Genomic DNA, 57,671 nt, shown 5'->3' with positions numbered 1-57,671 from the left:
AATGTTGACATGCCATTACGCTATCGTGGCTTTAGCAGTGCTGAACGCAAACGACGTGTAGAAAGCGCGCTAGAAAAAGTAGGTTTAGCAGCACGCCACAGTTACTTACCAAGCCAGCTTTCAGGTGGTCAGCAGCAACGTGTTGCTATTGCTCGCGCACTTGCAGGAGAGCCAAAAATTTTACTTGCCGATGAGCCAACCGGTAACTTGGACTCATTAATGGCTCGACAAGTGATGGAATTACTACACACTCTGAACCAAGACGGTGCAACCATTATTATGGTGACACACGATCCTGACCAAGCAAGAGAAGTTAAACGTAACGTGCAGATCATCGATGGGCAAATTACTGACTCTCGCATTTATGCACCAAGTTTAACGCCTGTATCAGCAACAGAAACAGACTTAATAGAGGAAGGTGCCAATGCTTAGTTACTATTTTCGTTTAGCATTACTCAATGTGAAACGCTCGCCTAGCTTATATGGCTTGGTTATCGTTACTTTATCGCTTGGTGTAGGCTTGTTGTGTGCTAATTTAGCGTTGGTAAATTCTATGGCAAGTGACCCGTTTCCTGAAAAAAGTGCTAATTTGTATCACATCAGCATGAATACTTGGGCGACAGAAGATCCTAATGAAGAGCCCTTCTATATCATTCGCTACCGTGACGGAAAGGCGATTTTAGAGTCAGATACGCCCAAAAATGCGGCCGTTTTCTATTATACCGGTGCCTATGTAAGAGATGCTGAATCGAGTAGTTTGTCTCGACAAAAGGCCTATATTCGCGCAACTAGTCCAGGCTTTTTCGGTTTAACTAATGCACCTTTTGCATACGGACAGGGGTTTGATAGCACCGAAGGAAAAGGTATCGTCATTGGCGATCGCATGAATAAAAAGCTGTTTGGCGGTGGTGATTCAGTTGGTAAATCGGTAGAACTCGAAGGTGAGATTTACTCTATTATTGGCGTGTTAAAGCCTTGGCATTTACGCCCGCTTTATTATCACGTAACCGACGGTAATGCCTTCAACTTAACGGAAGATTTTTTCATTCCTCTAGATACAGCTCTGGACAATGATTTGCCGATTTATGCCCGCTCTTCAAGCTCAGAGGGCTACAACAAATCAAGTGAAACCAAAGAAAAGAACGTCTTTTTTATCCAAGCTTGGGTTGAACTTGAAAACCAAGGCGCAGTAAGCGCCATGCAAACTTATTTAGATAATTACAGTCAGTCGCTCAAGGATGCGGGTGAACACCCGAACGATATTATCAATGAGTTAAATGACCTAAACACGTGGATAGAAAAAAACAATGTTGTAGACCAACGAATTGTTGCCTTTACATACGCCACAGTTCTGTTTCTAGCTGTATGTGTTTTTAATGCAAGTAGCTTGTTACTAGCGCGTTTTCACGGAGCAAAATTTGAAATTGGCTTGCGACGAGCAATTGGCGCAAGTAACCGTCAAATGTTAATACAAGGCTTAGTGGAAAGCACCGTTGTTGGCTTAATCTCAGCAGTAATAGCTCTTGGTTTTAGTTGGGTATTTTTGAATATTTCGGTGGAGTTCTTACCTAGGTTAACCAATATTGCCGTACTTGATACCCGCGTACTGATTGCCGGCGTAGCCATTGCCATTGTTACAGCAAACTTGAGTGCACTTTACCCACTTATCCGCGCTAATCGTTATACGATTTCGGCTGAATTAAAATAAGGGATTATGATGAATATTAAAGCACTATTAAAATCTTTGTTATTACGTAAATTTGCGGTAGGGCTGCTTATTTTGCAATTGGCGTTAACCTTAGCCCTTATCGTTAACAGCACTATCTTGGCTTTAGATACCGCTGAGAAGATAAACAAGCCAATGGGAATAGATCTAAAAAACACCTTGGTTATTCAAGTGGTCCCAACATCTGGAGTGTTCAAAAATGATGATTATGCCAAATCGATAATCAAAGAAGATATGCACAAAATAATCCAGTTACCAGGTGTTATTAGCGTAGCGCCAACATTGCAGTTACCAATTCAGAACGGCGGTACAAATGGCAGCTTTTACGATCTTGATGATCCTGACAAAGTTCAACAAGATAAATATTTGCGTTATGTGCCATTTTTTATGTCTTCGCCTGAATTTCAACAAGTGCTTGATTTAGAGATTGTTGAAGGGCGTTTTATTACTGATGCTGATATGTATCAAGAGGGTGATGAATCTATTAATATCATCATCACTGAATCCCTTAAAAATAGCTTATATGGAAACGACTCTGCTCTAGGGCAAGAGACCAACAATGGCATTATCGTTGGCGTGGTTAAAGATATAAATATTAGCCCTAATAAACCTGCGAATAAGCAATATGGGATTTTAAGGCCCTATATTTGGCATGGCTCTAGCTACTATATGATTAAGGTGGAACCAGGTCAGGAAGCAAATGTTCGCGCGGCGTTAACAGATACCATTTTAGGCGTTCAAGCTGAAAGAGATGTTCTTGATATATTTACCATGGAAGAGCATTTGTTAGATTTCTATGGACATGACAGCGGCTTAGCCAGCTTATTTACCATGCTATGTATTTTAATGTTGGTAGTTACGGTAATTAGTAGTTACGCTAATGCCCAATTCCATGTTTCTAAACAGAAAAAACTCATTGGTATACGTAGAGCTCTAGGGGCAACGCGTAAAGATGTGTTAGTGTATGTGTTAAGTGAAAATTGGCTGATTTACTTAATGGGCAGCTTATTGGGGATCGCCGCCATTTTGGCAACAAATGTGTTTTTGAGCGAACATTTGGACATTAGTAAACCTGATATCTTAATGTTCCTTGGCGCTATTGCCGTAGTATTTGTATCAGGTACATTAGCCACTTGGCTACCAGCGTATAAAACAAGCCGAATTCCACCTGTTATTGCTACTCGTACTGTGTAACGAGTCGTAAAGTAGATTAAAGAGATAAACGTTAAAACCAATATGACAAGGATACTCTTAGTTGATGATAATCAAGATATTCTAGCAGCGTTAGAAATGCTGCTAGAGCTCCATGATTATCAAGTAATTACTGCCAGTAATGCTCAACAGGCAATGGCAGCGGTACTGCATCAAAACATTGATGCAGTTATCCAAGATATGAATTTTAGCCAAGGCGCGACTCAAGGTGATGAAGGAAAGAACCTTTTTTATCAAATTAAAGACGCTGCACCCGACTTACCCGTTATTATCATTACTGCTTGGACGCAGTTGGAGATGGCTGTTGAACTCGTAAAACAAGGGGCAGCCGATTACCTGCCAAAACCTTGGGATGATGATAAACTGCTGGCGACATTAGCAAAGTATCGAAAAGTAGATTCTTCGGGACATGATCTGCTAAGCAATGATTATATCGTTCAAAGTAGCGAGATGAGAGCTTTAAGTAGGCAGGCGGAAAAGGTCGCGCAGTCAGATATCAATGTGTTAATTACCGGCCCCAATGGTGTCGGCAAAGAAAAGCTGGCTGATTTTATTCATCAGCAATCCAACCGTATCAACAAGCCTTTTATTAAAGTGAATATGGGCGCTATCCCTGCTGAATTAATGGAAGCTGAGTTGTTTGGCGCGGAAAAGGGGGCTTTTACTGGCGCGAACCAGCAGCGTGTCGGGCGATTTGAAGCTGCTGATGGCGGTACACTGATGCTTGATGAGATTGGTAATTTGTCCTTGCAAGGGCAAATGAAATTACTGCGTGTTTTACAAACGGGTGAATTTGAGCGCCTAGGCTCTAACGACACGATTAAAGTTGATGTGCGTGTGATTAGCGCGACGAATGAGCCGTTAGCTCAAAATGTACAACAAGGCTCTTTTCGAGAAGATTTGTACTACCGCCTTAACGTTGTTCAGCTAGATATTCCGCCGCTTGCCAATCGAAAAGACGATATCATCCCCTTAGCTCAGCAATTTTTGGGTGCGTCTATTCAACTTGATCAAACAGCAATCGCAGCTTTGCTTAAACATTCGTGGCCCGGAAATGTAAGAGAGCTGGAAAATTGCTGTCGCCGAGCTGTGGTTTTTGCTGAAAATAGCCTTATTACCGCTGCCGACTTGTCGCTGACAGCAGCTGATATCGTAAAAGATGAAAAATTAGAAATTCAAGCTGCGTTGCAAAAGCATAAAGGCGTCATTAAACACGCGGCTCAAGAGCTAGGATTAAGCAGACAAGCCCTGTATCGACGCATTGAAAAATATAAACTTGCCGAGTAATCGCCGATCATGAATAGTCATTTAGTGATTAAGTTGCTGATAATTAATGTTCTTTTCGTCGCTGGTAGCTTTGTTATATTACCCGAAAAACCGATGCTTTATGGTATCTATAGTCTATTTTTGGTTGTTTGGTTACTCATTACCATTCGTCAAAGTCAGCAAAGGGAACAGCGTATAACTCGCCTTATGTCCGATGGCTTATTAAGCCTTTATGATGGTGATTTTGCCGTGAGTCTGCCCGATAAAGTCACCAAAGAGCAAAGCCACCTTGTCGAACTTTTCAACCAAGTCGCTGAAAAATTGAGAAAAGAGCGCCAGTCACTATATCAACGTGAGCTAATGCTCGACAAAGTTGTCAATGCATCTAATGTTATCACTCTGCTTGTTGACCACCGCAACCAACTGGTATTCGTTAATTTAGCGGCAAAACACTTTTTTGATGATGCTAATGTTTTGGGGCAACCGATAGACTCGATGTTAGAAAAAAATTGTCCTTCATTACTTAATCACTTAGCGACAGAGCAGGGCATTATTCAATTAAAAATGGCTGGCGCTAAAGAAGTCACCAGCGGAGAAAGTAATGAAGGCACCGAACAAGGTATTGAGCAAAGTTTTCATTTATCGCAGCATGCGCTAAAACTGCATGGAATGACTCATAGGCTCATCTTGCTTAAACCCATTACTCAGGCGCTATATCGCCAAGAGTTGGTTACATGGAAGAAAGTTATTCGAGTGATTAATCATGAACTTAATAACTCTATTGCACCTATTAGCAGTATGTGTCACAGCGGCAAATTATTAGCGGAAAAACTCGACAACGCTAAACTACAAAAAGTGTTTGATACCATTACCAATCGCGTTAACAAGTTAAGTCAGTTTGTCCAAAGTTATAGTCAGTTAGCACGGGTTTCATCACCGGTTAGGGCGACATTTTCATTAGCTTCTATTGTTGAGCAGTTAAGTGAAATATACCCGTTTGAATGGCTAACGCCAGACAGTGAGTTATTGCTTAATGCAGATCAAGGTCAAATAGAGCAGTTATTAATAAACCTGTTAAAAAATGCCAAAGAAGCAAGCGAACAAGGCAGCTCCGCTGTAATTCCACAACTTACCTCGCAAGTGGTTAATGACAGATTGGAAATGTCTGTTAGAGACTTCGGATCAGGAATGGATGAAGAGCTGCTTACTCAAGCATTTCTTCCATACTTCTCAACAAAGGAAAATGGCAGTGGCATTGGCTTAACTGTGTGTAGAGATATTGTTGAGGTTCACGGTGGTCATATTCACTTAGCCAATCATTCAGCGGGAGGCTTAGTGGTGTCGTTTGATATTCCTATGAAGTAATACTCTTATTATTATTTATTCGAATTCGGTTGGCTTTCTAATCTAAAGCGACTGTAAATTAAGGTTGGCAATCACCCCCTTTCTCTATAAAGTAAACAAGTGTTTAAAACAGGTTTACCAGTCGTAAAATAGCCAAGAAAGGAGTCACTGTGCGAATTGCTGCCATTTCCGATATTCATAGTAATGTGTTCGCACTAGAAGCCGTATTAGCTGATATCCAACGAAAAAGTGTCGATGTTATCGTCAATCTTGGCGATATTCTTTATGGACCCATTGCGCCAAAAGCGACCTACGAGTTATTGATGCAGCACGATATAGTGACGATTCGGGGTAATCAAGATCGTCAGATATATGAAGCTACACCAAAAGAAATAAATGATAATCCAACTCTGCAATTTATTTTAGACGACTTAGGCGAGCAGCCACTGGCGTGGATGAAAGGATTGCCTTTTAGCTTACAACTAACACCTGAGGTGTTTCTTTGTCATGGAACGCCTGATGATGATCTCATTTACTTGTTGGAAGATGTAGGTAGCGGCCATGCAAGGTTACGTAACGACCGTGATATTTTAACCTTGTTAGGTGGCCAATCTTCTCCGGTTGTTTTATGTGGTCACACTCATACACCAAGAACGGTTGCCATTAGTAGTGGTCAACTTGTGGTAAATCCAGGCAGTGTTGGTTTACCTGCCTACACTGATGATGAGCCTATCGTGCACTCCATGGAAACCTATAGTCCTCACGCGAGTTATGCTTTGCTTGATGGTAGTAATAATCCATGGCATGTTGAGCACATCAAAGTTGCCTATGCCTATGAACACGCAGTTAAACAAGCAAGCATGCTAGGTAGAAAAGACTGGGTTCACTTTTTATCTACAGGACGCGGGCTGTAGCAATGATAACAGTCGTGACATTTAGGAGTGCGTAATGAATATTGAAAGTTGGCTAATTTTTTGTTCGATAGCGCTATTAGCGACAGCAACTCCAGGCCCCGCGGCGTTGTTAGTGTCGATAAACAGCCTTACTTATGGATTTAAGCGCTCATTATTGACTATTTTCGGTAATGTTACTGGCTTGTTTATTATGTCTGGTTTATCAGTTTTAGGGCTGAGTGCGGTGGTATTAAACTCGGCTGTAGCCTTTACTGTCGTTAAATTGATGGGAGCATTGTACTTGATTTATATTGGTGTGAAGCTTTGGCGTAATGGTGTTGGTAAAGTAGAAGCCTGTGCGAAAACAAATAAACAAAGCAAAGGATTAAGTTTATTTATTCAGGGAGTAATGGTGGCGCTCACTAACCCTAAAGCCATTATTTTTACTACCGCGTTATTTCCTCAGTTTGTTGTGCTATCAGAGCCGCTAATACCGCAGTTTGCGCTGTTAGTGTTTAGTTTTATGTTGCTTTCTATTGCCTGCCTTTCTAGTTACGCTTTGCTCGCTCAAAAAACTAAGTTAAAGGCCAAAGGAATGTTATCCAGAAAGTGGTTAGGAAGAATATTTGGCGCCACATTTATTGGTGCGGGTTGTTTTCTAGGGACAGCTACTAGAACAAGTACTAGCGTATAAAAGACATTATCAGTAATATAGAAAATGCATTAATCTTCATTGGACGACGTTGTGTACCAAGATATTCAAACAAGCCACCTGCCAGTTATTGACTCCATCGAACAAGCCTACGCATTTAACTTCTCACCAGACATTGTTTGGATTTTTGATTTAGATCGCCATGGATTTTGGTGGGGGAATGACAAAGCGCTAGCGTTTTGGGGATTAACTGATGTTCAGCAGCTTATTGAAAAAGACTTGTCAGCTGATACTGAAGGCGCGAGGAAAAGAACGGAGCAAACCTTTGTTAAAGCGGTACTCGAGGGGCAAACACAAGACCCTTGGACTACCTATCCGAATGGACAGCCTAAAGTGATGCTAATGCGTCATGTTGCTGTGTTACTGGGCCCAGAAAAACATCGTGGCATTATTGCTTTTATTAGTGAGCAGATTGATTGCGATGGACAGCCGGAAAATCTATTGTTTGCAGAAGCGGTTCGTTATACGTCCGTTGCGGTAAGCTGTTATAGCCTTGAGGGTAAGAGGTTATTTGAAAATCCCGCCTTTACACGTACTTATGGTAATAAAACCGGAAGCGAAATGACTTCCGATTTTGAAATAGGTTTTGAGAGCGCAAGCGAAGCGGCCTCTAGACTTGCCCATGTGCGGAAAAAGCAAGAAGGCAGTCAAGAACATTTAATGAACACCTTGGCCGGTATTAGGCGTCACAATGTGGATATTCGCAATAGTCGTCATCCCATTACTGGTGATTACATTTTTTTAGTGACTGAATATGATGTCACGGAATTACATGACACTATTGAAGAGCTGGAGTCGACAAAAGATGAGCTTAAAAAGCTAGCGCATTATGATTCATTAACTAAGTTACCCACAGCATTCTTAATAAAGGAAAGGTTGCAGTCAGCCATGCTTCACGCAGATCGCGAGAAGTCGTTAGTAGGCGTTATGTTTATGGACTTAGACGGCTTCAAAGATGTTAATGACTGTTATGGCCATGGAGCTGGTGATGAACTTCTTACCTTAGTAGCAAAGCGTTTGAAGCAAAGTTTTCGCGCCTCTGACACGGTTGGTCGATTAGGTGGTGATGAGTTTTTAGTGTGTTTGCCTGACTTAACTTCAACTAAAGATGCGTTGCAGCTAGCGAGCAAAGCCGTTCAAGAAGTTGCTCGAGAATACACAATCGAAGACGATCTAGGTCAATTACAGCGTGTAAATATTAGCGTCAGTATTGGTATCGCTTTTTATCCTAATTCAGGGATGACAGCCGAAGATTTAATACGAGAAGCTGATCAAAAAATGTATCAAGCTAAACGAGAGGGTAAAAACCAATACGCTTGCTAACGAGCATAGTTAACTATAGGAGAGAGAAAGATGAGACATGAAAAGTGGTCGTGTGCCAAATGCGGTAATCGCGAATTTGAAACAGGAGAAATCAGAGTGTCTGGTGGCTTTTGGTCTAGAATTTTCGACGTTCAAAACAAAAAATATTTTGCTGTGACATGTGAAAACTGCAAGTACACAGAATTTTATAAAGGCTCTTCTTCAACAGCAGGTAATGTGTTTGACTTTTTCACTGGCTAATGAAGTTTTATGGAGGGTGTCTGCTTTTATGAAGCTGAATACTCAGCCAACATCTTTTTGAATGTAAATAAACGGAAAAGTCCATATTTACCGTATTTTAATAAGTCAAAGGAGGCTAACTTGGCAAACGTTGATGGTTTTTTTGTATCTTCATGTACCGATGACATGGATATAAATTTTATTCACGAGAATATTTCCAATACGTATTGGGCCAAAGATATTCCCTATAACACAATGAGAAAAGCCATAGAAAATTCATTATGCTTTGGTGTTTTCACCCAAGATAAAAAGCAAGTTGGCTTTGCTCGAATGATCACTGATCGGGCAACGTTTGCCTACCTCGCTGATGTTTATGTTCTTGAAAGTCAGCGAGGCAAAGGTTTGAGTAAAATGCTAATGTGTAACATTATGCAGCATCCTGACTTACAAGGAATAAGGCGCATGGTGTTAGCGACGGGAGATGCCCACGGTTTATATAAACAATATGGTTTTACTGAGCTTAATACGCCAGATATTTTTATGGAACTACATAAGCCAGATGTTTACAGGGTTAATTGAATGCCTCGCTTATTCTTTTAAATGCGCTTTATCATAGCGTTCTCGAGAGCGATTGATGTCGCTATGATGCTCACCAGCCCAACTAACTAACTGGTATAAAGGGCTAACTAAACCTCGACCCATTTGCGTAAGCTCATACTCGACACGAGCAGGCACTTCAGGAAACACAGTGCGTTTAACAAAGCCATCGCGTTCTAAATCTCGAAGTGTTTGAGTGAGCATTCGCTGTGAAATACCGACGATTCTTTTTCTTAACGAGTTAAATCTGTCTTCGCCATCGACTAAGGCAAATAAAATTAACATCGACCATTTGTCACCAATTTGGGCGACAACGTTTCGGATTGGGCATTCGCTATTGTTATGAAATACGCGTCGTTCAGCACTTTTTTGATCAACCATAAAACCCCTCATTACTTATTGTTAAGCCCCATAGGTTACCTTTTTGTTCCTAGGGCATGTTTACGTGCCTAATTGTAATGTAAGTTATTTATAATTACTATGGTTACAAATAGTAACTATGTCGTTTGACAATCAAGTTGAGAAATTAGTCATGAATAAACTTATGGTAAAAACAATTAAGAAAAGCCTTCTGGCACTGATGATCACTATTACAAGTTTGATAGCAATAGCGAAGGCTGCTGAAGTACCCACAATTAATACTGAGTCTTTGTATAAGGAAAGTTGGTCTGAGCAGGAGTTGGCACATGCGAAATTGATCACTGATTTCGTACAAAATCTAATGAATAACCATAATTTCGACTATGTTCTAAAGCATTACAACGATAGTGCTTATACACAACACAATCGAAATATACCGGATAAAATTGAAGGCCTTGTCGGCTTTTTACAGAAATTTGTTGAAGATTACCCAGAGTATTCCTACGACGTAAAACACATATACGTTGATGGTAACTACGTGATTTTTCATTCGCATGCGACGTTAGAAAAAGACCATAGAGGTGACGATACCAGAGGTATGAATATTATTGATACTTGGCGTATAGAAGATGGCAGAATCGTTGAGCACTGGGATTCAATACAAGCTTTAGACGGGTTTATGCGTTTTTATTCTCTAATTAGCGGTGGAAAAATTCGTAATGAGAACGGGGTTTTCTAGCGTAATTTAATCCACTTAGCCAATTCATCACTGTTAAAAAAAGGCAATCTCACGATTGCCTTTTTATCTTTAAAAAGTGTTAGCAGTTATTCTGCTTTTGCTTTCTCTGTTTTCTCTTTCTTTTCTTTCTCGTCTTTGTCAGTTTTAAGCTCAGTTTTGATGTCGTGCATAATGTCACGGCTCACTTTGCTAGAACGTCGCTTCGACTTATATGCTTCCACACGTGAAGGAATAATACGACGTGGATAGTGGTTGTTCTCCACATCTACATCAGCTGTTTCCCAACGAGGGTCAACGGTAACACTTACTAACTGTTTACCTTTTTCAGTAACTACAAGTTTGCGAACATTCTTCGGCGTTCTGCGCCAAATTTCTGCAGGAACGTATTGGTTTTCTTTAGTTCCGTCAGCGTAAGTCAGCTCTAAAATAATCGGCATAACTAAACCACCAAGATTAGAAAACTCTAATACGTAGTAGTTTTTGTCTTCTTCGATCGCGCGCTCAAATACTTTACGTTCCCAAGGCTTAAGACCTTTAAGGAATTTCTGGTAGCTGTTACGCTCTTTGTTAGTCACCGTAAAGCGATCATTTTCGTCGTAGAAGTCAGTAATATCAGGGAAGCGTTCAACCCAAAGTTTTTTACCTTCAGCTTTGTTACGTTCATCTGTTAGTGACAGAGGCTTATCATTTTCAATATCGCGTAAACGGCCAAAATCGATATCTGGGTTTTTCGTATCTAAACGCATTTGATAAACACGGTCGATAGAAATATCTACGTGATCAGTTGAGTAGAACCAACCTCTCCAGAACCAATCTAAGTCAACACCTGAAGCTTCTTCCATTGTGCGGAAAAAGTCTGATGGTGTAGGGCGTTTAAACATCCAACGCTCTGAGTATTCTTTGAAGGCAAAATCAAATAACTCACGACCTAATATTGTTTCACGTAAGATATTTAATGCCGCTGCTGGCTTAGCGTAAGCGTTAGGTCCAATGCGCAGAATACTGTCAGACTGTGTCATAATTGGCACTTGCGTTTCAGACTTCATGTAGCCAACGATATCACGTGGTTCAACACCCCAAGGAATATTTGGATCCCATTCACGACCTGCAACACCGTCAAGGAAGCTGTTTAGACCTTCGTCCATCCAAGTCCATTGACGTTCATCTGAGTTAACAATCATTGGGAAGTAGATATGACCAATTTCGTGAATAACAACACCGATTAGATAAGCTTTTTCCGCTTGAGAATAAGTGCGCGAGCCGTCATCTCGAAGCTCTGTACGTGGACCGTTGAAGGTGATCATTGGGTATTCCATACCACCAACTGGGCCATTTACTGACTGGGCTGTTGGGTATGGGTAGTCGAAAGAAAATCGAGAGTATACTTCCATGGTGTGGATGATTGACTCTGTAGAATATTTCTTCCATAAGTCACCACCTTCTTTCGGATAGAAAGACATTGCCATAACGTGAGGCATTGTTTCGCCACCTTGCTGGTAGCCGCGTGCATCCCACATAAACTTACGAGAAGAACCCCAAGCAAAGTCACGAACGTTATCGGCTTTAAACTTCCAAGTTTTACGCTTGTTAGTGCCTTCTTTTTCGTTCTCTAGTGCTTCTTCTTCCGTCACAATAAAGACAGTGCGCTTAGCAGTTTTTGCTTTCTCTAAACGCTTACGCTGCTCTTTGGTTAATACGTCTTTAGGGTTTTCTAAAACACCGGTAGAGCTTACGATGTGATCCGCTGGAACATCGATTTCTACTTCATAATCACCAAATTCAAGTGTGAACTCGCCTCGGCCTATAAATTCTTTATTGGTCCAAGCTTCATAGTCTGTATACGCATGTAAACGCGGGAACCACTGAGCAAGTAAGAAGATATCGTTACCGCCTTCGCGAGCATCATCAGGAAAGTGCTCATAACCAGAGCGAGATGAAACTGCATTTTCTTCTACCATGTTAAAGGCAAAGTCGATAGTAAATTCAACACTATCACCAGACTTTAATGGCTTAGGTAAGTCAATACGCATTTGCGTGCCGACAACGGTAAAGTCGAGTGCTTTACCGCGGCTGTTTTTAACAGCGTTTATGTCGTAACCCAATTTATTGTCAGCCATAAATTGCTGTTGGCGAAGTTCGCCAAGGCTTAATTTAGCTGGTGTGTTTTTGTCACCCGCTTTTGTGTATGGCCCACGGCGGCCTATGCCGCCAAAGTTATTACCAGCAATGGCAATCGAATCTTCTTTGTATACGTTTTGATCGAGTTGAACCCATAGGTACTTTAATTTGTACGGAGAGTTGTTGTGATACGTAATATCTTCTGTAGCAGTGATGCGACGCTTTTCTTCGTCTAAGTGAACCTTAATTTTGTAGTCCACTTTTTGTTGCCAGTAGTTTTCACCTGGCTCACCAGCAGCATTACGGTAAGCATTTGGTGTTGGTAAGATTTCCTCTAGCTGGCGAAATTTGTCTTCAAAATCGCCCTTCGTTTGTTTTACAGCTGTCGCATATACTGAGGTTACCACGGTTAGTGGTAACAATAACGCTAAAGCTAAGGGTTTTGTTATTTTCATGGGTTACCTTTACTCACGTACGTATTATGAATAATAAAAGAATCTAGCCTCTACTATAACGCCTTTCTAAATAGAAATTCGACAAAGCAGAGGGTAATGCAGCAACAAAAGCTAACAGACAAAGTGTAGCCAGTAGCACAAGGTTGTCTGTTGTTGCAACGTTCGGACTGATAGTTAATCCAAACGTCGTCGTTAGATAATCCTGCATTATATTCAAGCCAAAAGATAATAGCACAATCGCTATTATTGCACTGACTAATGCGATGATTAACGCTTCTAGCTCGATAAAACAAAATAAAAACAATGGAGATGCGCCGATCATTCTTAATAAGCGTACTTCTTGTTGTCGCTCTCGAATAGAACTCAAGAGCATGGCGCTAAGTCCAAAAAGGGCTGAGATAAAGACTAAACTTGAGATCAATCTTAACGTATTTTCGACACTTGAAAGGGTTTGCCACAGCTCAGATAGCGCCACGCCCGGAAATAGTGCCATCAGTGGCTCTTTAGGGTTAGTATTTATTTCACGCTGCAAGCCAAACACTCCTAATTTTGATGTAAGGCCTAACATCACTGCGGTGACACTTTTGGGTTTTAATTCAGAGAGTTGTTTATCGTTTAATCTTGAAAGAATGGCTTGGCTTAAATGTACCGCTTCAATACCTTGCAAACTAACGTGCAGCGATTTATCTACTGGTGTTCCTGTGGTTGCTAGTATGCCGCTAACCGTAAATTTTTGCTTGTCGTGTTGTTGAAAGCTAGTGCTGGCTAACCCGTGAGAAAGTATTAGTTCATCGCCTAATTTGTACCCTAAAGTACGAGCAACGTCAGCGCCGAGTACAACTTCGTATACATGATTAAACACCTTACCTTGGGTAAAAGTAAGTGCTTGCTGTTGGCCGTATTTGAAGTGAGTAAAGTAATCGGTAGTGGTGCCGATGACTCTATACCCCTTGTGAGAATCTCCTAGCGAGATAGGGATTGCCCAGCTGACTTGAGCATTATTTGCAAGGCTATCAAAGCTTTGCCAGCTAATATTTTGCGTAGGCGAACCGACTCGAAAAACAGAGTAGAGCAATAAGTTTATTTTGCTCGTACGTGCGCCAACAAGCAGGTCGACTCCGAAAATACTGTTAGCAAAGTTGGCTTTTGCTTGATGTCTTATGTGCTCAACGCCCAGCAGCACCATCATGCTAATGATCATTGCCATCATGGTTAAAACAACCGATCCCTTTCTATGATGTAAGCTTTTCAGCGCTAACTTAATAAACACTAACGATTCCTATAGGCAGCGTTTATATCTGCAATTGATTGATTAACAGTAAAATGATTTTTTAGCGCTAAGTCATGGCTGACAAAAAGTAATGATGTATTCGCTTGTTGAGAAAGCTCTAACAACAAAGATAAAAAGGCGTCTTTAGCATCTGTATCTAAAGCTGATGTCGGCTCGTCGGCAATGAGTAACCTTGGCTGATTGATAAGTGCTCTTGCGATAGCTATTCGCTGCTGCTGACCAACACTTAATTGATGAATAGGACGTTGCCAATCGGCAGAGTTCACTTTTAATTGTTCAAGTAGAGAATGAGCAGCTTGCGGTTTGTTTTGTTTTGAAAATGTATTTGCCAGCTTGATGTTATCAATAGCGTTAAGGTAAGGGATCAAATTAAATTGCTGAAAGATATAACCGATATTGTTTGCACGAAACTTATCGCGTTTTCGTGCGCTCATTTTATCTAGTCTTTCTCCTAACACTTCTACCTCACCTTGCGAGGGTAACAACAAGCCACTAATGATATTGAGCAAGGTTGACTTACCACTGCCTGATGGGCCAAAAAGAAATGTTCTACTGTCGGGTAATTGCCAGCGCTCTATGCACAAGGTGGGCTGCGTACTATTTTTGTGATAGCTGAAGGCTAAATTGTTGAGTGCGATGGACATAGCGAGACAATTAATTCTTTTTTAACTGTTATAGTGTTACATTTTGTTTGTGATACTATAACAGTTGCTTGTTGTGGGCAATGCTAACTTTGAATAAAGCGTTAAAGCTTAAAAGGGTAGAGAGTAAAGGGTAATTTTTGATGTGTTTTAGGTTAAATGAAAGTCGTTGGTTTATTCCTGCTTTAGCTGCTTTTTTCGTGATAACGGGTTGCGAGCAAGCTGTGGTTAGTGACGAGACTGAATCGATAAATCAAATAGAGGTAGTGAAAGCTGAAGAAACGAACGTTACCACGCAGGAATACAGAACGATAGAGTGGTTAGAGTTATTACCTGAAGATGATTTAGAAGCCTTGTTAAACCCGCCCGATTATTTAAACGATATTGCTGATGGTTCCGCCGAAGATCAAATTGCTAGCCAAATTCAGTCAGCTATGTCAGCAGATGATTCTCCACAAAGTGCTTATGAACAAGCCCTAGTATCGACACGGTTTGTTGAGGAAATGAATGGTCAGGATATTCGAGTGCCTGGTTATGTTGTACCGTTAGAGTCTGAATATGTTAATGAAGGGCAAGGGTATCAATTGGTGAAACGCTTTTTTCTTGTACCTTTTTTTGGTGCTTGTTTGCATATGCCGCCACCACCGCCAAATCAAATCATTTATGTAACTTCTGAAGAGGGCTTTAAATTGCCTTCAATCTACGACCCTGTATGGGTTTCAGGTACACTGAAAACAGCTTTATATGAAGATCAGCTTGCGACGTCAGCTTATGTGATGAATATGGAAATACTAGAGCCTTATTAAACTGATATTGTGCTTATAAGGCCCGATTCCAAAGTGTCGTCTATATACTTATCGATAACTTCTAAGCGACTCTCTTTGGCTGAATTTAGTGAGGTTATGCACGTGCTGTCTGTTGATTTGTTGTAGGAAAAGCACCCTTTGGTGGTGATAAAAACACCTTTGGCTCTGATAGGATTTTGGCTGTTTAAAAAGTTGATCAGTTTTTGGTAGTCAAACACTTGGTCTGCGCTAAATCGCCATCCTTTGCTAACAAATCCTTCCCCTTGGTTTTCTGCTTTGATTGTGCCTGAAATTGGCTCATCATTGACTACCGATTTATTTGGATCTACTGGCGGTAGGTTTTTCGTGGCAAGTTTATGGACAGTTTTACCTTGCAACCAGTTCATATCTAACTGACCAAACTGCATATAATCGATTCGCTCTACATTGTGGTTCAAAGCGGTAACATACCGCTCGAGTTTTTGTTTTTCGTCAGCAACATAGAGATCTTCCTTACTGCCAATAACAGTATCTGCAATGGCGATTTGTTCATTAAAGGTTTGGTGATCGGTGTAACGGTGATCTGATAACTGCCTAGCATCGACTAAGGTTATGGTTTTTTGCAGGTCGATAACATCACGATAATGCTCACTTTGCAAAATTTGCAATACTTCTTTTGGGTGACCTAAGCCAGTAGGTTCAATAAGTAACCGATGCGGCCTTGCCTGTTTAAGCAGCGTATTTAAAGCAATCTGCATCGGCACAACAGAGGCACAACACATACACCCGCCAGCAACTTCTTGAATAAAAATATTGCCAGAAGCCGAAACATCGTTGTTGTACAGGCTGCCGTCTACGCCAATCTCGCCAAATTCATTAACTAAAATCGCCCACCTTTCGTCAGCGGGCTTTTCTGTTAGTAACTGTTTGATAGCGGTCGTTTTACCCGCACCTAAAAAGCCGGTAACTATGTTCGTCGGTACGGCGAGAATTTTGTGATTGGTCTTGTTCATTTTACCTTAACTTAGTACTTATCGCGTTGCTGTTTACTATCGTCTTTCGACATATTCATTGAGCACTGCTTTTACTATTGGGGCAAGGACAACTTTCTTGCTCTTGGCATAAACGAAAGTTTTTAAAATGAGCATAGGCAATGATAATGGCACCTAAAACAGTTAAGCCTTTTTCACCCCATTCACCTAAGAAACTTTCGCCAAATGCGAGTGCTGAAATTAAACAAACTAAACCGACAATACCTGTGCGTAACACTGATCTTTGTTTGTGTTTTTTACAACCTAAAGTGAGTGCGTAAACGCTAGTTGGCAATACCGCTATAACCATCCAAAGATGGAATGATTCAGCTTCAAGAGGCAGTGCAGCTAAGCTTGGCAATAATGCAACTAGGAATGGCGTTGCTAAGCAGTGAATGGCACAAACCGTGGAGAAACTTACAGCAAGTTTGTCGGCAGTAAGTGTAGAAAACTTCATGATAAAACCTTACATAGTTGAGCAAACCGAGTTTGCTATTTGAGTTGAATTGAATGAGTCGCTGATGTCACGTTAACAGCGCCTTGTTTATTGTCTTTTAGCCAAACAACCTTGACTGATTCTAGAGAATGAAACTGAGTAAACGCATTAACGGATATTGACGTTAGCTTAGATAAGTCCTGGCAGACCAATTGATAGCTGGCGGATATTTCAAAGTGCTGATGCTCGTCATGGCTATCTTTTCTCTGATGATTTTCGTGCGCATGGTGCGAAGAGTCATCCTGGTGTGTATGCTCGTATTGCTCATCATGCTCATGATGATCTTTTTCATGATCTTCATCATGGCCGTGATGGTGAGCTGCGCCATGGTTGTTGGTTTTAGCGGGTAATAAATCACCAAGCTCGATGGCTACATCGCGAGTTTCACACTGGTTTTGAGTAAGCCCGACAATGTTATTGTATGAGCGCATGACTTTTTCTGCATAATCGACGCGTTTTAGCTCTTCTTTAGAAAGAGCTTTATGCTCAAAACCAACGATACTATCTGCAGGTGCAATGAAGGTCACGTGCACTAAATTGTTCTCTATAACCACTTGCAAGTCTGCCTTTCCATGTTGATGTACAGAGCCAGCAATTGCTGAGTTTGCAGATGTAAACGCCATTATTAGGCTAGCGTTGAACACTAGACGTAAAGGATTATTAACATTGAATGTTTTCATGAGACAGACTGATGTTGAATTAAAGCAAGTTAACAAACTTGAAATTAACTATTAGATGTTAATAATGTTATAACATAACACTTTGCTATTAGTCACTTGATATTTAATATCTCGGTAACATTTTTTAATAACTTATATGCGTAGTCTAAGCAGTAACGTTAGTGAAAGTGGTTTAAGTACCTAACGAGTGATAGCTATACTAAAAATAAAATCAGCAATGCAACTTTGTATTCATTAGCTGAATAAAGAATTAAGGGTTGAACATGGTTACAAGAAGACGTTTTATTGCCGGTGCGGGCAGTTTAGCATTCGCCGGACTGGCGACGAGCGCGTTAGGGCAAATTGGCACACAAGCCAAAATTAATGTAGTTAAGGGTTATGGCCCACTAGTACCTGATAAAAATAAATTTCTTGATTTGCCTAATGGGTTTACATATCGAGTCATTTCAAAGCTAAACGACACAATGACCGATGGCTTTCATGTTCCTGATAGGGCTGACGGTATGGGGTGCATTCTCCTGGACGACAACCGAGTTGCGTTGATTAGGAATCACGAATTAAAACCAAGTCATTTGAACAAGCAACCGGTATCGATTCAACAACATAAAACAGTGCTTAGTTATGATCAAAATGCCGCTGGTGTTGCTCTGCCTGGCGGTACCACTACGTTAGTATACAACCTAGCGACTAAGAAAGTAGAAAAAGAGTTCTTAAGCTTAGTAGGTACAATTCGTAACTGTTCTGGTGGAATTACTCCATGGGGCACTTGGTTAACGTGCGAAGAGTCTGTGGATAGACCTGATGGAAATATCAGTAAAGATCACGGCTATGTTTTTGAAGTACCAGCAAAAGCGACCTCGCTAGTTGAAGCAAAGCCCTTAAAAGGATTGGGCAGATTTAACCACGAAGCGGTTTGTGTAGACCCACGCACTGGCATTGTTTACCTCACAGAAGATAGAGGTGATAGTTTACTTTATCGCTTTATCCCCAAAATAACAGGTGAGTTGTCTAAAGGTGGCCAATTACAAGCGCTTGTTATTAAAGGGTTACCAAAGTTTGATACCCGAAATTGGGACCAAGTGAACATGGAGCTTGGTCAGTGGTTAGATGTAGAGTGGGTAGATATCGAGGATCCAGAAAGCCCAAATGATGACTTAAGAATTCAAGGATTTAACAAAGGCGCGGCTTTATTTGCGCGCGGTGAAGGCATTCACTGGGCTGACAACGAGTTATACTTTTGCTGCACAAATGGTGGCAAAAAGCAGCTAGGGCAAGTAATGCGTCTTCAACCATCAGCGCAAGGTGAATCATCACAACAGCTAAAGCAAGATAGGTTGCAGCTATTTGTAGAGAGTGATGATAAGAGCTTATACAACTATGGAGACAACTTAACCGTAGCGCCTAATGGCCATCTGATTGTTTGTGAAGATCAGTACACAGAAGTTGTTGATAACCACTTACGGGGTATTACGCCGCAAGGTGAAGTGTATAACATTGCTAAACTGCATGCTCAAACGGAGTTAGCAGGCGCATGCTTTTCACCAGACGGCTCTGTGCTTTTTGTTAATGCTTATGGGCCAACTAAAACCCTAGCGATAGAGGGCCCTTGGCATCTGTTGAGTTAAACTTATTTACTGTTCAATAGTTAGTGAGTAATTTTAGGATAGAAATTACTCACTTATCTGATAGTTGTGCTACATTTAAAAGGTAAATAAAACGTTAATATTGAAAAGGATGTCACTATGAGTAGAAGAATAAGTAGAAGATGGTTTTCGTTAAAAATACCAAACGCATTAGCTATTTTTTTCATGCTTGTTAGTACAGGATTTGTGCAGGCTAAGTCTTCAAAGAATATTTCGGTTAATACCTCCTATGTAGCCATACCTGTTAGCGGTCAGTCGGGCGACTATACCATTGCCGCTAAACTGAATATTCCGGTAGCGTTTCAATCACGTGCCGCTGTGGTTATCGCGCACGGCAGTAATGGTGTTGATTCTCGGGGGCGGTTTCATACGGCAACATTAAATGATGCTGGCTTTGCAACCTTGGAAATCGATTTATGGGCTGCAAGAGGAATTTTAGATGGCACTTTCGAACGACCAGCGGCTGTTCATGAAACCTTACCAGATGCTTATGCAGCGTTAGCGTTTTTAGCAGAATTGCCTTCAATAGATAGTGATAAAGTCGGTATCCTTGGATTTTCTTGGGGAGGAGTTATTAGCATGCTTAGCCGTGAAACAAATTTAGCGGCAACGTTCTCACCAAACTATCAATTTGCGGCTCATGTTGCCTACTATCCAGTTTGCTGGGTTTATTCAGTGATACCTCCTTATGCAATTACGGCAAGTACAGGCGCACCTATTTCAATTCAAACAGGTGAAAATGACGATTACGATAATCCTGATAGCTGTCAGGTGTGGAAGGATAGTTTGTCGCCAGATGAACAGGCCTTAGTTTCGATTGACGTATATAAAAATGCTTATCATGCGTTTAATACATTTGCCAAACCTATCATAGTTACAGACCCATACAGTCACCTTGGGGAAGGCGGCGATGTACTGATGAAATCGAACCCTAAAGCAAGACGTAAATCTAATAAAGTGGTTATTGAATTTTTCGAGCAGCACTTAGCTTCGACACAATAATGTTGGAAGAAACAAAGACCGAAGGGTAAAACTAGTAATGAAAGAGAGTCACTTGTAACTCTCTTTCTTGTATAAGTTAGGGAGCTATTAGCAGGCTACTGGTTCCGTTTAAATTTCCACGATAAAAATAGTTGTTTTCTATCTTTAATATTTCACCTGACTTTCTTTTTTAACACTCATCTCTATTTTTGAAAAATTTACCGGGCAAAGTGCAACAATTGGGATACAATCTACTTGTTGTCTTTTTATACGTATCGAGTTAATGTTTTAAAGTCATTTGCGCTGGCTTAAGGGATATAAAAGGTGGGCAAAATATCCGACTAACAAATGAATAGATAAGTTAATAGAGACTTTATGAAGTTTAGTTTTTTAAGTTTTTCCCTTATATCAGTATTGTTTTCTAGTCAGCTAATCGCTGAACAAGCTAGCAAGCAACTTCCGATTCCTACCATCGTCACTGAACATTTCCCTCCTTTTCAAATTAAAGGCGACAGGCTTGAAGGTGCGTCAATTGATATCATTAATCGTATTAATGAAAAGCTAGGCATGTCTGTTGAAATAAATGAATTGCCTTGGTCAAGAGCATTATATATGGCGCAATCTAAGCCAAATATTCTGATTTTCACCATGGGAAAGTCTCCAAAAAGATCACCTTTTTTTCATTGGGTTGGTGAACTGCCAGTAAGCGATGCAATGACGGTATGGACGCACAAATCTTACCAAGTGGGTGGTAGCTGTAGCTGGAAAGACTTACGAGAGCTTAATACTGCAATCCCTAGGAACGACTCTTTTGTCAACTTATTGTTTGATCGTGGCTTTGCTATTGATGATAACTTGGTCATAACTAATACTTTCGCTCAAATGGTTGAGATGCTTGTTAAAGGGCGTATAGACTTCGCCGTTGCTGGCAGAATATCTTTTCGTTATCAAGCAGAATACCTAGGCTACAATATTGACGACTTTATTCCGTGCTTACCGAAAGGAGTGATCCCTTATCCACTTTCTTATGCATTTAGCAAAAGCAGCGACCCTGAACTCGTAGAAGCTTATCGTAACGCATTTACTGAAATGTATAACGATGATGAAATAGAACCAATACTTAAAAAGTGGCTTAAATAGTTTCCTAAGTAAGTTATCGGTCGCAAATAAGCATCTCAAATAGGTTTATTAAAGTACGGTAACTTAGTTTGATAGTTACACCAAGTGATAGGTGTCAACGCATAATGTTTTCTTTGTAAGCGTCTTTAAAGAGGGGGAAGCCCTATTGATAGTGGGTTAACTCAGTCGGAAAGTTAAGCCGGTAAATCAAGTTGGCAAGATAAGAAATATTTTTTTGTAACTGTAAGTCCTTCTCATGAAAGGAAGTTAATGTGCCAAGATTAAAGTACTCTAGATGAATTAATCTTAACGAGAAATAAAAAACGCCGCAATTTAGCGGCGTTTTTCGTTAACAAAAGAACAGGATTACTTTTGTAATTTACGTCTAAATAGCATTGGCACTAGAAGAAGAGTTAACCAAGCCATTGAACCACCATCGCTCTTACGTTCGACCGTTACAGAGTGAGTAGCAGAACTCATTGCTCCTGACGTGTCAGTAACAGTTAATCTGAACATCATTGGCTGGTCGTTTGAAACTACATCAGCAACAAAACTGATATTTTCTGCGCTTGAGTCAAAAGCAACAGCTGCGCCAGTAATTTGTTCCCAGTGGTAAGTTAACATGTCATTGTTTGCATCTGAAGCAACGCCAGTTAAGCTCACGGTTTGACCGTCTTTCACCGTTCTGTAACCTTCAATTGATGCAACTGGAGCTACGTTTTCAACGTCAAACTCGTAAGCCATCTCAACCGTATCACCCATAAAGGTGTTAGATAAGGTTACCGTAAAGTCGTCACCAGCAGCTCTTGGTGTTAGATCAAAACTTACTACAGTGATTTCTGAAGATGAGTTCGCAGGAACAGTTACTTCCCATTCGATCATATCGCCATTGGCTGTACCGTTATGAGAAACATTTGATACTTCATGACCTGCATCCATCGTTGCAGTTAACATGTAAACTCTGTCTTCTTGTGTGAAGTTTGGCTCGATTTCGAAAGAAATTGTAGTAGCTTCACCAGCTGTCATCTCTTCACTCACAGGAGCTTCAATAGTTACATCAGAGCTTGTTCTGGTTAGTTCCAATGGAACGTAGTGGTTCAATACCGAGTTGTCGTCTGTCATCAATACAACACCGCTAACTGATTCCATCGTATCCCATTCAAAGTCAACCGAGAAGCTTTCACCATCGCCGTTTGCCATACCTTTTATCAGAGTCTCAGACGAGTCTTCAACTTGATAAATAAAGTTTGAATGAAGTTTTACAGTATCTTCTCCATCAGAAGACGCTTGCCAGTTGTAGGCAACCATCGTGTATGTGCCTGCTGGAAGGCCGTAAAGACCTATGTACTCGTTGTTACCAGCATACGCGCTATACCATACTTCTTCATTTGGACCGTATAAGTATAAATCGAAGTCAAGGCTAGTAGAGTCAGAGAAGTAAAGCTCAAGTTTTGCAAGAGGTTGCTCGAAAGTGACAGCGATACCCGACGCATCCTGATTCGGAGCAGACAACTCGAACCCGTCAACAGCAACTTGAACCTTATCGTATACGGTAGCAGTAACGTCGCCTGCACCTTTGGCAATTAAACCGTCAACAGACAATGAGCCTTTGTTACGTGGTGCATTAATAGTGAAGCCAGCGCTTGGTAAATTGTTACCTTCCGCTTTAACTGCATAAGGAATGTTTACCACAGGTAAGTCGCCACTGGTAAGTGTAACGTTACCCATGTTCCAACCCATGTCTGCTGATGTTACATCTGCAGTGATAGTTAGCTCTTGTGACTCACCAGCTTCTAAAGAGAAGCTTGTCGGTGATACTGTTACCATAACACCGTCTACCGCTGTAGCCATTGCTGACCAGTCTGCAGCTTGAGTCGCCGTTACCGTTCTTTTCCACATACACGTGTCAACACAAGCAGAATTTGCCATTGAAGCAATGTTCATTTCTTCTGGCTTACCGCCTGTAGAAGGGTTTGCTTGCATATAGCCAAAGTAACTTTCACCCATTACTAGGCCAGTTTTAGCTGCTGCTTCTACGTTTGCGAAACCGTTACCCATATCAAAGAAGTCAGAAGGTGTAACGCCATCTTCTTTATAGGTCATTTGGTCAGCAGTTAACATTAGTGCAGATTCAATTTGTGCTGGTGTCCACGTTGGGTGAATATCAGCTAAAAGCGTTAGCGCACCTGCAACATGTGGGCTAGCCATAGAGGTACCAGATAGGAAGCCCCAGTCAGATGGATCTGGGAATTGTTTAAATCCAGCCGATTGATCGTCAGCATAAGCGGCGAATATATTTACACCAGGTGCTGCGATTGAAGGCTTGATTACGTTAGGTACTGAACGGTTAGGACCACGAGATGTAAATCCAGCTGCAACTTTAGCAACAGATGCATCTTGCTCTGGAGTGCTACCAAGAATAGTCGCTTTATGACCTTCGCCACTTGCTAACCATGCTTTTAACACATCACCATCATCAGCACTAATATGTGCTGCTGGTAGTACGTGTGAATCAGCTACAACACTTGTAGCACCGCCTTGTAAGTTAGCTAAAACTAAACCACTTGCACCACCGGCTAAAACGTTACGACCTTTGTCTACACGAGCAATTGCACCGCGGTCACAAACAACGATTGTGTCTGCTGGGAAAGTTTCTGCTGGGAAAGGTTGTAAACATTGTGCTGGGTCGCCTTCAGGGTCGTTGGCATTGGTGTAATCACCTGCATAAACGATATCACCGGTAAAACCAACCGTACGACCTGCACCAACAATATCTGCTGGAGCGTCTGTATCGCCGCCTTCCATTGCAGATAAACCATTATCGCTAAATACACGATCATGAGTGTAAGCTGCAACCGTAGTAATCCATGGTGCGTCACCAGGAGAGCCTACAGTTTCTGGACCAGGGCCAGAGTTACCAGCAGAAGTTGCTACATGAATACCTGCTTTACGCGCTGCTAAGAAAGCAAGAGAGTCTGCATCATTCCATGGATCAGAAGAACCACCACCAATTGAATAGTTTAGTGCGTCGATACCGTTTTCAATCGCGTGCTCTACAGCAAGTATCGTTAACGAAGGCCAACAACCACTAAAACCAATTGCATCGTTTTCACCAGGGAAACAAACTTGGTAAGAAACGATGTTAGCATGCGGTGCGACACCGCTAACATGGTTAAACTTAACGCCAGACTCTTCTCCGTTTACATCTAGTAAATTTACGTCATTTAATACGTTACCAGCAGTTGTGCCCGCAGTATGAGAGCCGTGACCGTTGTGATCTTCACCATTTGCAGGAACTGTATCGTCGAAATATTGGTAGTAATCAGTAAGAGCAGTGTAACTGTGAACACCAATTAACTTGTCGTTACATAAGTGCTTCCACTCTTCAGTTGCACAGTCACCAGAATAGTTACCTGAACCCCAAGGGTTAGTGTGATCATAGCCGTCACCACCTACGTCAGCGAATGACGGATGATCAGTATTGATACCTGTATCAATGATACCAACAATTTTACCCGCACCTTTACTTGCTGTACCTGAAGCTGAACCGTCCCACACGCTAGGTGCTTTGATGATTGCTGGTCCTGAATCAGTGGTAAGATAACGTTTGGTTTCACGCTTGATATGTGCAATGCCGCTTACTGTAGCTAAACGCTCAGCTTGAGCTTGTGTCATTTCAATAACAAAGCCGTTATACGCTAAGTGAGTACGTTGTTTCACTGCGTCAACATCAAAAATGTTAGCTGCGCGACTTAATACTTGATCTTGCTTGTTTGATAAATAGTTACGGTAATTGATAACGTCTTTAGAGTTAACGTCTAGCTTACCGTTAACAAGCTTGTTTGCTGTTGGTGCTAGTTTGCCGGCACCACCCTCATAAAGTGCAACAGGGCTGTCTACGAGTCGAACAAAATAGCGGTATTTACCATTGTCTAAATCTGCCTCTGGTGTAAATACTGGTTGTGCTTCAACATTTGGATTTGAAGTTTTGTTTGCTTTAACTGGAATGGACTGTGTTATTTCTTCAAGCTTTGTAATGGTAACTTGCTGATCAGCTGCGAAAGCTAACGGAGCAGTTAACAAAGCAGAAGAGACAGCAATAGCAATCTTGCTTCTCATGTTTTCTCCCTATAAGAAATCTCTGACTTGTGATTTTTGATTAAAATTCTATTGTAATGAAATGAATCCCATATTTTATCTGACGTAAAATTACCGAGAGATTCACCTTTCGACATACTATATGTAACGTTAACGTAAATAAAGCGTAATTATTGTCTAAATGGTAAAAATTTCAAAAAATTTGTCGATTTTTTAAGAAAAAGTTATGTCTGAGGGTTTAGGAATGTAATTATTTATGTAATACGAAACTTGTCGTTAGTTTGAAAAGTTTACATGTTTAACAGGCGTTTAACATTGCTGTTCATAATTAAACCAGTGGCTGTAGCTTCTAGCCTTGAAATGCTTGTTTACATTCTCCGCAGCTTTTTAAACAACTTTTTTGGCTTTAACTGCCACTATATATATGTGCAACACGCGGTGTGTTGACAGTATTAGAGTTTATATTGTGGAGAGTCATTATGTCTATTAAGAAAGTATTAGTATCAGCTATGGTGTTAGGTTTAGTAACAAGCGCAAATGCAACAGATTTAAAAGCGGTAGATAAGTCTGTACAAACTAACTTGTGTATGACAGCAGCGTCTGGCAACAAAGCAGCGATGCATAACGAAATAAAAGCGTCTGGTTATTCTAAAAAGTTTGTTGCAGAAAAAGTGCAATGTAATGGGAAAAACATTCTAGCGTTTGTCGAAAAGTATGGTAAAAATTCTGACAACATGATTAATCTTATTGATCAGAAAACTCGTCAGGTGTCTATTACTGATATCGCGAAAAATACAATTACTGAGAAAAACTAGTTTTCAACGTAATACTGCCAACGCGTGTTGAGTGACGAGATAGCTGGGGCGCTATCTCGTCATCACTAATAAAAAGGGATAGCCTTTTATTAAGCCGCAGCGTTTGTGCTTTCAAAAATTTTGTCTGCAGAAGCTGCTACGAAACCTGAATATAAACGTCCATCTGCTAATGGATAGCGTTTAGCGAACTCGTAAAAACAAGAAGGGATTTCTGCTTCTTGATCGCTAAATACTACTGGAGCTTTGTCAGCCATAGTTGAAGACTGTTCAAGCTTCACTTCTTCGTTACCTTTGATTTCACCACCCGTGCTGTTAAGCACAAAGCCTGCACCTTTTAAGTGGCTATTAACTGCTTCGATTGCGTCAAAGTTTTCTAAGTGATTAATACTTACTGTGAAGTGATTTGCACGGTATCCCCATGCTGCTAACCAAGCGGCATACTCGCTTTCAGCAAGCAAAGTTTGGTACTCTTCAAAAGTTAATGACCAGTTTTTACCTGAGTATAAGAAATTAGGTTGATTAACTAAGTCTGCATCTAAAGAATCAACTAAACGCGTTATGATTGCCTGTGCTTCTGGGGAAAACTCTTCCACTAACAATTCGCTAATAAATACTTTTGGCTGTGTTTCATCGGCGTGCTCAAAGTGCTTTGCGTACAGCTTTTTCTTTTCGAAATGGTACTCGCCACATTCTTTATAGCCTAGTGCAACTAAATGTTGAGCAAGCTTATCTATGCCTACTTTTTCTAGGTTGAAGGTACGGTAGGCAACATGATCGTTGATCACATCGTTACCAGAGCCTAAAAGCTGGTGAATACTGTTCGCTGATGGAGTTACTTCTAAATAGTTTTGCCAAATGTTATCAAACAATTGAGATACTTGTTCGCTCATCGTAAATTTCCTACTACAAATTAATACTAAAGAAAATAAATAGTTATATAACTAAAAGTTAAAATGGTGTTATTGAGATGATAGGCGATTATTGCCATTATCTCTGGGTAGCAATGGCCTGCTACGTTCTTTTAGATAAGCGAAAGGACGCTAACCATTGCTATGCAATGGTTAGATTTGATCAATACTCTTATAAAAGCTGGGTTTGATCCCAGCTAATCTTTCAGGTAATTGAAAAAGCATGCTATTTGATAGACAAGCCCGGAGATAAAGTTGCAGGAAGTGCTACTTTGTCTGCTTCAACTGAAGCTACAGGGTATGCACAGTAGTCAGCTGCGTAGTATGCACTTGCTCTGTGGTTTCCACTATCACCAATTCCACCGAATGGTGCAGCACTGCTTGCGCCAGTAATTGGCTTGTTCCAGTTAACAATACCTGCACGCGCACGTGAGAAGAAGTGATCGTAGTCAGCAGGGTCATCAGCTAATAAGCCAGCAGATAAACCAAATGACGTGTTGTTACCTTCTTCGATTGCTGCGTCAAAATCTGTGTAACGGAAGATCTTTAACAACGGACCAAAATGCTCTTCGTCAGGTAAGCTATCGATATCTGTTACATCAATAATACCTGGGCTGACAAAGCCAGTACCTGCTTTTTGATGTTCAAGTGTTAATAATGACTTACCGCCTAAAGCTAATAGCTCTTCTTGCGCTTTCACTAAACCTAGCGCTGCTTTTTCAGAAATCATTGAACCGATAAACGGTTGCTCTTCATCGTCAAAATAACCAATCTTGATTGCTTTAGTTGAAGCAACTAACTTTTCTACTAATGCGTCGCCTTCTGCACCCTGTTCGATGAATAAACGACGTGCACAAGTACAACGTTGACCTGCACTGATAAAGGCAGATTGCAAAATGTCGTGAACGGCTGCATCAGTATCAGCAACACCTTTCACGATCATTGGGTTATTACCACCCATTTCTAGTGCAAGGATTTTACCTGGCATACCACCAAATTGTTCGTGAAGTAATTTACCTGTTGTCGAGCTACCTGTGAAGAATAAACCATCGATTTGAGGGTGGTTAGCTAAGGCTTTACCTGTAACAATTTCACCTTGAACAAGGTTAATAACGCCTTCTGGTAAACCTGCTTCTTGCCATAGTTTCAGGGTAACTTGTGCAGTTAGTGGCGTTAGCTCGCTTGGCTTAAATACAATAGTGTTACCTGCAATTAATGCTGGAACGATATGGCCATTTGGTAAATGCCCTGGGAAATTGTATGGACCAAATACAGCTACTACACCGTGAGGCTTGTGGCGAATAAACGCTTTTGCGCCTGGCATCGGGTTTTCTACTGTGCCAGTTCTTTCTTTATAAGCCTTGATTGAAATAGCAATTTTACCAACCATTGCACCCGCTTCAGTGCGAGTTTCCCAAAGTGGCTTACCTGTTTCCATTGCAATAGTGTTAGCTAGTGCTTCTTTGTTCTCACTTAGAATTTCAGCGAAACGCTCAACTAAAGCAATACGTGTGTCTAGTTCTGTTTGCGACCAAGATACAAAAGCGTTGCGTGCAGCTGCAATCGCGTCACTTACTTGTTGTTCTGTTGCTGAGTTACCTTGCCAGATTACTTCATTCTTAGCAGGGTTTAATGATGTAAACTCATCGCCTTGGCCTTCAAGCCATTGACCGTTAATAAATTGAATAGGGTGCGTCATATTTTCTACCTTTTTACTGCCAACATCAGTTGTTCTAGTAAGGGTTAATTAGCAATAATTCTAACCCAGTCACCTTCAGCCACATTTAGTGCATCAGCAGCTTGTTGAGTTAATACAACTTGCTGTGCTGTTTCTCGGTGTAATAGATTAGTTTGAATTGCTCTAAATGCTGCAACTTCAGTGTTGCAAACTATATATTTATCATCACTCGCTACGTCGTCGATTATGACTTGACAGCGCTTGCTTTGGGCAACAGAGCGAATATCGTTTGTTTTCGATTCTACGGTAGGGCCACCATCAAAGATGTCTACATAACCGCGACGTCCAAAGCCTTCTGCTTCTAGTAAACGCAAAGCAGGTTTCGTTTTATCGTGAACCTTGTTAATAACTTCTTGCGCTTCAGGCGAGAGTAGATTTACATAAATTGGGTACTTAGGCATTAATTCCGCAATGAACGCTTTTTTACCGATACCACTTAGATAGTCTACCGTAGGGAAGTCCATTGAAAAGAAGTGCTCTTCTAACCAATCCCAAAACGGAGAACGACCATTTTCATCGGAAACACCACGCATTTCAGCAATAGTTGTTTCAGCAAAGCGTTCTTGATGCTCAGCCATAAACAAAAAGCGAACGCGTGACAAAAAGCGACCGTTGGCATTTTTGCGATGACTCTCACTTAAAAACAAGGTACAAATTTCACTAGCACCTGTGTAGTCATTACATAACGCTAATGTTTCAACCGTGTTGTAAACGTCTAACTCTCTAGAGCTGTGAACGACTTTACCTAAATGGTAATGATAGAAAGCGTCTTCTAATCCAACCGCGGCTTCAATACCGCTAGTACCAACCACTTTACCTGTCTCGGTATCTTCCATCACAAATAGGTAACCTTCATTGCCTGGAGATTTTGCGTCGGTTGCAAAAGATACTTCTGAATGAGCAATACGCTTCTTCAATAGTTCTTCATTGACTGGCAATGAAGTAAAGCCATGACCAGATTCTACCGCGATTTGATGCAGCGCGTTGTAGTCACTTTCTTGAATAGGGCGAATAATAATCATAAATACGTCTAAAAGGAAAAGCTCAGCTGTTTAGCTGAGCTTAGAACCTTTATGCCTTAGCAATTTTCTCTACAGCACGCTCAAAACGCACCAGACCTTCTTGGATATCTTCATTAGGAATAACCAAAGAAGGAGCAAAACGAACAACGTTAGCACCGGCTACAAGTGTCATTACACCTTCGTCCATAGCGGCAACTAAGAAGTCTTTTGCACGGCCAGCGTATTCTTCTGTTAACACAGCACCGATCAATAGACCTTCACCACGCACTTCTTTAAATACGTTGTACTTTTCGTTAATTGCTGCAAGACCTTGCTTATAGATACCAGCTTTTTCTTTAACACCGTTTAACACTTCTGGTGTGTTTACTGTGTCAAAAGCTGCTTCTGCAACAGCACATGCTAACGGGTTACCACCGTATGTACTGCCGTGAGTACCAATTTTCAAATGCTTGGCAATTTCAGTTGTGGTGATCATTGCACCAATTGGGAAACCGCCACCTAATGCTTTTGCAGTTGTTAAAATATCAGGTGTTACATCTAAGCCCATGTAAGCGTATAGCTCACCTAAACGGCCAACGCCAGTTTGCACTTCATCAAAAATAAGTAGCGCGTTGTTTTCATCACATAACTGACGAACACCTTTAACAAACTCTTCTGTCGGAGAGATGATACCGCCTTCACCTTGAAGTGGTTCCATAACAACGGCACAAGTTTTATCAGAAATAAGTGCTTTTACGCTTTCTAAGTTGTTGTATTCAGCATGAACAACGTCACCTGGCTTAGGACCGAAGCCATCAGAGTATGCAGCTTGACCACCAACAGTTACTGTGAAGAAAGTACGACCGTGGAAGCCTTGTTTGAATGCAATGATTTGTGATTTTTCTTCACCATGAACGTCTAGCGCCCAACGACGAGCAAGCTTCAGTGCTGCTTCATTTGATTCTGCACCTGAGTTTGCGAAATATACTTTTTCAGCAAACGTGCTATCTACTAATTTTTTAGCTAAACGAAGCGCAGGCTCGTTAGTCATTACGTTTGATAAGTGCCAAATTTTTTCACCTTGATCTTTTAATGCAGAAACTAGTGCAGGGTGACAATGGCCTAAACAGTTAACAGCGATACCGCCAGCGAAGTCGATGAATTCGCGTCCAGTTTGGTCCCAAACTCGTGAGCCTTCTCCTTTTACAGGGATAACAGCTGATGGAGAATAGTTAGGTACCATTACTTCATCAAACAATTCGCGGCTTACAGGTTGTTGATTGCTCATTTATAACTCCTTAAGTATGGGAAGCTTTGTTGTACTTTAATACGATTGGCCAATTTTTATGCCGTGACGCACAAGGCCAACGTTTATTTAATCGTTGATATTATGAACGGCATTATGCCAGATAAAAATGGACTTGTCTCGTATCAAATCCTTTGAAACCCTTGTTAAATAAGGGTTTGCGTATTTTATTCAAGATAACTGAATAACTATAGTTGATGTATTCATGTTAGTCGCGGTGTCAGGCAACGGGTGGCAACAGTTAACCTAAGATGGTTAAAAAACTAGGTAGTTTTTAATAAATAATCAAAAAAAAATAGTGATATTTTGCGTAAATCACCGATTTTAGCGTTCTTCTCTTAATTAAATTGCAGTTTAATATGGTCGATATCGCTTTTTTTCAATAAAGCGACTTCGGCTGGAGTGAGATGAGCGGAACTTAACAAGGCTTTGGCTTCGCTATTATTTATCAACTCGTTTTTAGCTAAGCTTCTGAAACTGACATAAGCTTTTGCTTTCACTATGATGCGAGCTAACGCTGACATATCGCTGTATTTATCAGTATAAGCAAGATCAAACAATGGCTCCGTTATGGCCAATCGGTCAAAGCGCATCAATTCGGCGATATCTGCGGTAACAATAGCGCTGCGCTCAACAATTTGTTGATGGAGTAACTCGGGTGCCATATCAAATTCAACTAACACATCATGCAGTCTTTTATCCCTATCGTTGTAGGCACTTTGAACTTCTTGTTTGTACGCGTCGTTATAGGTTTGAATAAAACATTTTGCCACGGCCAATAAACCAATGTTGCTCAGCATGCCAGCAGCAAACGCACTAAATTTATCTAACCCTTGCTCTTCTGCAAGCACTTGCGCTGCAAGTGCAATTGATAAAGAATCGTTCCACAGCTTACGTTTCATTAGCGGGTAAGGAGAGGTACTTACTGGTAGCCAATGCTTCAACATAAAAGTAGGCATCACTAACTTTAAGTTATCAAGGCCGACATAAGTTAATGCGAGGTTTGAATCGGTCACCTGTACATCAGCGCGTTTCCTGTACTGAGGCTTGTTAACTAAATTAATCAGTTCATTTGCAAGCCAAGGTAACGAGGCTACTAGCGGGGCAATTCTTTTAATAGACGCAGCCCTTACCGCCAAGATTTCCATAATGGCTGGCGCTGCATCTTCAATATTTAGTACGTTATTGTATAAGTTTTCTTTACTGTCGAACGCTTTATCCACTTGGCTGTTTACCTGCGCATAAAGCTTATCCATCACTTGCTTACGAAAGTGTGCTTTGCCGTGTTCTTCAATCAAGCGGTTCTGATTGGCTTGCTCTTCTACTTCGAGTAGCTCCCTTCGGCGATTTTCTTGCTCGCTATTTTGCTTATTTACCTGTGAAAAAGAGCCATGGGCTTGCTCAGCAAATTCTTTGCTGATAGTTAAGCTAATTGCTTTGTGGTAAATGTCTTTTACTTGGTCGTTATTTTCAAAAAGCAGCATGAATGGAATAATTTAAATAGTAATGCTTTGAATATCGGCAACATTGCCTTTTCTTTTAATTTTTTGTCTTATTAGTGATTATAGTGCGAAAATTGATAAATAAAATTATTCAGCAACTCTAATCCTTGTTCTGTTAAGACGGATTCGGGGTGAAACTGTACGCTGACAATAGGTAAATGTCGATGAGCAAGCGCCATAATGTGATCAAATTCACCATTTTCCTTTTCTGTCCAAGCAATAACTTCCAGCTCCTCCGGGACACTCTCAGGTTCAACGACAAGTGAGTGATAACGAGTTACGTTAAGCGGCATATTCAATTCGTTAAATACACTTTGTTGTTGATGTACTACTAGGCTATTTTTACCGTGCATCACTTGTTCGGCTTTTTGTACCTTAGCGCCAAATACTTGCGCGAAACACTGATGACCTAAGCAAACACCCAAAATAGGAATTTTGCCAGCAAAAGTTCGTATTGCCGATAAGGAAATCCCCGCTTCATCTGGTGAACAAGGGCCAGGCGATATCACTAAATAATCTGGTGATAGTGCTTCAATTTCAGCTAATGTAATTTCGTCATTTCTGAACACGCGCACTTCTTGCCCGAGAGACTGAAAATAATGCACTAGATTGAAGGTAAATGAATCGTAGTTATCGATCATTAACAGCACAGAACCACCTTGCTATTACCGTATAAAACAAAACCGGCGCGTATTTTAGCTAGCTTGTGACGACAATTCACTAATAATTTGAAATTAGCGATTTAAACAGGTGGTGCTACTGTTCATCAAATTTTACTAGTAAGGTAAATCCTAGGCAGGAAAATAAACAAATTGAGACAATACCTAAGTGCCTCATGGTTTCAGAAAGTGGACTTGATTGAATGTTTGCTGCAAGTGTTTCAAAGCTGGTAAGTAAATGAATCGATTCAAGTATCACTGAGGTAATGGGTAAAGTAACAATAGCTAACAGCGCAAGGCTTAGCACAACAGAAAGCAATACTTTCTTTCGAAAAGCTTCGAATCTAGCGATTTTTTCCATGACAGCTTGGTTAAAGCCATCGTCTTCTACTTTAGCTAAAGGTTTGGATAATAAACTGTCTAAATCATTCATCGTTAGTCCTTAAGCAACATTAGCTTTGTCGTTGTCACTTGTTGGCGTTAGTAGCTCGCTTAGGTTTTTCTTGCCACGAGTACAATGGGATTTTACTGTGCCTAATGGCATGTCCAGCATGTCGCTTATTTCAATCTGAGTATACCCAAAAGAATACATTAAGGTAAGACAGGTTCTTTCTGGAGCTGATATTAACGCCATGGCAGCTTCAAGATCTCGTTGCAGTAACGATTTATCTGAACACGAGTCGCCTTGGAGTTCATCATCTAAAGATTCTGTTGGCTTTTCGCTACGTTTAATTTGTAGAAATTGATAATAAGCGATTCGAAATAACCAGCCTTGAAACTTTCCTTTGCCTTCGTATTGCGCCATTTTCTTAAAGGCCTGAAAGAAAGTATCTTGAGCGACATCATCAGCCAAACTATGATCAGGCGCACACAACCTGCGACAATACTGCCGAACAGGTTGCTGGTATTTTGCCACTAACTGAGAAAAAGATTGCTGGCATTGATTCACAATGACAGCAGCGACTAACTCAGTTTCGTTAAACTCTTGGCTCAAAGCACTTCTCTAATAAGCTATTGCTGTGGTTTAAACTTATGGATAATTAAGAAGGCGATACCTAGTGCAAATGGGAAGATGCCCAACCATAAGAACTCTAAATCTTTACCTAAGCCATAAAAGCCGTAAATAAACACCGCAACCGCTAAACTTATCGCAATTAAACCTCGTGAAAGATCTTTATTTACGCCTGAGGAAGATTTTGGTTTGGCGATACTGGTGATCAATTCAGGAGAAAGTGGCTGGCCACTGTCGATGAGTTTTTGTAAGGTTTTTTGCTGCTCTTGCTTAACATCGGTTAAATGTTTTAAGTAAAAATAAATAACAGATGCTAATCCTATAAACATAAATATTGGGATAAACACTTCATGTGCATGCATAATTTACACTCTCTTTTACGCTTGTTTATCCCTTATGATGCAGCTAAAGATTGTTTGGATGCAAGAAAGTGAAAATTTTTTTATTTTTTGCAAAATAACCTTGTTCAACAGTTGTTATTTATTCAAATAAACTGTCGAACGCTATTTTTTGGGCTTGTGCTTGTGCAAGGTTACCCTCAATGAATACAACTTTTTCTCCTGGGCGTTTTTGTGCCAATCGATAGAGGTCAACTTGATATACATGTCCAATTACCGGATAGCCTCCCATGGTTTGGTGCTCTCTCATTAACACGATAGGTAAGCCTGAAGGGAGGAGTTGTATTGCGCCATAGACGACGGGCTTAGATAGTTGTTGAGGCGGGGAGCAATCGATAGCTTCGCCGCTAAAGCGGTAGCCCATGCGGTTACTCATGTTATCTATAGTAAAGGCTTGTTGGAAAAAATGTTGTTGCTGAACCTCAGTTAACTGATGCCAAAGCTCGGTTGCGATAAATCGTAAGCTAAGTTGATCATCTTGATGAAAATACTGAGGGGTATCAGCGATGCAATAAGCCTCTACGTTACTTTCAATATGGTTGACAGTAAAAGATTGGCCTGCCGATAACGAAGCTTCTGTCATGTTTAATTGAATATCACTATTGGCTTGGCTGGCACTTGATAACCAGTGTTTACACTTTATACCACCAACAAAAGCTATATAACTATGAACCTGTACTTTGGGGTGTTGCAACTCAAGTGTATCGCCTGTTTTAGCAGTAATTAACTTTTCGGTTGCTATGATGCTACCGTTAAGTGTTGCATTACAATCTGCGCCAGTGATAACAAATTGACATGTTTGATTAAAAGATAAGGACACTTGACCAAATGTGGTTTCTATTGTTGGTAAATGTAATGGGTTACCACATATATAGTTTGCCAGGCGAAAACTAAACTGATCGGCAGCACCGCTTGTGGTTACGCCGATACTTGCACCACCTTGACGACCAAGATCCTGAATCGATGTACCTGGACTGACTTTATCTAAAGTAAACATAGTTTATCGACTATCCACCTTATATTCGCTACCACCTAAAGCCAAAAACTCTTTTCGAGAGATAGGGGCAAACTGCACCGTTTGACCAACATTAATTAAAGGTGTTGCTCCACCATTACTTTCTTTAAACATAGATACAGGCGTTATCCCTAAAATATGCCAGCCACCGGGGGAAGTACTTGGGTAAACCGCAGTCTGCTGCTCGGCAATGGCAACGGCACCTTTGGGCACTGACTTTAAAGGGGTGGTTTTCCTTGGCAGCATGAGTGCTTTATCTAGTTGTGCGAGATAACAAAAGCCAGGAGTAAAGCCGAGTGCGTAAGCACGATATTTAATGTTGCTGTGACGTGTTATCACCTCGTCTGTTGTCATACTTAATGCGGATGCAACGGTTTGTAAATCATGACCATGATAGTAAACGGGGATAGAAATAACGTTTTCTGTAAGCTCCTGTTGATCGTTTTGTTTCAAAGCTTTGCTTGTTGCGATAAGCAAGGCGAGTACTTTATTTGTTAATTGCTCATGCGTTATTGTTTGGAAATTAAATAGTAGTAATAAACTGTTGTAACTGACAACAGTGTCGACAACTTTACCGTGCAGTTCGGATATTAACTGCTGGCTTAATTCTAGGATAAATTGATGAAGTACAGGCGATACGACTTCTTGCCAACAAATCAAAAGGGCATTTTCACCACTCGCTTCAATATTAACAGGCTCAAGAAGGTTCATTTAAATATTGTCTAATTTGTTTTACCCAAGCCAATGCGTGTTGGCTATCACCGTGAACACATAAGGTATCGGCAGTAAGGTGTATCGCTTGGCGTTCAATAGTCACTATGGCGTTTTGTTCGCACAGAGTTTTTACTTGTTCAAGTATAGAAGCTTTGTCTTCAATTACCGCGCCTTTTTCTTTTCTAGGTACTAATAACCCCGATGAGAGATAGCGCCTGTCGGCAAAGGCCTCTAGCATTAGCTTAATGTCAAATTGGTCAGCAATATCCCGAAAAGCCGCTATATTGGGTAAGGCTTGAATCATTAAAGAAATCGCCGGAAACTCCTCTGACATAATGTGACAGATTCTGGTGAATAGCTCGGTATCTTTCATCATGTCGTTGTATAAAGCGCCATGAGGTTTAACGTAATGACAAACTGTTTGGTGTTTCTGGCAACAAGAAATAAGAGCCTTTACTTGCGAGCTAAATGTTTGTTTTAGTTGCTCAGACGTGAGCGTCATCGACACTCGGCCAAAATTTTCTCTGTCAGGATAACTAGGGTGAGCGCCTATCGCGACATTGTGGTTTAATGCTAGTTGAACTGTTTTTTCTATGCTGGTTTCATCCCCCGCATGTCCACCACAGGCGATATTTGCTTGATCGATAAAGGGCATGATTTGTTGATCATGCGCTAACGAAATTTCACCTAAATCACAATTGAGTCTCACTTCTTTGTACCTTAGCCTTTACTAACAACTACATCTGATTTAGGTATGCTGCTACAAGCTAAAACAAATCCTTGAAGTTTTTCTTCATCGGTTAACGCGTCACTAGGTAACTCTCTGACTTCTCCTTTATCTAGCTTTATTTTGCACCGGCCACACATACCTCCACGACATGAGTAAGGCAGAATCAGGCCAGCAGCTTCTCCTTGTTCCAATATCGTTTCCTTGCTGTTTCCTTGGTGTGTGGTGTTCCAACTATCAAACAAAATGTTTACTTTCTTAGGCGCTTTAGGTGGAGCATTCACTTGCTGTTCATTTACTTCAGCAATAGCTGGCTTTTTACTAGGAGGTCTAAAATCAATGCCAGACGATGTTTTGATAACTTGAACCTTATCGCCTAGGTTAATTTTACCTTTGTTTAGTGCAATTAGGTTTTGACCAAACATCACGTCGCCTTTTGGAGTTTGGCGATATTGTTTTAAGGTGGTTAAAGGTTCTTGCTTGTGATGTTTGTCACCTGAATCTGGGTTTACTGTTGTCATGATACAGCGAGAGCAGGGCTTGGTTAATTCAAACTCTACTTCACCTATTCTAATATGCTGCCACTTATCTTCCTGATACGGTTCGCCGCCTGAAATAACAATGTTTGGTCTAAATTGTTTCATTTCGATGGTGGAATAGCGAACGCGTTTATTAAGATCGTCTAACGATGCTTGAGAGATAAGGAGCAAAGGGTAACCATCGGCAAACGCAACTTGGTTATTTCTGTTTTTTACGTAGCGCGTTGAGTTATTGGCAAAGAAGTGTAATTGGCAATCTAACCCTAAGTATTGGCTGAACCATTTATCGTAAATTTGATGACAATATTGCGCGTTAATTTGATCTTCCCATACCGTTACTTGGTGGGTTTGCACGCTGAACTGACTGTATTTTATTTCTAACAGTGGCATGTCTGGCGCAGTTAATACCAGTCCATCAGGTGTGATACTTACCGTAATCAAACAAAGCGTTGGCTGGGTACGTGCCGTGATAAATTGGCCGTTTAAATCAGTTAAAACAAATCTTCTGTCGTAGCTTAATCCATAGTCATCAACCCACGAATGAGAAAGTTGAATACCGGATGCTGACTTTATTGGGTAAATAGTTAAAGACGAAACGTTTAAATCTGACACCGTTAATCCTTATATGGTCTTTTATCGTAGTCGAAGATTATTGTGGCAAAGGGCATGAAGACACGCAATGCACAGTTAGTGTTTTTCTCAAAAAATAATTGTATAGCCATAATGGGTGAGTTTATCTGGGCTATCAGGTATATTGCTGTAAAAAAAGCGCATTAGAAAATAAATACGGGAAATACATGCATCTTCATATTTTAGGTATTTGTGGCACGTTTATGGGTGGTATTGCCGCGATTGCAAAACAATTAGGCCATAGAGTAAGTGGTTGCGATGCAAATGTTTATCCACCAATGAGTCATCAACTTGAAGCATTAGGTATAGAATTAAAACAAGGGTATTTAACTGAGCACTTAGCTGATGAGCCAGATCTGGTTATCGTCGGCAATGCTATGTCTCGTGGCAACCCTATGGTTGAATACGTACTTGATCGTAATATTCCTTACACATCGGGCCCTGAATGGCTATTAAACAATGTGTTAAAAGACCGTTGGGTATTAGCTGTTTCAGGTACCCATGGTAAAACGACGACTAGCTCGATGCTGACGTGGATTTTAGAATACGCTCACCTTAAGCCTGGGTACTTAATTGGCGGCGTTCCTCAGAACTTCGATACATCTGCTCGCTTAGGTGAATCGCCATTCTTTGTTATCGAAGCAGACGAATACGATACTGCGTTTTTTGATAAGCGCTCTAAGTTTGTGCACTACCGGCCACGTACCTTAGTGATTAATAACATGGAGTTTGATCACGCTGATATCTTTAACGATATTTCAGATATTCAGCGCCAGTTTCATCATTTAGTGCGTATGGTGCCGAGTAATGGCCTTATTTTGTCACCTTTGTCTGAGCAATATGTTCAACAAACATTAGAGCAAGGCTGTTGGACACCAACGGAAGTAAGTGTTGATGAAAGTAAAAGCAGTGAAGGCTGGTTTGCTAAAAAGAGTAAAGCCGACGGTAGTGAGTTTGAAGTGTACTTCAAAGAGGCGTTGCAAGGTAAGGTCAACTGGTCGTTAATTGGCGATTTTAATGTTGATAATGGCTTGATGGCGATAGCCGCGGCAAGACATGCTGGTGTGCCATCAAAAGTAGCAATAGAAGCACTTGCAGAGTTTGTAAATACAAAACGACGTTTAGAGCTTCGCGGTGAAGTAAATAATGTTCGGGTATTCGATGATTTTGCTCATCACCCAACGGCTATTGCAAAAACTTTGGCTGGCGTGAGATCTCATGTAGGCGATGGTCGCGTATTAGCTATACTTGAACCAAGGTCGAATACCATGAAATCTGGTATTCACAAAGACACTTTGCCTGAGTCTTTAAAACAAGCAGATCATGTTTTTGTTTATCAAGATGAGTTAGTGAAGTGGTCGGTTAGCGATTTAATTGAGGCTTGTCATCAACCTTGTATCGTTGAGCAAAGCGTCGATACTCTGGTAGAGCAAGTGGTGAAGCGTGCGCAGCCGGGCGATACCTTATTAGTGATGAGTAATGGTGGCTTTGGTGGTATACACGACAAGCTACTGAATAAATTAGCTGAATAGAGTTATCAATTCCTCCTGTTTTAAAAGTAAAGTTACGGAAAAATAGTGACCACAGAATTTAAAGAAAAAATTACGTTAGCAATTACCGGAGCGTCAGGTGCTCCTTATGCTATGCGCCTTATTGACTGTTTGGTGTCTGCCAATTATCAAGTGTATTTACTAATGTCTAGTGCGGCACGTGTGGTGTTCGATACTGAAATGGGCTTGAAAGTGCCCGCTTCGCCGGAAAGTGCCAGTAATTGGTTTACCGAGAAGTTTAATGCTGCACAAGAGCAGATCACCGTTTTTGGCAAAGAGCAGTGGTTTTCACCCGTGGCATCTGGTTCAGCGGCACCTAAGAAAATGGTTGTTTGTCCGTGCTCAACCGGAACTTTAGCCGCTATTAGTCAAGGTATGAGCGACAACTTAATCGAACGTGCTGCCGATGTGGTAATTAAAGAGCGAGGCCAGCTCATACTTGTGCCTAGAGAAACACCATTTTCAACTATTCATTTGCAAAATATGCTGACGCTTTCTCAAGCTGGCGTAACGATAATGCCTGCTGCTCCTGGCTTTTATCATAATCCTGAAAAAATCCAAGACTTAGTGGATTTTATGGTGGGGCGTATTCTCGATCATTTAGGCATAGAGCAAGATGTTATGCCTAGATGGGGTTATCAAATCTAACGTATTCATTTCATTGTGGGTTTATGTTTACAAATTAAACTCACAAATCTCACTATTTATCTTTTTTGCCTTTAATTAACATGGTTTACTATGCTGTAGTAAACCATTATTGAAGCTAGCTTTTTATTTTTAGCTTCAACATCCCCAAAGAAAGCGAAAAAACAATAAGGATGAAGCACTCATGCCTCACAAAAATCTAACAAAAAAGATTCTCGCTGCATCTATCGGCTTGGCACTTACTAGCCAAGTAGTTTTAGCGAAAGAAGAAAAGAAGTCATGGTCAGTTAATGAACCTCAAGGCGTATTTAAAAACGCAGAAATTAATGTAACAACTGGCACTTGGATGAGTGTTGATGTTAGCCCTGACGGCAAAACGATTGTCTTCGATTTACTTGGTGACATCTACACCATGCCAATAACAGGTGGCAAAGCAAAAGCATTAATGACAGATATCGCTTGGCAAATGCAACCAAGATTTAGCCCTGACGGCAAACACATAGTTTTTACGTCAGATCAAGGTGGTGGTGACAACCTTTGGGTGATGGACACTGATGGTAGTAATGCTAAAGCGGTAACAAACGAAACTTTCCGATTGCTTAATAGTCCTGCTTGGTCGCCAGATGGTAACTATATTGTTGGCCGTAAGCATTACACCGGAACTCGTTCACTTGGTGCCGGCGAAGTGTGGATGTATCACAAAACTGGTGGTAAGGGCGCTATGTTAACTAAGCGTCCAAATGAACAAAAAGATTTAGGTGAGCCAGCATTTTCTCCAGATGGACGTTATGTTTACTTTTCTCAAGACTCAACACCAGGAAAATACTTTGAGTACAGTAAAGATTCTGAAAAAGGCATCTACCGAATTAAGCGATACGATTTAGAAACGGGTGATATTGAGACTATTATCTCAGGAAAAGGCGGCGCTATTCGCCCAGTGCCTTCGCCAGATGGTAAATTGCTAGCTTTTATTAGCCGAGATGACTTCGAGACAAACCTTTATACCTATGACTTAAAAAGCGGCGAAGAAAAGCTCATCTTTTCCGGCTTAGATCGCGACATGCAAGAAACTTGGGCGATCCATGGTGTATACCCGAATATGGCTTGGCTTCCCGATAATTCAGGCATGGTGTTTTGGACCGGTGGTAAAATTCATAAACTGGATATTAAATCGGGCAAAGCGCAGGTGATTCCGTTTGAAGTTAATACCACTAAGAAAATTCAAACAGCTCTTCGATTTGAACAAAACCTAGATGTTGATACTTTCGATACCAAAATGTTGCGTGATGTTGAAATATCACCGGATGGCAAAAAAGTTATTTTTGAGTCTATGGGGCGTTTATACGTTCAATCGTTGAAAAATGGCAAAGCATCAGGCAAAGCTAAATTGCTAACCAAAAATAAAGGCTTAGTAGAGTTCAATCCACAGTTTTCTCGCGATGGTAAAAGCATTGTTTATGCGACATGGGACGACAAAAAGTTTGGTAGCCTAAAAGTAGTATCTTCACGCGGCGGTAAAGGCAAAACTATCACCAATGAACCAGGTAAGTATGTCGAGCCTACCTTTTCTCCTGATGGCAAAACCATTGTTTATCGCAAGGTGCAAACTGGTTCTATCTTAAACCCTAAATGGGGTTTAAATACCGGTGTTTACCAAGTATCAGCAAAAGGTGGTGAGCCCAAGTTGATTACGAAATCTGGCTATCAACCGCATTTCGGTGATCGCAACGACCGCATTTTCTTAACGAAATACGGCAAAAAAACTAAGCTAGTGAAAATTGATTTAGATGGGCAAAATGAAGCACCTCTTTATCAAGGCGAGTTTGCAACGGAGTATCACGTAGCGCCTGATGGCAAACACTTAGCCTTTGCCGAGCGCTTTAAAGTGTTTGTAACACCTTTTGTTGAACGAGGCGCAGTTATTGATACTGGCCCTAAAGCAAGTAACTTCCCGGTTAAGCAATTATCGGTTCGAGCTGGTGAAGGCTTAAATTGGAATGGCGAGTCAGATCAACTGTACTGGAACTTAGGTCCTGAGCTTTATCAAGCATCAGTTGCAAAGTTATTTGATTTTGATAACGATCAAGACAAAGAAGTTACACCTATTGAAACCTCGTTAAGCTTTAAACAAGATATCGACAAGCCAGAAGGCGTTGTTGCTTTTGTTGGTGGCACAGTCGTTACCATGGAAGGCGATCAGGTGATCGAAAATGGTGTTGTTGTCGTTGAAGACAATAAGATCATCGCTATCGGCGAAAAAGGGAAGGTCGATATCCCAAGAAAAGCAAAAACCTATGACATTACTGGTAAATCTATAATTCCAGGGCTAATTGATGCTCATGCTCACGGCCCACAAGGTACAAGCGGTATTGTTCCTGAGCAAAACTGGGAAAACTACGCAGGCTTGTCTCTAGGTGTTACTACAATTCACGATCCGTCAAATGACACGGCAACATTCTTTGCTGCCAGTGAAATGCAAAAGGCCGGTAAAATTGTTGCGCCACGTTTGTTCTCAACTGGGCGAATTTTATACGGTGCTAAAAGCACTTTTGCTACCTCACATGTAGATAAGCTAGATGACGCGAAATTCCATGTTGAGCGTTTAGCCAAAGTTGGTGCATTTTCGGTTAAGAGTTATAACCAACCACGTCGTAACCAGCGTCAACAGTTTGTGCAAGCTGCCCGTGAAGCTGGCGTGATGGTGGTACCTGAAGGAGGTTCATTATTCCAACACAATATGACTATGATAGTGGACGGACATACAACGTTAGAGCATTCAATTCCAACAGAGAAAATCTATGATGATGTAAAACAGTTATGGTCAAACTCGGCTATGGCATACACGCCAACGATGGGCGTTTCTTACGGAGGTATATCAGGTGAGCATTACTGGTATGACGTTACAGACGTATGGAAACACCCAATTTTAAGTAAATATGTGCCTAGTGAAATTTTAGACCCACGTTCGATGCGTCGTACGAAAGCACCACTACATCACTATAATCACTTTAATGTCGCTAAAGGAGCTAAAGAGATCCAAGATTTAGGTATTTTGGTTAACTCAGGCGGCCATGGGCAACGTGAAGGCTTAGCGATGCACTGGGAGATTTGGATGATGGCTCAAGGTGGCATGTCCCCACTGGAAGCACTTAAAACAGCAACGATAGACCCTGCTAAGTCATTTGGCATGGATAAAAACATTGGCTCACTTAAAACAGGTAAGCTTGCTGATTTAGTGGTTGTTGACGGTGATATCACTAAGGATATTCGCGTTTCGGATAAAGTGGTTTATACCATGGTTAATGGCCGTTTGTACGATGCAAACACCATGAATGAAATTGGTAACTATGATAATAAACGCGCGAAATTCTATTTCGAAAAATAAATTTTTCAATTGCGTTTAACATTAAAAAAGCACCCTATTTAAGGTGCTTTTTTATTAATATTAAACTGACACTAGATGCTGTTACTCAATCGCATAAGGCACTTCTATAGTTTCCATAAATATATCACGTCTATTATTAAGGTTCTTTGAATAGAATAAGTGATAAAACTGCTCATTATCGTGTACAAAGATAGGAGTGAAAGCATCGTTTGCTCTAATTTTGCTTGGAGTCGAAAATTGCAACGAACCTTCAAGCCATGTAGCGCTGTAACTGGAATCACTCGTGCTGTCGGAGAAAAGCAATTGGATACCATTATTGTTTATTAACTTAATTTCTTCGTAAATATAGCGATTTGATTTTAAGATTTGAATCTGGCTCCAAGTGATACCGTCTGGAGAGTGCATTGCAACGATAGCATTCTGGCCGATAGGATCCGAATCAGGGTGGTAATCATATGACCCATATACTAATAAGTAGCCGCCTTGATCTGTTTCAATTAAGTTGTGATGACTTTTAGTACCAAACTCAGACGTAATCTGGATGGGAGTGCTCCAAGTGAGCAGATCGTTTGACGTTACTAAGAAAATATCATCATCGTCGATAATACCTGACTTGTTATCACGCGCTTTTGAAAAAGAAATCATATACTGTCCAGAGTTGTTTTGGATAAAACCTCTTACATTTACCTCAGGGTATCCGCAATTATCGCAGGATAGCGTTGTTGCTGGCATAGAGATCTTTGACAATTGCAGCCAACTATTTTGCTCATCTTCCTTAAGAACACACAAAGCATTACCGTCACATTGTATGACGAAATATAGATCATTGTTTGCGTCCTCGAAAAATGTGCTTTCACCGAAATAATTGGATGCTAATGTAGAGTGTTGTTGCCACGTTTGTCCGTTATCAGTCGAAAGCTGAATGATTCGTGAAGCCCCACTATTACTAAAATTCCTAAACGAAACATAAAGGTTATTATTAGATGCTTTAAATACATCGTATAAATCAGCACTCTCTTCACGTTCAACTTCAGTGACATTGATCCCTGGCTCAGGATCTTCAATGTAAGGGCACCCTTCAGGATTATCGCAAATTACCCTAAAATCTCGTTGCTGTAGCCATGAATCATATAGTGAGATTTGATTGTCGCATTGGTTACTTAGCGTTGCACAATATACAGATGCACGTATAAAGAATTCTCCGGCATAAGTTGGTGCTTCTAGTGCTATCTGCCACATGCCGCTTTTCTCGTCAAAGCTACCGTTATAAATTCCATTATGGTCTAAATAACGATCTGGGTAGGCTTTGTCATAAATGTAAAATTGAGCATGCCAACCATCGATATTTTTAAGTATTGCCTGGTCTTTTCCATTGCCTCGAACACGAATGTTTATCGTTTCTTCGGGTGAGTAGTTTGGTTGAGTTTTACCTAATGAAATATTATCTTCTGTGTCTAAAACACCATCATTATCATCGTCTGCATCTTTATTGTCTCCTTGGCCGTCTTCGTCAAGGTCACTGTATTCAGTTGGGTCCAGAGGAAATGCGTCTTCGGTATCAAGAAAGCTATCGTTATCATCATCTGGATCCGCGTTATCGCCGACCAAATCTCCGTCACTATCTTGCCATTCAAAACCGTCAAATGGAAACACATCTGACTCATCCTCAACACCGTCATTATCGTCGTCAGTGTCAGCGTTATTACCAATGCCATCGTTATCATTATCGTAAGCTTCGGTTGGGTCTAATGGAAATGCATCGGCAGTATCGGCGACACCATCATTATCATCATCTGGATCCGCGTTGTTACCTACACCATCTTCATCTGAATCTAGCCATTCATTAGAATCTAGAGGAAAGGTATCCTCTTCATCAGTTACGCCATCATTGTCATCGTCGGTATCTGCGTTGTTTCCGATACCATCTTGGTCTGTATCAACCCATTCTGATGCATCTAACGGAAAAGCATCTTCTTCATCAATGAAACCGTCGTTGTCATCATCTGTGTCGGCATTATTTCCTGTTCCATCTTGGTCACTGTCGAGCCATTCTGAAGCATCCAAGGGGAACACATCCTGTGCATCAAGATAGCCATCATTGTCGTCATCGGTATCGGCATTGTTACCTATACCATCTTGGTCAGTGTCAAACCACTCCAAAGCATCTAATGGAAAAGCATCTTGTGCATCAGGATAACCGTCATTATCGTCATCGGTATCGGCATTGTTACCTGTTCCGTCTTGATCGGTATCAACCCATTCTGATGCATCTAACGGAAAAGCATCTTGTGCATCAATATAACCGTCATTATCGTCATCGGTATCTGCGTTGTTTCCGATACCATCTTGATCTGTATCAACCCATTCTGATGCATCTAACGGAAAAGCATCTTGCTCATCATTGTAGCCATCATTATCATCATCGGTATCGGCATTGTTACCTATTCCGTCTTGGTCAGTATCTAACCATTCAGCTGGGTCGAGTGGAAATGCGTCTTCATTATCGATGTAGCCATCATTGTCATCATCGGTATCGGCATTGTTACCAATACCATCTTGGTCGGTATCAAGCCATTCAGTCGCATCTAATGGAAAGGCATCTTCTTCATCAATGACACCGTCGTTGTCATCATCTGTGTCGGCATTATTTCCTGTTCCATCTTGGTCGGTATCAATCCATTCACTGCTATCAAGAGGGAAGGCATCTTCAGCGTTATTGACTGAGTCACCGTCGATATCATCGTCTAAGTGATTCGCAATACCATCGTTGTTGACATCATTAGTTAAGACAAAATTGGAAACAGGAATAACGTAGCTATAACTTATGAAGTCACTGACATCAAGGTCTGGGTTACCCGTTTTAGTAACTTCACTTGATAGCATGTTTTTAACTGATTCTGCCGAAAGTAATAACTCATTTCTGTTGGCTAATGGCGTATCAGTTAAGTTAATTGCTAATTCACTAAGTGACGCCGGAGCATATGAACTAATAGGCTCATCATTTTTGTCAAAAGCATCTATATTGCCATCTAGCATATCTACTGCGAGATCTTGTAGCACTATATCAATAGTTGTGATTGACTGATCTGCCTGATTTACTAAAGAGTATAGTTTTGATGCTAATAATTCATTTATTGCACGAACGAAAAATACGTGGTTATAGTCGGCCTCGCTGACAATGCTATTATTAAGTAATGCGGAAGTTTCAAATATATTGAGATCTTGAGGCAGACTCCAACCAAAATGACTTAATATTGCCTGATTTGCATCTAACATTGCCTCATCAAGAGGCTGGTCTTCTTTGGTTTTCTCAATAGCTATTGTGGTTGCTAATGTGGTTAAAACGGATGCAAACTTAATGTTTCCTTGCTGTATTTCTGCTTTACTAATTATAGTGCGTAATCTATTCAAGATTGGCGCTTTCTCTGTCGTAATGTCGATAGAGTCTTCGGAAGTTACAATTTCAAGCAGGTAATAGTCTTTTAGATCTCCAACCACTTGTAGATCGGTAATTTGCGTATTTTCATTTACTGTGCCTGAGCCTACTAAAGTGCCTTGCCCAAGTTCTTGTTGCTTATCAATTTGATAAAGGTTAACACTCGCTTGACTAATCGGTCCTTTAACAGCACCACCTTCTATTTGATAGACAGGGGGCGGAGGAGGAGAGGATTTTGTGCTACTGCTGGAATCACCACCGCCTCCACATGCAAGGATAAATTGAGATATTGCTACTGCAAGCAAGGTTTTTTTAGATATAGAAGCAAGGGACATCGCGGTTTCCTAAATCCATATAAGAGTTAATAAGTGATGCAAGAACAAGTGGTACTAGCCGTAATGGAAGGCGAATTTACCATATTTATAATCGTATACAAAAATAAATGATTGAATACAAATAAAAAAGCCTTACCGAAGTAAGGCCTGAAATGCTCGCTGTATGGTCTAGTTATACTAGCTTCTTATTAGTTATGTTTTGGTTATTATTATTATTGTTTTCCGTTAGCGCGGGACAATTTATAGCAAAGGCATTTTTGGGGTGCAACAACTTTATTAGAGCATTTATACCACGACTTTTTTCGTAATAAATAGCACATTTAGCCAAGTCCTTTAATTTAATAGCTTTACCGTGATTGTTAACTTTTTGGTCAAGTGTAAAAAAAAATGATCTTTCTTAGACAATTTGACGCAGAGCATAGATCAATCAAATTCTTGCTGGTAAAATGCGCGCACTTATTTACGGGGAATTGTTTTAATGACTGAACTTAAAAATGACACTTATTTACGCGCTTTGTTAAAAGAGCCTGTTGATTACACGCCAGTATGGATGATGCGCCAAGCAGGTCGTTATTTACCAGAATATAAAGAAACGCGTAAAGACGCTGGCGACTTTATGGCGTTGTGTCGTAATACTGAGTTAGCAACAGAAGTAACGCTTCAGCCATTAAGACGCTTTCCTTTAGACGCAGCAATCTTGTTTAGTGACATTTTAACTATTCCTGACGCGATGGGATTAGGTCTGTATTTTGAAACTGGTGAAGGCCCTAAGTTTGAACGCCCTATTACTTGTAAAGCTGATGTAGATAAAATTGGTCACCCTGATCCAGAGGGCGAGCTTCAATATGTAATGAATGCAGTGCGTTCAATTCGCAAAGCCTTAGACGGAAACGTGCCACTTATTGGCTTTTCTGGTAGTCCTTGGACTCTTGCTACTTATATGGTTGAAGGTGGCAGTTCGAAAGCGTTCACTAAAATTAAGAAGATGATGTATGCCGAGCCGCAAACATTGCATTTACTGTTAGATAAATTGGCTGATTCAGTCATTAGCTATTTAAATGCACAAATTGCAGCAGGTGCGCAATCTGTGATGGTATTTGATACTTGGGGTGGGGTGTTATCTCCGCGCGACTACAAAGACTTTTCTTTACAGTATATGGCGAAGATCGTTGACGGGCTAACGCGTGAAAATGACGGTAGAAAAGTGCCTGTTACTTTGTTCACTAAAAATGGTGGCATGTGGTTAGAGTCTATCGCTGCAACTGGCTGTGATGCTGTTGGTCTAGACTGGACTATTAATATTCAAGATGCAAAAGCACGTGTTGGCGATAAAGTTGCCTTGCAAGGTAATATGGATCCATCAATGCTTTATGCGCCGAAAGAGCGCATTGAAGATGAAGTAGCCACTATCTTAAAAGGTTTTGGTGAATCTAATACTGGGCATGTATTTAACTTGGGCCACGGTATTCACCCTGACGTAAACCCAGAGCATGCTGGACACTTCATTGAAGCGGTACATCGCTTAAGTAAGCCTTACCACAAGTAAGCTGTCTAATCTGAGATAAAAGTTATTGAGTTTAAAAGGAGCGCAAGCTCCTTTTTTTGTGAGAGGTTTTTATAGTGCCACTCATTGCACTGCTTTCACTCTCAAATTAGACTAAGTAAATAAGGTCTCGTTATTAATTTAACGAAATGAAAGAAACAAAATTTTTGAATAGGACTTCGAGTACCATGGTACGAAAATTATTATCACTTACTGCTATTGTTGCATTAACTGCCTGCCAGCAAACAGATACAAAAGGACAAGAGACGACGCCTAAAGAGAGTGAACAAACGGTAACACAAGAGCAAATGAAAGAAGAAACAAAGGTGAAGATCGAAAAAATCACAAAGCCAATTGAGCTTGAAGTGTCAATGCGCAGAGCAAGAGTTGAACGGTTCGATTTTGAAGGTGGTTTTTATGGAATTATCACTGATAAAGGCGATAAATGGTTGCCTTTAAACCTTGAGACTAAGTATCAACAACATGGCGCTATTGTTGAGGTATCTGGCAAACCTATTAAGGACATGATAACAACGAAGCAGTGGGGAACTCCGTTTAAAATCACTAAGATAGAATTAGTGAAATCAGGTGAAACAAAAGAGCACGCTGATAAATAAAATAACTTAGCTTAAGCAAAGTCGCTTTCTGGTGAGACTTTGCTTAAGCGTAATTATGTGGTTAAAACAACCTATTTAAACCATTCAACGCCGCCACCCTGAAGGCTTCTGCCATTGTAGGGTAATTGAAAGTTGTATTGACAAAATACTCAATGGTATTACCTTCACCTTTCTGCTGCATTATTGCTTGGCCGATATGAATAATTTCTGCTGCGTTTTCACCAAAGCAATGAATACCTAAGATTTCTTTCGTTTCTCTGTGGAAAAGAATCTTTAACGACCCCACTAAGCTATTTGAAATTTGAGCTCGAGCTAAGTGTTTAAACTGCGAGCGACCAACCTCGTAAGGAATTTTAGCAGCGGTAAGCTCTTGCTCAGTTCTTCCTACCGAGCTAATCTCTGGGATCGTGTAGATGCCTGTAGGAATATCACGAATAAGCTTTGCTGTACTTCTGTGGTCTAACATCGCTGTTGCTGCAAGTCTACCTTGGTCATAGGCAGCACTTGCTAGGCTTGGATAACCTATAACATCGCCAACAGCGTAAATATTGTCTATCGCTGTTTGGTATTGATCGTTTACTTGTAATTGGCCTCTGCCATCAGCTTTTAATTCTGCGTTCTCTAAATTTAAATCTGCTGTATTACCTGTTCTACCGTTAGCCCACAATAGGCAGTCAGCTTTCATTTTTTTACCAGACTCTAAATGCACTATTACCGAATCGTCTGTTGCTTCAACACGTTCGATTTGTTCACCATGGCGAATAACTACGCCACTATTCCATAAGTGATAACTTAATGAATCAGAAATTTCGTCGTCAAGGAATGAAAGTAAGCGATCTCGCGTGTTAATTAAGTCAACTTTTACACCTAAGCCTCTAAAAATAGAAGCGTACTCACTTCCTATTACACCTGCACCGTAAATGATGATAGAACGAGGGTCGTGAGCAAGTGACAAAATAGTGTCTGAGTCATAAACTCTAGGGTGACTGAAATCTATTTCTGCTGGACGGTATGGGTGAGAGCCTGTTGCAATAACAATTTGCTCAGCAGTAATTTTTTCAATAGAACCATCAGGCTTAACAATTTGCAGTGTATTTTTGTCAATAAATGATGCTTCGCCAACGATATGCTGGACGCGGTTTCTGTCGTAAAAGCCACTACGCAATTGTACTTGCTTGCGAATTACCGCCTCTGCGTGCTTTAAAATATCAGAAAAGGTTAAGTGTTTCGCTTTTTCATGCTTTCTAAAAAGTGGGTTTGAGTTGTACTCAATTAAACGGCTAACGCTTTGTCTTAAGGCTTTTGAAGGAATAGTTCCCCAATGTGTACAGCCACCACCAACATCTTTATACCTTTCAACAATCGCAACGCGTTTGTTTTTCTTTGATAACTCCATCGATGTACCTTCGCCGCCAGGGCCTGTACCTATGATGATTGCGTCGAAATCGTATTGTTTAGCAGGTGCTTTTTTGGAAGAGTTTGATTTGCTCAAGCGAGTTGCCCTTATTCTTAATTACCGCATTTTATGAATAAAAATTCTATCAGTAATTAAGAATAGGGTAAATTACTATAACTTGCTATAAATGTATCTTTTTCTGTAATTTATGCTTTTTTAGCAGCAGGAACAGCGACGTTCTCAATAAAATATTGCCATGCTCTTTTTTGCTGGTTCAAATTAAACTTTAACTCATTGTACTTTTGCAATAGCTCAGAGCTTTCAACATCAGCTTTTAGTTGCTCCCTCTTAGCGACAAGCAATTGCTTTTTAATTGCATAGTAATCGTTAATACGGACCACGAGAGCATCATATTCGCCTTGTAACCTTACTAACAAATCTTCCGCGTTTGGGTGTTTAGCTAGCTTTTCTTGTTTTTCTTTTAATACCATAGCTAATCGCGCTTTTTCGATTTTATCTTCAGGGCTTTTTCTTAGCTTGCTCGCTAAGCCAATGAGTGAAAACGTTTTGATCATCCATTTTGTCGGATCAAAGTGATACCACTTTATGCCATTACGATAATCGTTTTCAAAGATGTGGTGGAAGTTATGATAGCCCTCACCAAAGGTAAGGAAAGCTAAAAACCCATTGTCTCTCGCGGTGTTTTTCTCTGTGTAAGTTTGCTTACCCCAAATGTGCGCAAGTGAGTTAATGAAAAAGGTGGTATGGTGGCTTAATACTAATCTTAAAAAGCCAACTAACAACAAACTACTGATTATATCGCCATTTAAAATACCAAATAGTAAAGGCACACCAAAATTCATCGCTAAGGTTAATAGTAAGTAGTGCTTATGTTGCCACATAACAATTGGGTCTTTTTGTAAGTCCCTTACGTTTTCATAGTTGTTGTATCTGTGGGCTTGGTATTCTCTAAGCATCCAGCCAATGTGTGAATACCAAAAACCTCGTTTAGCTGAATATGGATCTACATCATTATTATCAACATGCTTATGGTGAATACGATGATCTGATGACCAGTGCAAAATACTATTTTGAAGAGCAAACGCACCGCCTAACGCGTAAATGAATCGAATAACGCCATGGGCTTGATATGTTTTATGCGACCATAAACGGTGGTAACCGGCAGTAATTGACATACCGCAATAACAAAAACAGGCAATCGCCATTAAAATTTCGCTTAATTCAAATCCATGTGTAAAGGCACGATAAGGTACAGCGACAGCAGCAACTAAGAATGTGATGACGAAAACTGCAACATTTAGCCAGATTATTTTGGGTTTGTTCATTAATTTTCTCAGGTAATTGAATTTGAGTGAACACGTGTACGCTATTTTAGTTGTCCTACCAGTCTAGTCAAGAAGAGTTTTATTAATTCATTATTAAATTCTTGATATAGATTAAGAGTACATGTGTAACTATTTGAAAATTTGTGGTTTACCCTGCTAGAGGAGTTTGAGTATTATAAAGTTAATAAATGCGTGATTGGTTAAAAGCAAATGAGTGGTATTCGAGCCCAACAAAAAGAAAAGACGCGTCGTCAACTTATTGATGCTGCTTTAGGGCAATTGAGCGCTGAACGCAGTTTTTCTAGTTTAAGTTTGCGAGAAGTCGCAAAAGAAGCGGGTCTTGCTCCCACATCCTTTTATCGCCATTTTGGTGATATGGATGAGCTAGGCCTGACCTTGGTTGATGAAGCTGGACTAACGTTAAGACAGTTGATGCGACAAGCACGACAACGCATTGAAAAAGGCGGCTCCGTAATCAAGATTTCGGTGCTGACCTTTATGGAGTTTATTGAGAATAATGGCAATATCTTTAGGCTATTACTTCGAGAGCGTTCAGGTACATCGGCAGCTTTTCGTGCTGCAGTAAATCGTGAAATTAGCTACTTCACCTTGGAATTGTGTGATTACTTGCAACAAGCGAACAAATTAGAAGCTGAAGTTGCTTACTTACAAGCAAATGCTGCGGTGACTATCGTATTTAGTGCGGGCTCTGATGCATTAGATGCCGATAGAAAAGAACGTGAGCAGTTGGCTATTCGAACTATTCATCAATTGCGGTTTATTGCACGCGGTGCTTTGGAGTTAGCAAACCGCGTGGAGAATAGCCAAGATTAGCTACCTTGGCACTATTTATTAGCGATGTTTACTTCCTTGTAAGAATAACACCTGTTTCAACGTGGTGGGTGTAAGGGAATTGGTCAAAAAGCGCGGCTTTTTCGACATTGTGCGTTTTAACTAAAGTTTTTAAGTTATCGGCTAAAGTCTCTGGGTTACATGAAATATAAATAATAGTGTTGAATCGAGAAACAAGTTCAACACTGTCATCGTCTAACCCCGCACGAGGTGGATCTACTAGTACAGTTTCGTAATCATAGGTGGTTAAATCTAAATCGCCTAAGCGCCTAAAAGACTTTTGTCCCATCATCGCCAGGCTAAATTCTTCACTCGACATACGCACAATTTTTACATTGTCTAAATTATTACTCGCTATGTTACGTTGAGCTGAGTTTACTGACGTTTTTGAAATTTCTGTACCTAAAACTCGACTAAAATTTTCAGCTAAAGCAATACTAAAGTTACCGTTCCCGCAATAGAGTTCTACTAAGTCGGTTTTTGTTTCATTAGCAAGCGGGCTTGTTGCTTGTTTAGCCCAAAGCAACATTTTTTCATTCACCTTACCATTAGGTTGGGTAAAGCTATTTTCTATTTGTTCGTAAGTAAATTGTTTACCATCTACTGTCAGTACTTCATTTACGTAGTCTTGATCGACAACTATTTTTTGTTTGCGAGCGCGGCCGATAAAGTTGATCGGACAGATAGATGACATGGTTTGTTTTAATTCTTCACATGCTTGTTGCCATTCATCTGTCAGAGGCTTGTGATACAGCATACTAATCACTGCTTCGCCGCTTAACGTTGTTAAAAAGTCAACTTGGAACAGCTTTCTACGCAATAGCTCGTGGTTGCGGATGTTATCGAGTAACGCCGTCATAAGCTCATTGATAAGTGTGCTTGCTACCGGAAAATAATCCACACGAAACTTTTGTTTCGTCGCTTGATCGAACATGATGTAATACAAATCATCGCCATCATGCCACACGCGAAATTCAGCTCGTTGTCGGTAATTGATTGGCTCTGATTCGTAGATTTCAAAAGCAGGCAAATCGAACTCTGCGAACAGTTCAGTCATATCTTGATGCTTTTCATCAAGTTGAGCTTGGTAGTTTTTCGGATCAATATGACTAAACATTGAAGGGCCCTTTAATTTTCAAATGGTAGATTACACAGAGTAACTATTAAAACGCGCAGATTTTAGCTTTATCCTGCATTTTGTCTAGTATTTTAGCATTAACGTTTCGATTTTTATGTCAATTTGTACTACCGAAATTGCTCAAGAAAGCGAGCTATTTGCCGATAACTTGTGCAGTTAAACCGTCAGTAAGGCTTGGGTATGGATAAAATCACTAATAGCAACTTAGCGAATATGCTAAATAAAGCGATGAAATTTCATCAACCTGAAGTAAAAGACCGAAACAGAGCTTCTGGTATTGAGCAGCGCGCCAACGATATTGTTTCATTTTCTAATAGCGGCAAGATTGCCCAAGATGTTGTCGTTAAATCGGTGCAAAATGCTTCTTCTTTTCTGCAAAGTAGTAGCGCGGAAATAGCTCCCAATAATAATGAACAAGGGTTTGATGTTGAAGCCGTTGTTTCAACCATCTTTGATTTTGTCAGTAACGGTATAAATGCAGCTAAAGAGCGTGGCGAAAGTGATGACTATATTAAAGAAATGTTTTCGCAAGCAAAGCAAGGGATTAATCAAGGTATAGATGAAGCGTTGGATGAATTAGAAAGTTTATCACTGCTAAATGATGAGCTATCGGGCAATATCGCTGCGAGTAGAGAGCAAGTTATCACTAAAGTCGACGACTTGTATGATGACATGTTTAATCCGCAAAAAGACAATGAGTCGCTGCAAGTTTCTCAGTTTGGAATAGGCGCTTATAAATCTTATAGTGAATCTAGTTCAATCGAGCTAGTAACTAATGATGGCGATAAGGTAAGTATTTATTTTGGTCAATCGCAAGAGTATGGCGCAGGCTTTTCATATAGTAATGGGCCGAGTCAAGGCCAAGCAAATGCTGGTTTTGCGTTTAGCGGTGCGCAAAGCCGAGAATTTTCCATTAGTGTGCAAGGTGAACTATCAGATGAAGAACGTAATGCAATCGGTGATCTCTTAGAACAAGTCGCTGAAGTGCAAGACTCTTTCTTTTCTAATGATATCGAGCAGGCGTTTAGCAAGGTACAAGGGTTGAATATTGATTTTAACCAAATCAGCTCTATGTCACTTGAGCTAACACAAACTCAGACTATTGCGACGCAAAGTTATCAGAAAGTGGCTGATTTAGGCGATTCGCCATTAGCAATGGCTAAAGAAGAAATTAAGCGACTCGAAGATTTCATGAATAACTTAAAGAGCCTTAAAGAACAGGTCGATCAGGAATTTAATTTAAGCTCTGGTCAGTTTGTTAGTTTAATGGATGCTATGTTTAATGAAATTTTTGAACCGCAGGCATCTAGTGCAGATGTCTTTCATCAGTTAGCTGAGCTGATTTCAACTGATGGTGGAGAAGCTATTTTAGACAAGGCAACCGAACTTTCGACGCCCACTGATGAAGTTGAAAGTAGTAATAGCGAAAATAAAGAATAATAAAAATTCGTTGGACGGGTTAATATCTTTGAGGTAGGTGGCTTTACTATTATATCTATATATAGCTGGCCACTTTATAAGGCCAGCAATATAAAAACATTACTGGCCTTTTATTATTTAATCAATTTTTGCCAATTGTTCTTTCTTAACGCCCCCTGCTACTGCAGCTCGTATGGCATCTTCTTCTTTCATTCCTGAGGCAATGGCAGATGCGACAATTTGATCAGCATGGCTTTTATCTAGACTTTCAATCGCTTTAGTAACTACTTCTTCTTTTTCATCGGGAAAGAAATCTAAAGCACTATCTATAAAGGCGGTAATTTGATCCGGCATAGCTTCTACAGCACCTTTTAATATAGCGATGATTTCGTCTGGGAAACTAGAAAGGGTATTACTCACTATTTTATCTTTATCTAAAGGATCTGTGACTATGGCAACTCGCACTATATCTTGCAGTTCACTTGGATTGTACTCTGCGGCAACTTTTATAAGCTCTTGCGCATAAGCTGGCTCAGTCTTTATTGCTATTTCTAGTAGCTCATCAACATTAGCAGCATTGGCGTCTAACATACTTGTTAATACTTCACATGCTAATACTGGTTCTGCATGCATAGCACCAATCATGATGTCTTTATATTTGTTAGGGTAAGCTTTTATAGCAGCACTAACAATGATGTCGACTTTTTCTGGGTATCTTGTTAAAAGTGAACTAACACTTTTGTCTAATGCTATTTGTTGTTTAACTTGTTGGTTTAGTAGATTGGTGACTAACCTTTCTTGTTTATCTCTTGCGAAATCCTTCGCCATAACACCGGTGCACATACCGCAAAGTAGCAACGAAACAATTAATCTATTCATTATTTGTTCTCTTACTAAATCTAAATAGCACCTTATATAGCTATCTAGTCATTATTATTTTTATAGGTAACAACTTAATATAGAGTAATCAGATTAAATAATCTCCTGATCATTTATACATGAAAATAACTGATTACCGCTATTTATCTAGTAGTTTAGTGTCTATTTTGAGCGTTAAGTTCAAAATGTAGTCAAACAAACATTTTTTTGAAAAAAAGGGTTGCGTCTTTTCAGAAGTTCTCTACAATGCGCATCCACTTCTCAGGGACAACCTAGAAGTCAGTGAGATGAAGTGTTTTTACTAGGTTTGTAGCAAAAACATCCAACACAAAAAATTATTTAAAATTAAATAAAAAAAAGTGTTGACATCAAAACTGAGATGCGTAAAATGCGCATCCGCTCTCAACGGTAGAGCACACGGGCAACACGAATGTGAT

General features: G+C 40.5%; 49 protein-coding genes (1 of these 49 running past the window's edge). 23 read left to right on the top strand and 26 right to left on the bottom strand.

Features of this window, described 5'->3' with window-relative positions:
- The 10 genes from ACOB80_RS15215 to ACOB80_RS15170 form a co-directional block, all read left to right on the top strand.
- On the top strand, nucleotides 1–432 hold the 3' portion of the coding sequence (locus tag ACOB80_RS15215) for an ABC transporter ATP-binding protein (protein ID WP_473166708.1). Its footprint begins 306 nt before the window's first position; 432 of the gene's 738 nt are visible here — the last part of the coding sequence; its start codon lies off the left edge, out of view; it ends in the stop codon at nucleotides 430–432.
- The gene (locus tag ACOB80_RS15210; protein ID WP_473166707.1) at nucleotides 425–1,708 is read left to right on the top strand and encodes an ABC transporter permease; all 1,284 of its coding nucleotides are present in this window, start codon (nucleotides 425–427) and stop codon (nucleotides 1,706–1,708) included. The genes ACOB80_RS15215 and ACOB80_RS15210 overlap by 8 nt, the downstream gene beginning before the upstream one ends.
- 6 nt (nucleotides 1,709–1,714) lie before the next feature.
- On the top strand, nucleotides 1,715–2,920 hold the full coding sequence (locus tag ACOB80_RS15205) for an FtsX-like permease family protein (protein ID WP_473166706.1): 1,206 nt from the start codon (nucleotides 1,715–1,717) through the stop codon (nucleotides 2,918–2,920).
- Between the two features lie 42 nt (nucleotides 2,921–2,962).
- A complete protein-coding gene (locus ACOB80_RS15200; protein WP_473166705.1) occupies nucleotides 2,963–4,225 on the top strand; it encodes a sigma-54-dependent transcriptional regulator in 1,263 nt (420 codons plus the stop codon).
- 9 nt (nucleotides 4,226–4,234) lie between these two features.
- Nucleotides 4,235–5,569 (top strand): sensor histidine kinase, encoded by a 1,335-nt coding sequence (locus ACOB80_RS15195; protein WP_473166704.1) that lies wholly within the window; start codon nucleotides 4,235–4,237, stop codon nucleotides 5,567–5,569.
- 149 nt (nucleotides 5,570–5,718) lie between these two features.
- A complete protein-coding gene (locus tag ACOB80_RS15190; RefSeq protein ID WP_473166703.1) occupies nucleotides 5,719–6,462 on the top strand; it encodes a metallophosphoesterase family protein in 744 nt (247 codons plus the stop codon).
- Between the two features lie 34 nt (nucleotides 6,463–6,496).
- Nucleotides 6,497–7,135: a LysE family translocator gene (locus ACOB80_RS15185; RefSeq protein ID WP_473166702.1), complete on the top strand. Its 639-nt coding sequence runs from the start codon at nucleotides 6,497–6,499 to the stop codon at nucleotides 7,133–7,135.
- Nucleotides 7,136–7,186: 51 nt separating this feature from the next.
- Entirely contained in the window at nucleotides 7,187–8,476 is a 1,290-nt protein-coding gene (locus tag ACOB80_RS15180) for a diguanylate cyclase domain-containing protein (RefSeq protein ID WP_473166701.1), read from the top strand.
- Between the two features lie 30 nt (nucleotides 8,477–8,506).
- The gene (locus tag ACOB80_RS15175; RefSeq protein WP_473166700.1) at nucleotides 8,507–8,716 is read left to right on the top strand and encodes a zinc ribbon domain-containing protein; all 210 of its coding nucleotides are present in this window, start codon (nucleotides 8,507–8,509) and stop codon (nucleotides 8,714–8,716) included.
- 165 nt (nucleotides 8,717–8,881) lie between these two features.
- Nucleotides 8,882–9,274 carry a GNAT family N-acetyltransferase gene (locus ACOB80_RS15170; RefSeq protein ID WP_473166972.1) on the top strand — a complete coding sequence of 131 codons (393 nt, stop codon included), beginning with the start codon at nucleotides 8,882–8,884 and terminating at the stop codon, nucleotides 9,272–9,274.
- A 9-nt stretch (nucleotides 9,275–9,283) separates the two neighbouring features.
- Here the strand turns inward: ACOB80_RS15170 and ACOB80_RS15165 are convergent, their stop codons facing one another.
- Nucleotides 9,284–9,673 carry a winged helix-turn-helix transcriptional regulator gene (locus ACOB80_RS15165; RefSeq protein ID WP_473166699.1) on the bottom strand — a complete coding sequence of 130 codons (390 nt, stop codon included), beginning with the start codon at nucleotides 9,671–9,673 and terminating at the stop codon, nucleotides 9,284–9,286.
- 151 nt (nucleotides 9,674–9,824) lie between these two features.
- On the opposite strand from ACOB80_RS15165, the gene ACOB80_RS15160 reads away from it, so the two are divergent.
- Complete coding sequence (locus ACOB80_RS15160; RefSeq protein WP_473166698.1) at nucleotides 9,825–10,391, top strand: nuclear transport factor 2 family protein; 567 nt, start codon at nucleotides 9,825–9,827, stop codon at nucleotides 10,389–10,391.
- Nucleotides 10,392–10,477: 86 nt separating this feature from the next.
- Here the strand turns inward: ACOB80_RS15160 and ACOB80_RS15155 are convergent, their stop codons facing one another.
- Genes ACOB80_RS15155 through ACOB80_RS15145 form a run of 3 tightly spaced genes read right to left on the bottom strand, consistent with a single transcriptional unit; the run spans nucleotide 10,478 to nucleotide 14,899 of the window.
- The gene (locus tag ACOB80_RS15155; RefSeq protein WP_473166697.1) at nucleotides 10,478–12,964 is read right to left on the bottom strand and encodes a M1 family metallopeptidase; all 2,487 of its coding nucleotides are present in this window, start codon (nucleotides 12,962–12,964) and stop codon (nucleotides 10,478–10,480) included.
- Nucleotides 12,965–13,007: 43 nt separating this feature from the next.
- Nucleotides 13,008–14,234, bottom strand: coding sequence for an ABC transporter permease (locus ACOB80_RS15150; protein ID WP_473166696.1), 1,227 nt, complete (start codon nucleotides 14,232–14,234; stop codon nucleotides 13,008–13,010).
- Entirely contained in the window at nucleotides 14,234–14,899 is a 666-nt protein-coding gene (locus tag ACOB80_RS15145; RefSeq protein ID WP_473166695.1) for an ATP-binding cassette domain-containing protein, read from the bottom strand. Before ACOB80_RS15145 ends, ACOB80_RS15150 begins: the two co-directional genes overlap by 1 nt.
- A gap of 140 nt (nucleotides 14,900–15,039) precedes the next feature.
- Here ACOB80_RS15145 and ACOB80_RS15140 point away from each other — a divergent pair, with 140 nt between their 5' ends.
- Nucleotides 15,040–15,702, top strand: a complete 663-nt coding sequence (locus ACOB80_RS15140; protein ID WP_473166694.1) for a DUF3299 domain-containing protein — start codon at nucleotides 15,040–15,042, stop codon at nucleotides 15,700–15,702.
- On the opposite strand, the gene ACOB80_RS15135 is transcribed toward ACOB80_RS15140, so the two are convergent.
- Genes ACOB80_RS15135 through ACOB80_RS15125 form a run of 3 tightly spaced genes read right to left on the bottom strand, consistent with a single transcriptional unit; the run spans nucleotide 15,699 to nucleotide 17,888 of the window.
- On the bottom strand, nucleotides 15,699–16,694 hold the full coding sequence (locus ACOB80_RS15135; RefSeq protein WP_473166693.1) for a CobW family GTP-binding protein: 996 nt from the start codon (nucleotides 16,692–16,694) through the stop codon (nucleotides 15,699–15,701). The genes ACOB80_RS15140 and ACOB80_RS15135 overlap by 4 nt on opposite strands.
- 55 nt (nucleotides 16,695–16,749) lie before the next feature.
- Complete coding sequence (locus ACOB80_RS15130; protein ID WP_473166692.1) at nucleotides 16,750–17,169, bottom strand: MerC domain-containing protein; 420 nt, start codon at nucleotides 17,167–17,169, stop codon at nucleotides 16,750–16,752.
- Between the two features lie 35 nt (nucleotides 17,170–17,204).
- Entirely contained in the window at nucleotides 17,205–17,888 is a 684-nt protein-coding gene (locus tag ACOB80_RS15125; RefSeq protein WP_473166691.1) for a ZrgA family zinc uptake protein, read from the bottom strand.
- A gap of 263 nt (nucleotides 17,889–18,151) precedes the next feature.
- Between ACOB80_RS15125 and ACOB80_RS15120 the strand changes: the two genes are divergently transcribed.
- The 3 genes from ACOB80_RS15120 (at nucleotide 18,152) to ACOB80_RS15110 (ending at nucleotide 21,652) form a co-directional block, all read left to right on the top strand.
- Complete coding sequence (locus ACOB80_RS15120; protein WP_473166690.1) at nucleotides 18,152–19,513, top strand: alkaline phosphatase PhoX; 1,362 nt, start codon at nucleotides 18,152–18,154, stop codon at nucleotides 19,511–19,513.
- A gap of 117 nt (nucleotides 19,514–19,630) precedes the next feature.
- Nucleotides 19,631–20,533, top strand: a complete 903-nt coding sequence (locus ACOB80_RS15115) for a dienelactone hydrolase family protein (protein WP_473166689.1) — start codon at nucleotides 19,631–19,633, stop codon at nucleotides 20,531–20,533.
- Nucleotides 20,534–20,887: 354 nt separating this feature from the next.
- Entirely contained in the window at nucleotides 20,888–21,652 is a 765-nt protein-coding gene (locus tag ACOB80_RS15110) for a substrate-binding periplasmic protein (RefSeq protein ID WP_473166688.1), read from the top strand.
- Between the two features lie 345 nt (nucleotides 21,653–21,997).
- Here the strand turns inward: ACOB80_RS15110 and ACOB80_RS15105 are convergent, their stop codons facing one another.
- Nucleotides 21,998–25,750, bottom strand: a complete 3,753-nt coding sequence (locus ACOB80_RS15105; RefSeq protein ID WP_473166687.1) for a S8 family serine peptidase — start codon at nucleotides 25,748–25,750, stop codon at nucleotides 21,998–22,000.
- Between the two features lie 458 nt (nucleotides 25,751–26,208).
- Between ACOB80_RS15105 and ACOB80_RS15100 the strand changes: the two genes are divergently transcribed.
- Complete coding sequence (locus ACOB80_RS15100) at nucleotides 26,209–26,544, top strand: DUF3718 domain-containing protein (RefSeq protein WP_473166686.1); 336 nt, start codon at nucleotides 26,209–26,211, stop codon at nucleotides 26,542–26,544.
- 89 nt (nucleotides 26,545–26,633) lie between these two features.
- On the opposite strand, the gene ACOB80_RS15095 is transcribed toward ACOB80_RS15100, so the two are convergent.
- From ACOB80_RS15095 to ACOB80_RS15035, 13 genes are all read right to left on the bottom strand, one after another.
- Nucleotides 26,634–27,434, bottom strand: coding sequence for a DUF1338 domain-containing protein (locus ACOB80_RS15095; RefSeq protein ID WP_473166685.1), 801 nt, complete (start codon nucleotides 27,432–27,434; stop codon nucleotides 26,634–26,636).
- A gap of 244 nt (nucleotides 27,435–27,678) precedes the next feature.
- The gene (gene astD / locus ACOB80_RS15090) at nucleotides 27,679–29,151 is read right to left on the bottom strand and encodes a succinylglutamate-semialdehyde dehydrogenase (RefSeq protein WP_473166684.1); all 1,473 of its coding nucleotides are present in this window, start codon (nucleotides 29,149–29,151) and stop codon (nucleotides 27,679–27,681) included.
- A 44-nt stretch (nucleotides 29,152–29,195) separates the two neighbouring features.
- Nucleotides 29,196–30,212: an arginine N-succinyltransferase gene (astA, locus tag ACOB80_RS15085; RefSeq protein WP_473166683.1), complete on the bottom strand. Its 1,017-nt coding sequence runs from the start codon at nucleotides 30,210–30,212 to the stop codon at nucleotides 29,196–29,198.
- 49 nt (nucleotides 30,213–30,261) lie between these two features.
- A complete protein-coding gene (locus ACOB80_RS15080; protein WP_473166682.1) occupies nucleotides 30,262–31,479 on the bottom strand; it encodes an aspartate aminotransferase family protein in 1,218 nt (405 codons plus the stop codon).
- 356 nt (nucleotides 31,480–31,835) lie between these two features.
- Complete coding sequence (locus ACOB80_RS15075) at nucleotides 31,836–32,981, bottom strand: HDOD domain-containing protein (RefSeq protein ID WP_473166681.1); 1,146 nt, start codon at nucleotides 32,979–32,981, stop codon at nucleotides 31,836–31,838.
- 71 nt (nucleotides 32,982–33,052) lie between these two features.
- Nucleotides 33,053–33,649, bottom strand: coding sequence for an anthranilate synthase component II (locus tag ACOB80_RS15070; RefSeq protein WP_473166680.1), 597 nt, complete (start codon nucleotides 33,647–33,649; stop codon nucleotides 33,053–33,055).
- Between the two features lie 106 nt (nucleotides 33,650–33,755).
- Nucleotides 33,756–34,091 carry a hypothetical protein gene (locus ACOB80_RS15065; protein ID WP_473166679.1) on the bottom strand — a complete coding sequence of 112 codons (336 nt, stop codon included), beginning with the start codon at nucleotides 34,089–34,091 and terminating at the stop codon, nucleotides 33,756–33,758.
- A 9-nt stretch (nucleotides 34,092–34,100) separates the two neighbouring features.
- On the bottom strand, nucleotides 34,101–34,652 hold the full coding sequence (locus ACOB80_RS15060; protein WP_473166678.1) for an RNA polymerase sigma factor: 552 nt from the start codon (nucleotides 34,650–34,652) through the stop codon (nucleotides 34,101–34,103).
- Nucleotides 34,653–34,669: 17 nt separating this feature from the next.
- Nucleotides 34,670–35,032, bottom strand: a complete 363-nt coding sequence (locus tag ACOB80_RS15055) for a DUF6249 domain-containing protein (protein ID WP_473166677.1) — start codon at nucleotides 35,030–35,032, stop codon at nucleotides 34,670–34,672.
- 118 nt (nucleotides 35,033–35,150) lie between these two features.
- Complete coding sequence (locus ACOB80_RS15050; protein WP_473166676.1) at nucleotides 35,151–36,065, bottom strand: 5-oxoprolinase subunit C family protein; 915 nt, start codon at nucleotides 36,063–36,065, stop codon at nucleotides 35,151–35,153.
- A 3-nt stretch (nucleotides 36,066–36,068) separates the two neighbouring features.
- Nucleotides 36,069–36,794 (bottom strand): 5-oxoprolinase subunit B family protein, encoded by a 726-nt coding sequence (locus ACOB80_RS15045; protein ID WP_473166675.1) that lies wholly within the window; start codon nucleotides 36,792–36,794, stop codon nucleotides 36,069–36,071.
- On the bottom strand, nucleotides 36,781–37,506 hold the full coding sequence (gene pxpA, locus ACOB80_RS15040; protein WP_473166674.1) for a 5-oxoprolinase subunit PxpA: 726 nt from the start codon (nucleotides 37,504–37,506) through the stop codon (nucleotides 36,781–36,783). Before pxpA ends, ACOB80_RS15045 begins: the two co-directional genes overlap by 14 nt.
- 11 nt (nucleotides 37,507–37,517) lie before the next feature.
- Nucleotides 37,518–38,675 (bottom strand): YcbX family protein, encoded by a 1,158-nt coding sequence (locus ACOB80_RS15035; RefSeq protein ID WP_473166673.1) that lies wholly within the window; start codon nucleotides 38,673–38,675, stop codon nucleotides 37,518–37,520.
- Between the two features lie 185 nt (nucleotides 38,676–38,860).
- Here ACOB80_RS15035 and mpl point away from each other — a divergent pair, with 185 nt between their 5' ends.
- The 3 genes from mpl (at nucleotide 38,861) to ACOB80_RS15020 (ending at nucleotide 44,273) form a co-directional block, all read left to right on the top strand.
- Nucleotides 38,861–40,225: a UDP-N-acetylmuramate:L-alanyl-gamma-D-glutamyl-meso-diaminopimelate ligase gene (gene mpl / locus ACOB80_RS15030; RefSeq protein WP_473166672.1), complete on the top strand. Its 1,365-nt coding sequence runs from the start codon at nucleotides 38,861–38,863 to the stop codon at nucleotides 40,223–40,225.
- A 45-nt stretch (nucleotides 40,226–40,270) separates the two neighbouring features.
- Nucleotides 40,271–40,891: a flavin prenyltransferase UbiX gene (locus ACOB80_RS15025; protein ID WP_473166671.1), complete on the top strand. Its 621-nt coding sequence runs from the start codon at nucleotides 40,271–40,273 to the stop codon at nucleotides 40,889–40,891.
- A 181-nt stretch (nucleotides 40,892–41,072) separates the two neighbouring features.
- A complete protein-coding gene (locus ACOB80_RS15020; RefSeq protein ID WP_473166670.1) occupies nucleotides 41,073–44,273 on the top strand; it encodes an amidohydrolase family protein in 3,201 nt (1,066 codons plus the stop codon).
- Between the two features lie 81 nt (nucleotides 44,274–44,354).
- Here ACOB80_RS15020 and ACOB80_RS15015 read toward each other — a convergent pair whose 3' ends face one another.
- Nucleotides 44,355–48,044: a thrombospondin type 3 repeat-containing protein gene (locus ACOB80_RS15015; protein WP_473166669.1), complete on the bottom strand. Its 3,690-nt coding sequence runs from the start codon at nucleotides 48,042–48,044 to the stop codon at nucleotides 44,355–44,357.
- Nucleotides 48,045–48,522: 478 nt separating this feature from the next.
- Here ACOB80_RS15015 and hemE point away from each other — a divergent pair, with 478 nt between their 5' ends.
- Both hemE and ACOB80_RS15005 read left to right on the top strand, forming a co-directional pair.
- Nucleotides 48,523–49,590, top strand: a complete 1,068-nt coding sequence (gene hemE, locus ACOB80_RS15010) for a uroporphyrinogen decarboxylase (protein ID WP_473166668.1) — start codon at nucleotides 48,523–48,525, stop codon at nucleotides 49,588–49,590.
- Between the two features lie 185 nt (nucleotides 49,591–49,775).
- A complete protein-coding gene (locus tag ACOB80_RS15005) occupies nucleotides 49,776–50,204 on the top strand; it encodes a hypothetical protein (protein ID WP_473166667.1) in 429 nt (142 codons plus the stop codon).
- Nucleotides 50,205–50,265: 61 nt separating this feature from the next.
- On the opposite strand, the gene sthA is transcribed toward ACOB80_RS15005, so the two are convergent.
- Together sthA and ACOB80_RS14995 are read right to left on the bottom strand one after the other, a co-directional pair.
- A complete protein-coding gene (gene sthA, locus ACOB80_RS15000; protein WP_473166666.1) occupies nucleotides 50,266–51,696 on the bottom strand; it encodes a Si-specific NAD(P)(+) transhydrogenase in 1,431 nt (476 codons plus the stop codon).
- Between the two features lie 110 nt (nucleotides 51,697–51,806).
- Nucleotides 51,807–52,946 (bottom strand): acyl-CoA desaturase, encoded by a 1,140-nt coding sequence (locus tag ACOB80_RS14995; RefSeq protein ID WP_473166665.1) that lies wholly within the window; start codon nucleotides 52,944–52,946, stop codon nucleotides 51,807–51,809.
- A 210-nt stretch (nucleotides 52,947–53,156) separates the two neighbouring features.
- Between ACOB80_RS14995 and fabR the strand changes: the two genes are divergently transcribed.
- Nucleotides 53,157–53,780 (top strand): HTH-type transcriptional repressor FabR, encoded by a 624-nt coding sequence (gene fabR / locus ACOB80_RS14990; protein ID WP_473166664.1) that lies wholly within the window; start codon nucleotides 53,157–53,159, stop codon nucleotides 53,778–53,780.
- Between the two features lie 28 nt (nucleotides 53,781–53,808).
- On the opposite strand, the gene trmA is transcribed toward fabR, so the two are convergent.
- The gene (gene trmA / locus ACOB80_RS14985) at nucleotides 53,809–54,915 is read right to left on the bottom strand and encodes a tRNA (uridine(54)-C5)-methyltransferase TrmA (protein WP_473166663.1); all 1,107 of its coding nucleotides are present in this window, start codon (nucleotides 54,913–54,915) and stop codon (nucleotides 53,809–53,811) included.
- 201 nt (nucleotides 54,916–55,116) lie between these two features.
- Between trmA and ACOB80_RS14980 the strand changes: the two genes are divergently transcribed.
- Nucleotides 55,117–56,376, top strand: a complete 1,260-nt coding sequence (locus tag ACOB80_RS14980; RefSeq protein WP_473166662.1) for a DUF5610 domain-containing protein — start codon at nucleotides 55,117–55,119, stop codon at nucleotides 56,374–56,376.
- Between the two features lie 117 nt (nucleotides 56,377–56,493).
- On the opposite strand, the gene ACOB80_RS14975 is transcribed toward ACOB80_RS14980, so the two are convergent.
- Complete coding sequence (locus ACOB80_RS14975; RefSeq protein ID WP_473166661.1) at nucleotides 56,494–57,234, bottom strand: hypothetical protein; 741 nt, start codon at nucleotides 57,232–57,234, stop codon at nucleotides 56,494–56,496.
- Nucleotides 57,235–57,671: the final 437 nt, after the last annotated feature.

It is taken from the genome of Thalassotalea coralli (assembly GCF_055786205.1).
Note: the sequence above shows the minus strand (reverse complement) of the source record. Positions and strands in the feature narration are given on the sequence as shown.

Bases quoted from the DNA above. Each gene is read 5' to 3' on its own strand.
- ACOB80_RS15210 (WP_473166707.1), top strand. From the start codon at position 425: ATGCTTAGTTACTATTTTCGTTTAGCATTACTCAATGTGAAACGCTCG.
- ACOB80_RS15205 (WP_473166706.1), top strand. From the start codon at position 1,715: ATGATGAATATTAAAGCACTATTAAAATCTTTGTTATTACGTAAATTT.
- ACOB80_RS15200 (WP_473166705.1), top strand. From the start codon at position 2,963: ATGACAAGGATACTCTTAGTTGATGATAATCAAGATATTCTAGCAGCG.
- ACOB80_RS15195 (WP_473166704.1), top strand. From the start codon at position 4,235: ATGAATAGTCATTTAGTGATTAAGTTGCTGATAATTAATGTTCTTTTC.
- ACOB80_RS15185 (WP_473166702.1), top strand. From the start codon at position 6,497: ATGAATATTGAAAGTTGGCTAATTTTTTGTTCGATAGCGCTATTAGCG.
- ACOB80_RS15175 (WP_473166700.1), top strand. From the start codon at position 8,507: ATGAGACATGAAAAGTGGTCGTGTGCCAAATGCGGTAATCGCGAATTT.
- ACOB80_RS15170 (WP_473166972.1), top strand. From the start codon at position 8,882: ATGGATATAAATTTTATTCACGAGAATATTTCCAATACGTATTGGGCC.
- ACOB80_RS15165 (WP_473166699.1), bottom strand. From the start codon at position 9,673: ATGGTTGATCAAAAAAGTGCTGAACGACGCGTATTTCATAACAATAGC.
- ACOB80_RS15160 (WP_473166698.1), top strand. From the start codon at position 9,825: ATGAATAAACTTATGGTAAAAACAATTAAGAAAAGCCTTCTGGCACTG.
- ACOB80_RS15155 (WP_473166697.1), bottom strand. From the start codon at position 12,964: ATGAAAATAACAAAACCCTTAGCTTTAGCGTTATTGTTACCACTAACC.
- ACOB80_RS15145 (WP_473166695.1), bottom strand. From the start codon at position 14,899: ATGTCCATCGCACTCAACAATTTAGCCTTCAGCTATCACAAAAATAGT.
- ACOB80_RS15140 (WP_473166694.1), top strand. From the start codon at position 15,040: ATGTGTTTTAGGTTAAATGAAAGTCGTTGGTTTATTCCTGCTTTAGCT.
- ACOB80_RS15135 (WP_473166693.1), bottom strand. From the start codon at position 16,694: ATGAACAAGACCAATCACAAAATTCTCGCCGTACCGACGAACATAGTT.
- ACOB80_RS15130 (WP_473166692.1), bottom strand. From the start codon at position 17,169: ATGAAGTTTTCTACACTTACTGCCGACAAACTTGCTGTAAGTTTCTCC.
- ACOB80_RS15125 (WP_473166691.1), bottom strand. From the start codon at position 17,888: ATGAAAACATTCAATGTTAATAATCCTTTACGTCTAGTGTTCAACGCT.
- ACOB80_RS15120 (WP_473166690.1), top strand. From the start codon at position 18,152: ATGGTTACAAGAAGACGTTTTATTGCCGGTGCGGGCAGTTTAGCATTC.
- ACOB80_RS15115 (WP_473166689.1), top strand. From the start codon at position 19,631: ATGAGTAGAAGAATAAGTAGAAGATGGTTTTCGTTAAAAATACCAAAC.
- ACOB80_RS15110 (WP_473166688.1), top strand. From the start codon at position 20,888: ATGAAGTTTAGTTTTTTAAGTTTTTCCCTTATATCAGTATTGTTTTCT.
- ACOB80_RS15105 (WP_473166687.1), bottom strand. From the start codon at position 25,750: ATGAGAAGCAAGATTGCTATTGCTGTCTCTTCTGCTTTGTTAACTGCT.
- ACOB80_RS15100 (WP_473166686.1), top strand. From the start codon at position 26,209: ATGTCTATTAAGAAAGTATTAGTATCAGCTATGGTGTTAGGTTTAGTA.
- ACOB80_RS15095 (WP_473166685.1), bottom strand. From the start codon at position 27,434: ATGAGCGAACAAGTATCTCAATTGTTTGATAACATTTGGCAAAACTAT.
- astD (WP_473166684.1), bottom strand. From the start codon at position 29,151: ATGACGCACCCTATTCAATTTATTAACGGTCAATGGCTTGAAGGCCAA.
- astA (WP_473166683.1), bottom strand. From the start codon at position 30,212: ATGATTATTATTCGCCCTATTCAAGAAAGTGACTACAACGCGCTGCAT.
- ACOB80_RS15080 (WP_473166682.1), bottom strand. From the start codon at position 31,479: ATGAGCAATCAACAACCTGTAAGCCGCGAATTGTTTGATGAAGTAATG.
- ACOB80_RS15075 (WP_473166681.1), bottom strand. From the start codon at position 32,981: ATGCTGCTTTTTGAAAATAACGACCAAGTAAAAGACATTTACCACAAA.
- ACOB80_RS15065 (WP_473166679.1), bottom strand. From the start codon at position 34,091: ATGAATGATTTAGACAGTTTATTATCCAAACCTTTAGCTAAAGTAGAA.
- ACOB80_RS15055 (WP_473166677.1), bottom strand. From the start codon at position 35,032: ATGCATGCACATGAAGTGTTTATCCCAATATTTATGTTTATAGGATTA.
- ACOB80_RS15050 (WP_473166676.1), bottom strand. From the start codon at position 36,065: ATGTTTACTTTAGATAAAGTCAGTCCAGGTACATCGATTCAGGATCTT.
- ACOB80_RS15045 (WP_473166675.1), bottom strand. From the start codon at position 36,794: ATGAACCTTCTTGAGCCTGTTAATATTGAAGCGAGTGGTGAAAATGCC.
- mpl (WP_473166672.1), top strand. From the start codon at position 38,861: ATGCATCTTCATATTTTAGGTATTTGTGGCACGTTTATGGGTGGTATT.
- ACOB80_RS15020 (WP_473166670.1), top strand. From the start codon at position 41,073: ATGCCTCACAAAAATCTAACAAAAAAGATTCTCGCTGCATCTATCGGC.
- ACOB80_RS15015 (WP_473166669.1), bottom strand. From the start codon at position 48,044: ATGTCCCTTGCTTCTATATCTAAAAAAACCTTGCTTGCAGTAGCAATA.
- hemE (WP_473166668.1), top strand. From the start codon at position 48,523: ATGACTGAACTTAAAAATGACACTTATTTACGCGCTTTGTTAAAAGAG.
- ACOB80_RS15005 (WP_473166667.1), top strand. From the start codon at position 49,776: ATGGTACGAAAATTATTATCACTTACTGCTATTGTTGCATTAACTGCC.
- ACOB80_RS14995 (WP_473166665.1), bottom strand. From the start codon at position 52,946: ATGAACAAACCCAAAATAATCTGGCTAAATGTTGCAGTTTTCGTCATC.
- fabR (WP_473166664.1), top strand. From the start codon at position 53,157: ATGAGTGGTATTCGAGCCCAACAAAAAGAAAAGACGCGTCGTCAACTT.
- trmA (WP_473166663.1), bottom strand. From the start codon at position 54,915: ATGTTTAGTCATATTGATCCGAAAAACTACCAAGCTCAACTTGATGAA.
- ACOB80_RS14980 (WP_473166662.1), top strand. From the start codon at position 55,117: ATGGATAAAATCACTAATAGCAACTTAGCGAATATGCTAAATAAAGCG.
- ACOB80_RS14975 (WP_473166661.1), bottom strand. From the start codon at position 57,234: ATGAATAGATTAATTGTTTCGTTGCTACTTTGCGGTATGTGCACCGGT.